General features: G+C 32.0%; 56 protein-coding genes and 1 riboswitch (2 of these 57 running past the window's edge). Of the genes, 42 read left to right on the forward strand and 14 right to left on the reverse strand.

Translation table 11 applies throughout. The features are described 5' to 3' along the window. The 6 genes from spoIIQ to ACSBO6_RS01050 all read left to right on the forward strand — a co-directional run. A protein-coding gene (gene spoIIQ / locus ACSBO6_RS01025) for a stage II sporulation protein SpoIIQ (protein ID WP_180232943.1) crosses the window boundary here: on the forward strand, window positions 1-566 show its 3' portion. The gene continues 229 nt to the left of window position 1, outside the view; 566 of the gene's 795 nt are visible here — the last part of the coding sequence; its start codon lies off the left edge, out of view; its stop codon occupies window positions 564-566. Window positions 567-845: 279 nt separating this feature from the next. Beyond that, window positions 846-1,115: a sporulation transcriptional regulator SpoIIID gene (spoIIID, locus tag ACSBO6_RS01030; RefSeq protein ID WP_025569002.1), complete on the forward strand. Its 270-nt coding sequence runs from the start codon at window positions 846-848 to the stop codon at window positions 1,113-1,115. Window positions 1,116-1,272: 157 nt separating this feature from the next. After that, window positions 1,273-2,274 (forward strand): rod shape-determining protein, encoded by a 1,002-nt coding sequence (locus ACSBO6_RS01035; protein ID WP_025569003.1) that lies wholly within the window; start codon window positions 1,273-1,275, stop codon window positions 2,272-2,274. Window positions 2,275-2,585: 311 nt separating this feature from the next. Then, window positions 2,586-4,109 (forward strand): spore germination protein, encoded by a 1,524-nt coding sequence (locus tag ACSBO6_RS01040; protein ID WP_098846495.1) that lies wholly within the window; start codon window positions 2,586-2,588, stop codon window positions 4,107-4,109. Between the two features lie 2 nt (window positions 4,110-4,111). Then, the gene (locus tag ACSBO6_RS01045) at window positions 4,112-5,293 is read left to right on the forward strand and encodes a Ger(x)C family spore germination protein (protein ID WP_498844012.1); all 1,182 of its coding nucleotides are present in this window, start codon (window positions 4,112-4,114) and stop codon (window positions 5,291-5,293) included. Between the two features lie 17 nt (window positions 5,294-5,310). After that, complete coding sequence (locus ACSBO6_RS01050; protein WP_498844013.1) at window positions 5,311-6,423, forward strand: GerAB/ArcD/ProY family transporter; 1,113 nt, start codon at window positions 5,311-5,313, stop codon at window positions 6,421-6,423. A 26-nt stretch (window positions 6,424-6,449) separates the two neighbouring features. On the opposite strand, the gene ACSBO6_RS01055 is transcribed toward ACSBO6_RS01050, so the two are convergent. Further along, complete coding sequence (locus ACSBO6_RS01055; RefSeq protein ID WP_098846498.1) at window positions 6,450-6,707, reverse strand: hypothetical protein; 258 nt, start codon at window positions 6,705-6,707, stop codon at window positions 6,450-6,452. A 350-nt stretch (window positions 6,708-7,057) separates the two neighbouring features. Here ACSBO6_RS01055 and fabZ point away from each other — a divergent pair, with 350 nt between their 5' ends. Next, complete coding sequence (fabZ, locus tag ACSBO6_RS01060; RefSeq protein WP_056469377.1) at window positions 7,058-7,480, forward strand: 3-hydroxyacyl-ACP dehydratase FabZ; 423 nt, start codon at window positions 7,058-7,060, stop codon at window positions 7,478-7,480. Between the two features lie 104 nt (window positions 7,481-7,584). On the opposite strand, the gene ACSBO6_RS01065 is transcribed toward fabZ, so the two are convergent. Both ACSBO6_RS01065 and ACSBO6_RS01070 read right to left on the reverse strand, forming a co-directional pair. Further along, entirely contained in the window at window positions 7,585-10,341 is a 2,757-nt protein-coding gene (locus ACSBO6_RS01065) for a DEAD/DEAH box helicase (RefSeq protein ID WP_098846499.1), read from the reverse strand. After that, window positions 10,319-11,950: a hypothetical protein gene (locus ACSBO6_RS01070; RefSeq protein WP_498844014.1), complete on the reverse strand. Its 1,632-nt coding sequence runs from the start codon at window positions 11,948-11,950 to the stop codon at window positions 10,319-10,321. The genes ACSBO6_RS01065 and ACSBO6_RS01070 overlap by 23 nt, the downstream gene beginning before the upstream one ends. 687 nt (window positions 11,951-12,637) lie before the next feature. Between ACSBO6_RS01070 and ACSBO6_RS01075 the strand changes: the two genes are divergently transcribed. Beyond that, window positions 12,638-12,838, forward strand: a complete 201-nt coding sequence (locus ACSBO6_RS01075; RefSeq protein WP_056469390.1) for a cold-shock protein — start codon at window positions 12,638-12,640, stop codon at window positions 12,836-12,838. A gap of 276 nt (window positions 12,839-13,114) precedes the next feature. Here the strand turns inward: ACSBO6_RS01075 and ACSBO6_RS01080 are convergent, their stop codons facing one another. Next, the gene (locus ACSBO6_RS01080) at window positions 13,115-13,600 is read right to left on the reverse strand and encodes a CarD family transcriptional regulator (RefSeq protein WP_286138336.1); all 486 of its coding nucleotides are present in this window, start codon (window positions 13,598-13,600) and stop codon (window positions 13,115-13,117) included. A 193-nt stretch (window positions 13,601-13,793) separates the two neighbouring features. Between ACSBO6_RS01080 and ACSBO6_RS01085 the strand changes: the two genes are divergently transcribed. Beyond that, complete coding sequence (locus ACSBO6_RS01085; protein ID WP_498844015.1) at window positions 13,794-14,714, forward strand: lipase family protein; 921 nt, start codon at window positions 13,794-13,796, stop codon at window positions 14,712-14,714. Between the two features lie 57 nt (window positions 14,715-14,771). On the opposite strand, the gene ACSBO6_RS01090 is transcribed toward ACSBO6_RS01085, so the two are convergent. Beyond that, window positions 14,772-15,134 (reverse strand): group I truncated hemoglobin, encoded by a 363-nt coding sequence (locus ACSBO6_RS01090; protein ID WP_098846502.1) that lies wholly within the window; start codon window positions 15,132-15,134, stop codon window positions 14,772-14,774. 529 nt (window positions 15,135-15,663) lie between these two features. On the opposite strand from ACSBO6_RS01090, the gene ACSBO6_RS01095 reads away from it, so the two are divergent. The 20 genes from ACSBO6_RS01095 to ACSBO6_RS01190 all read left to right on the forward strand — a co-directional run bounded on the left by ACSBO6_RS01095 (window position 15,664) and on the right by ACSBO6_RS01190 (window position 35,920). After that, window positions 15,664-16,401 carry a YveK family protein gene (locus tag ACSBO6_RS01095; RefSeq protein ID WP_098846503.1) on the forward strand — a complete coding sequence of 246 codons (738 nt, stop codon included), beginning with the start codon at window positions 15,664-15,666 and terminating at the stop codon, window positions 16,399-16,401. Further along, window positions 16,391-17,047: a CpsD/CapB family tyrosine-protein kinase gene (locus ACSBO6_RS01100; protein ID WP_098846504.1), complete on the forward strand. Its 657-nt coding sequence runs from the start codon at window positions 16,391-16,393 to the stop codon at window positions 17,045-17,047. Before ACSBO6_RS01095 ends, ACSBO6_RS01100 begins: the two co-directional genes overlap by 11 nt. A gap of 445 nt (window positions 17,048-17,492) precedes the next feature. Next, window positions 17,493-19,313, forward strand: coding sequence for a polysaccharide biosynthesis protein (locus tag ACSBO6_RS01105; RefSeq protein WP_498844016.1), 1,821 nt, complete (start codon window positions 17,493-17,495; stop codon window positions 19,311-19,313). A 28-nt stretch (window positions 19,314-19,341) separates the two neighbouring features. Then, the gene (gene galU, locus ACSBO6_RS01110) at window positions 19,342-20,220 is read left to right on the forward strand and encodes a UTP--glucose-1-phosphate uridylyltransferase GalU (RefSeq protein ID WP_498844017.1); all 879 of its coding nucleotides are present in this window, start codon (window positions 19,342-19,344) and stop codon (window positions 20,218-20,220) included. A gap of 45 nt (window positions 20,221-20,265) precedes the next feature. Further along, complete coding sequence (locus ACSBO6_RS01115) at window positions 20,266-21,417, forward strand: glycosyltransferase family 4 protein (RefSeq protein WP_498844018.1); 1,152 nt, start codon at window positions 20,266-20,268, stop codon at window positions 21,415-21,417. Continuing rightward, window positions 21,402-22,511, forward strand: coding sequence for a glycosyltransferase family 1 protein (locus tag ACSBO6_RS01120; RefSeq protein ID WP_498844019.1), 1,110 nt, complete (start codon window positions 21,402-21,404; stop codon window positions 22,509-22,511). Before ACSBO6_RS01115 ends, ACSBO6_RS01120 begins: the two co-directional genes overlap by 16 nt. 3 nt (window positions 22,512-22,514) lie before the next feature. After that, window positions 22,515-23,399, forward strand: coding sequence for a glycosyltransferase family 2 protein (locus tag ACSBO6_RS01125; protein ID WP_498844020.1), 885 nt, complete (start codon window positions 22,515-22,517; stop codon window positions 23,397-23,399). 51 nt (window positions 23,400-23,450) lie between these two features. Then, window positions 23,451-24,530, forward strand: a complete 1,080-nt coding sequence (locus ACSBO6_RS01130) for an EpsG family protein (RefSeq protein ID WP_098846510.1) — start codon at window positions 23,451-23,453, stop codon at window positions 24,528-24,530. Between the two features lie 67 nt (window positions 24,531-24,597). Further along, window positions 24,598-25,677, forward strand: coding sequence for a UDP-glucose 4-epimerase GalE (galE, locus tag ACSBO6_RS01135; RefSeq protein WP_498844021.1), 1,080 nt, complete (start codon window positions 24,598-24,600; stop codon window positions 25,675-25,677). 2 nt (window positions 25,678-25,679) lie between these two features. Continuing rightward, window positions 25,680-25,841, forward strand: a complete 162-nt coding sequence (locus ACSBO6_RS01140) for a YwzD family small protein (protein WP_483295193.1) — start codon at window positions 25,680-25,682, stop codon at window positions 25,839-25,841. Window positions 25,842-25,861: 20 nt separating this feature from the next. Continuing rightward, window positions 25,862-26,464, forward strand: coding sequence for a sugar transferase (locus ACSBO6_RS01145; RefSeq protein ID WP_498844022.1), 603 nt, complete (start codon window positions 25,862-25,864; stop codon window positions 26,462-26,464). Next, window positions 26,454-27,434, forward strand: coding sequence for an ATP-grasp domain-containing protein (locus ACSBO6_RS01150; RefSeq protein WP_498844023.1), 981 nt, complete (start codon window positions 26,454-26,456; stop codon window positions 27,432-27,434). The genes ACSBO6_RS01145 and ACSBO6_RS01150 overlap by 11 nt, the downstream gene beginning before the upstream one ends. Then, a complete protein-coding gene (locus tag ACSBO6_RS01155) occupies window positions 27,431-28,123 on the forward strand; it encodes an HAD family hydrolase (RefSeq protein ID WP_498844024.1) in 693 nt (230 codons plus the stop codon). Before ACSBO6_RS01150 ends, ACSBO6_RS01155 begins: the two co-directional genes overlap by 4 nt. 19 nt (window positions 28,124-28,142) lie before the next feature. Beyond that, the gene (locus ACSBO6_RS01160; RefSeq protein WP_498844025.1) at window positions 28,143-29,318 is read left to right on the forward strand and encodes an aminotransferase class I/II-fold pyridoxal phosphate-dependent enzyme; all 1,176 of its coding nucleotides are present in this window, start codon (window positions 28,143-28,145) and stop codon (window positions 29,316-29,318) included. 22 nt (window positions 29,319-29,340) lie between these two features. After that, window positions 29,341-29,685: a helix-turn-helix domain-containing protein gene (locus ACSBO6_RS01165; RefSeq protein ID WP_498844026.1), complete on the forward strand. Its 345-nt coding sequence runs from the start codon at window positions 29,341-29,343 to the stop codon at window positions 29,683-29,685. A 23-nt stretch (window positions 29,686-29,708) separates the two neighbouring features. Then, on the forward strand, window positions 29,709-30,866 hold the full coding sequence (locus ACSBO6_RS01170) for a glycosyltransferase family 1 protein (protein WP_498844027.1): 1,158 nt from the start codon (window positions 29,709-29,711) through the stop codon (window positions 30,864-30,866). Continuing rightward, window positions 30,838-32,022, forward strand: coding sequence for a glycosyltransferase (locus ACSBO6_RS01175; RefSeq protein ID WP_498844028.1), 1,185 nt, complete (start codon window positions 30,838-30,840; stop codon window positions 32,020-32,022). Before ACSBO6_RS01170 ends, ACSBO6_RS01175 begins: the two co-directional genes overlap by 29 nt. A gap of 36 nt (window positions 32,023-32,058) precedes the next feature. Then, window positions 32,059-33,075 (forward strand): polysaccharide pyruvyl transferase family protein, encoded by a 1,017-nt coding sequence (locus ACSBO6_RS01180; protein ID WP_498844029.1) that lies wholly within the window; start codon window positions 32,059-32,061, stop codon window positions 33,073-33,075. A 23-nt stretch (window positions 33,076-33,098) separates the two neighbouring features. After that, window positions 33,099-34,367: a peptidase gene (locus tag ACSBO6_RS01185; protein ID WP_498844030.1), complete on the forward strand. Its 1,269-nt coding sequence runs from the start codon at window positions 33,099-33,101 to the stop codon at window positions 34,365-34,367. Window positions 34,368-34,384: 17 nt separating this feature from the next. Continuing rightward, on the forward strand, window positions 34,385-35,920 hold the full coding sequence (locus ACSBO6_RS01190; RefSeq protein ID WP_498844031.1) for a lipopolysaccharide biosynthesis protein: 1,536 nt from the start codon (window positions 34,385-34,387) through the stop codon (window positions 35,918-35,920). A gap of 97 nt (window positions 35,921-36,017) precedes the next feature. Here ACSBO6_RS01190 and ACSBO6_RS01195 read toward each other — a convergent pair whose 3' ends face one another. From ACSBO6_RS01195 to ACSBO6_RS01225, 7 genes are all read right to left on the reverse strand, one after another. Continuing rightward, entirely contained in the window at window positions 36,018-38,801 is a 2,784-nt protein-coding gene (locus tag ACSBO6_RS01195) for a right-handed parallel beta-helix repeat-containing protein (protein WP_498844032.1), read from the reverse strand. 252 nt (window positions 38,802-39,053) lie between these two features. After that, window positions 39,054-40,043, reverse strand: coding sequence for a nucleotidyltransferase domain-containing protein (locus tag ACSBO6_RS01200; protein ID WP_498844033.1), 990 nt, complete (start codon window positions 40,041-40,043; stop codon window positions 39,054-39,056). A 41-nt stretch (window positions 40,044-40,084) separates the two neighbouring features. After that, window positions 40,085-41,908, reverse strand: coding sequence for an ABC transporter ATP-binding protein (locus ACSBO6_RS01205; protein ID WP_498844034.1), 1,824 nt, complete (start codon window positions 41,906-41,908; stop codon window positions 40,085-40,087). Window positions 41,909-41,935: 27 nt separating this feature from the next. Beyond that, window positions 41,936-42,379 carry a S24/S26 family peptidase gene (locus ACSBO6_RS01210; protein WP_498844035.1) on the reverse strand — a complete coding sequence of 148 codons (444 nt, stop codon included), beginning with the start codon at window positions 42,377-42,379 and terminating at the stop codon, window positions 41,936-41,938. Beyond that, complete coding sequence (locus ACSBO6_RS01215; RefSeq protein ID WP_098846527.1) at window positions 42,369-42,638, reverse strand: PqqD family protein; 270 nt, start codon at window positions 42,636-42,638, stop codon at window positions 42,369-42,371. Before ACSBO6_RS01215 ends, ACSBO6_RS01210 begins: the two co-directional genes overlap by 11 nt. After that, window positions 42,638-43,423, reverse strand: coding sequence for a hypothetical protein (locus ACSBO6_RS01220; protein ID WP_098846528.1), 786 nt, complete (start codon window positions 43,421-43,423; stop codon window positions 42,638-42,640). Before ACSBO6_RS01220 ends, ACSBO6_RS01215 begins: the two co-directional genes overlap by 1 nt. A 75-nt stretch (window positions 43,424-43,498) precedes the next feature. Next, the gene (locus tag ACSBO6_RS01225; RefSeq protein ID WP_098846529.1) at window positions 43,499-43,726 is read right to left on the reverse strand and encodes a hypothetical protein; all 228 of its coding nucleotides are present in this window, start codon (window positions 43,724-43,726) and stop codon (window positions 43,499-43,501) included. Window positions 43,727-44,250: 524 nt separating this feature from the next. On the opposite strand from ACSBO6_RS01225, the gene ACSBO6_RS01230 reads away from it, so the two are divergent. From ACSBO6_RS01230 to ACSBO6_RS01290, 13 genes are all read left to right on the forward strand, one after another. Next, a complete protein-coding gene (locus ACSBO6_RS01230; RefSeq protein WP_498844036.1) occupies window positions 44,251-46,182 on the forward strand; it encodes an asparagine synthase-related protein in 1,932 nt (643 codons plus the stop codon). A 15-nt stretch (window positions 46,183-46,197) separates the two neighbouring features. Continuing rightward, window positions 46,198-46,323 (forward strand): paeninodin family lasso peptide, encoded by a 126-nt coding sequence (locus ACSBO6_RS01235; RefSeq protein ID WP_142339227.1) that lies wholly within the window; start codon window positions 46,198-46,200, stop codon window positions 46,321-46,323. A gap of 106 nt (window positions 46,324-46,429) precedes the next feature. After that, window positions 46,430-47,362: an aldolase gene (locus ACSBO6_RS01240; RefSeq protein ID WP_498844037.1), complete on the forward strand. Its 933-nt coding sequence runs from the start codon at window positions 46,430-46,432 to the stop codon at window positions 47,360-47,362. Beyond that, complete coding sequence (locus ACSBO6_RS01245; protein ID WP_498844038.1) at window positions 47,359-47,664, forward strand: lasso peptide biosynthesis PqqD family chaperone; 306 nt, start codon at window positions 47,359-47,361, stop codon at window positions 47,662-47,664. Before ACSBO6_RS01240 ends, ACSBO6_RS01245 begins: the two co-directional genes overlap by 4 nt. A gap of 35 nt (window positions 47,665-47,699) precedes the next feature. After that, a complete protein-coding gene (locus tag ACSBO6_RS01250) occupies window positions 47,700-48,182 on the forward strand; it encodes a lasso peptide biosynthesis B2 protein (RefSeq protein ID WP_098846533.1) in 483 nt (160 codons plus the stop codon). Continuing rightward, window positions 48,175-49,377, forward strand: a complete 1,203-nt coding sequence (locus tag ACSBO6_RS01255; RefSeq protein ID WP_098846545.1) for a nucleotidyltransferase domain-containing protein — start codon at window positions 48,175-48,177, stop codon at window positions 49,375-49,377. The genes ACSBO6_RS01250 and ACSBO6_RS01255 overlap by 8 nt, the downstream gene beginning before the upstream one ends. Continuing rightward, window positions 49,374-51,170, forward strand: a complete 1,797-nt coding sequence (locus ACSBO6_RS01260; RefSeq protein ID WP_098846534.1) for an ABC transporter ATP-binding protein — start codon at window positions 49,374-49,376, stop codon at window positions 51,168-51,170. Before ACSBO6_RS01255 ends, ACSBO6_RS01260 begins: the two co-directional genes overlap by 4 nt. Window positions 51,171-51,227: 57 nt before the next feature. Beyond that, window positions 51,228-52,241 (forward strand): metallophosphoesterase, encoded by a 1,014-nt coding sequence (locus tag ACSBO6_RS01265; RefSeq protein WP_498844039.1) that lies wholly within the window; start codon window positions 51,228-51,230, stop codon window positions 52,239-52,241. Between the two features lie 70 nt (window positions 52,242-52,311). Further along, window positions 52,312-53,220, forward strand: a complete 909-nt coding sequence (locus tag ACSBO6_RS01270; RefSeq protein ID WP_098846536.1) for an LCP family glycopolymer transferase — start codon at window positions 52,312-52,314, stop codon at window positions 53,218-53,220. Window positions 53,221-53,738: 518 nt separating this feature from the next. Next, a complete protein-coding gene (locus ACSBO6_RS01275) occupies window positions 53,739-54,509 on the forward strand; it encodes a hypothetical protein (RefSeq protein WP_498844040.1) in 771 nt (256 codons plus the stop codon). 45 nt (window positions 54,510-54,554) lie between these two features. Further along, window positions 54,555-55,130, forward strand: a complete 576-nt coding sequence (locus ACSBO6_RS01280; RefSeq protein WP_498844041.1) for a hypothetical protein — start codon at window positions 54,555-54,557, stop codon at window positions 55,128-55,130. Then, a complete protein-coding gene (gene lepB, locus ACSBO6_RS01285) occupies window positions 55,130-55,684 on the forward strand; it encodes a signal peptidase I (protein WP_498844042.1) in 555 nt (184 codons plus the stop codon). Before ACSBO6_RS01280 ends, lepB begins: the two co-directional genes overlap by 1 nt. Window positions 55,685-55,710: 26 nt before the next feature. Further along, entirely contained in the window at window positions 55,711-56,892 is a 1,182-nt protein-coding gene (locus ACSBO6_RS01290; protein WP_498844043.1) for a hypothetical protein, read from the forward strand. Window positions 56,893-56,990: 98 nt separating this feature from the next. Here ACSBO6_RS01290 and ACSBO6_RS01295 read toward each other — a convergent pair whose 3' ends face one another. Further along, on the reverse strand, window positions 56,991-57,311 hold the full coding sequence (locus ACSBO6_RS01295) for a helix-turn-helix domain-containing protein (RefSeq protein ID WP_098846541.1): 321 nt from the start codon (window positions 57,309-57,311) through the stop codon (window positions 56,991-56,993). 62 nt (window positions 57,312-57,373) lie between these two features. Continuing rightward, window positions 57,374-57,511: a hypothetical protein gene (locus tag ACSBO6_RS01300; RefSeq protein WP_180232946.1), complete on the reverse strand. Its 138-nt coding sequence runs from the start codon at window positions 57,509-57,511 to the stop codon at window positions 57,374-57,376. A gap of 35 nt (window positions 57,512-57,546) precedes the next feature. Continuing rightward, window positions 57,547-57,671: riboswitch (cyclic di-GMP riboswitch) on the reverse strand; it runs 6 nt beyond the window's last position.

Here is a 57,671-nt window from a genome sequence, read left to right on the forward strand (position 1 = left end):
TTTCTAAAGAGGCAACAGTTCAAGTTAAGAGTCATTATTACGATGATACTGCTTCAAAAAATGAGCAACAAGCATCATTAATACAAATGGACAATAATACTTTTACGATTAACACTGGTATGGATTTAGTTGATAAAAGTGGAAAAGAATTTGATGTAACTGCAGCTCTTAGTGGTACTGTTACAAAAGCTCAAAAAGATGCTGAGCTAGGATATGTAGTAGTAGTAGAAAGCGGTAACGGATTAGTTTCATATTATCAAAGCTTAAAATCTGTAAGTGTTGAACCAGGAACAAAAGTTTCTCAAGGACAAGTTCTTGGTGTAGCTGGAACAGCTTTAATTGGCAAAGAAAATGGCATTCATGTTCATTATGAATTACGTAAAGATGGTGTAGCTATTAATCCAGAGAAATACCAAGGGCAAGATGTTTCATCTATTATTAGTTCTGAAAATTCAAAAAGTGAAACAAAAAAATCTAATACAATGAATACTTCTGGTAATGTATCAGATGATCATGAAGAAGATTCTTCTAATACTGATTCAGCTGGAAATAAAATTCAACAATAATAATTAAGTAATTCACAAAGTGCCTAACACGTGGGAATCATACCCCATATGTGTTAGGCACTTGTTTTTTTCTGATAATTGTGCATAGTTAGACGCCTTTGCTAATACAATGTTATAAACCCATCAAAGAGGTGTTTGAGGTGAGGAATCGTGGATTTTCTACCTAGTCAAAATAAATGTACCTCAGCAGGTCAGTCAGAGCAGGAAAAAGAGCAGCTTAGTCAGTCAAAACGAGTCTCATTTCATGCTTCTCACATCCATTTAGAGGAGGAGAGTAGTGTGCACGATTACATCAAAGAGAGAACGATCAAGATTGGGAAATATATCGTGGAGACGAAGAAAACAGTACGCGTAATAGCTAAAGAGTTTGGTGTGTCAAAAAGTACTGTACACAAAGATCTAACAGAACGCCTACCTGAAATCAATCCTGATTTGGCAAATGAAGTAAAAGAAATTTTGGATTATCACAAATCAATTCGTCACTTACGCGGTGGAGAGGCTACAAAGCAAAAGTATCAAAAAGAAGACGTTGAGAAAGTAACTAAATAGGGTTTCTGAGCCTTGAAAACAAAATTAGAAATATTTAACCTCCTGTTCACAAATATTAATTACTAAATGTAGTTCTTTATGGTAAAATTATATTTTGGTATGGAACGTATTCGGGGAACTGCTCATGAGTATAGTGAATAAGGAGGAGCCAAAAGGAATGTTTTCTAAGGATATCGGAATAGATCTTGGTACAGCCAATGTCTTAATACATGTTAAGGGTAAAGGAATCGTATTAAACGAACCTTCAGTAGTTGCAATAGAGCGTAGTAGCGGAAAAGTATTAGCAGTAGGGGAAGAAGCAAGTCGCATGGTAGGTCGTACACCTGGTAATATCGTAGCGATTCGTCCACTAAAAGATGGTGTAATTGCTGACTTTGATATTACTGAGGCTATGCTACGTCATTTTATAAATAAATTAGATGTAAAGGGATTCATGTCAAAGCCGCGTATTTTGATTTGTTGTCCAACAAACATCACTTCTGTTGAACAAAAAGCAATTCGTGAAGCTGCTGAAAAAAGCGGCGGTAAACAAGTTTATCTTGAAGAAGAGCCAAAGGTTGCTGCAATCGGTGCTGGAATGGATATATTCCAACCAAGTGGTAACATGGTAATTGATATTGGCGGTGGGACAACCGATGTCGCAGTTTTATCGATGGGAGATATCGTCACCGCCTCTTCAATTAAAATGGCAGGGGACAAGTTTGATATGGAGATTTTAAACTATATCAAGCGTGAATACAAACTGCTAATTGGAGAACGTACTGCAGAACAAATTAAAATTGAAGTAGGTACTGTTTTCCCTGGTGCTAGAAATGAATCAATCGATATCCGTGGACGTGATATGGTAACTGGATTACCTCGTACAATTACTGTACAATCTGATGAAATTCAAAGAGCACTAAGTGAACCGGTTTATTTAATTGTACAAGCTGCAAAAACAGTACTAGAGCGTACACCACCTGAATTGTCAGCTGATATTATTGATCGTGGAGTTATTCTAACTGGTGGCGGTGCATTACTTCATGGAATAGATATTTTACTTGCTGAAGAATTAAAAGTACCTGTTTTCATTGCTGAAGATCCAATGCAGTGTGTTGCAGTAGGTACTGGAATTATGTTAGAAAATATTGATAAGATTCCAAGTCGTTATTTAAAATAAAAGGCTCAAGCTTTGTAGCTTGATTACACACTGAAATCTCAAGCAAATAGAGCTTGGGATTTTTTTGTTTGGAATTTATTATGGGCAGGTAACTTTGTAAAAAAGTGTTTATGTTTGTAGACACGGCACTTAAAAGATCACGCACTCTAGAGGGGAAAATTAAAAATTCTTATAACAAAAGTGAAGAGGGGTGTCTCATAAGACAGCCTTTTTTTGTTTGTAAAATAAACAACTTAGAAAACAATACATTAAATGAAATATTTTGGAAAAAGTATAAGAATAATAAGCCATGATTATGGGGCGGTGAAAAAATGTTAAATTACAAAGAAACCAATAGTGCAGCTACTAATAAAAAAATTCCATTTCAAAATAATATATCTCGTTCTTTAAGTAAAGACATTTTAGAAAATATCAAAAGAATAAAAGATGATTTTGGGGATAGCTCCGACCTTGTGGTTCGTCATGAAACACTAGGGGAAGGTATGCAGTATTCTTTTGCGACGATTCATATTGATGGAATTTCAAATGAGCAATTAGTGAATGAGGGAATCGTTGAAAAAATCGTCAAAATTAATTCAGAAAAAGAAACAACTCTTTCATTAACAGATTTAGAGAATGGGTTAAAAAGTATAATCGCCGTTTCAAGTTTAAAATCACAATCAAGCTATACAAATCTCTTATCAGCTTTATTGATTGGAGATACGGTTATTCTTTTAGACCATGATAGTAACTTCTTGGTTGCATGTACAAAAATGGTTCAATCTAGAAGTATATCAGAGCCTTCAACGCAAACTGTAATCAGAGGGCCAAAGGATAGTTTTACAGAAAGCTTACGTACAAATACTTCGCTAATTCGAAATAGAATACAGCACCCAGCGCTACGAATTGATGCAATGAAAATAGGCGAAGTAACTAGAACAGACGTAGAAATAATGTATATAAAAGGAGTTGTAGATGAAGAGTTATTAAGGGAAGTAAAACATCGTTTAGAGGCTATTAATGCAGATGAAATCTTAGAATCCAGCTATATTGAAAACTATATTCAAAACGACCAAAAAACCATCTTCCCTACAATCATTAATACAGAGAGACCTGATGCTGTAGTAGGTAACTTACTGGAAGGACGCGTTGCTATTTTTACAGCTGGTACACCTTTTGTCTTAATTTTACCAGCTACATTTACGCAGTTTTTTCAATCCCCCGAGGATTATTATCAAAGCTCATATATTGGTACTTTTTTAAGATTGCTGCGTTATATATCCTTTTGGACTGCTTTGTTTGCACCTGGAATTTTTATTGCAATTACTTCATTTCATCAAGCTGTCGTTCCAACAGTATTATTAGTAAGCTTAGCGGCCCAGCGTGAAGGTGTGCCTTTGCCAGCAATTGTTGAAGCGCTTGGTATGGAGCTAATTTTTGAAGTATTACGTGAAGCTGGAATTCGAATGCCAAGAGCGGTTGGGCAGGCGCTTTCTATTGTTGGAGCCTTAATCTTGGGGCAAGCAGCTGTACAAGCAGGATTTGTATCTGCTTCAATGGTAATTATCGTATCCATTACAGCGATTGCTAGCTTTACGATCCCTTATTATAATATGTCAACCGCCGCTAGGATTCTTAGGTTTATATTATTATTGGCGGCAGCTTATATTGGTTTATTTGGAATTTTGATCGGTGGGTTAATTATATTATTACATATGTGTAGCCTACGATCTTTTGGAGAGCCATATTTTGCACCATTTGCTCCATTCCGTATAAAAAGCCAAAAAGATACTATTTTAGTTGTACCTAGTCAAGGGAATACCAAAACTGTTAAAGAACAAAGATCTGGAGAATAAGTATGAAAAGAAAAAGTATGATCTTAATTCTAATTACAAGTTTACTTTTGGTAAGTTGTTCTAATTATAAAGAATTAAACAGTGTTTCAATCGTGGTAGCCATGGGTATAGACTATATACCAGAAGAAAATCAATACAATATGGTACTTCAAGTCGTTAATCCGAGTGCAATTGCAAGTTTGACTGGTTCAATCGGTACGCCAATCGTATCCTTAGAACAAAAAGGTAGAACAATTTCTGAAGCAGCACGAAATGTAACAAAAAGTATTTCTCGATCGAATATTTATTCTCACGTTGCACTTGTTGTCATTGGGGAAAACTTGGCAAAAAAAAAATCATTAAATTATATATTTGATGTATTTGAGAGGGATTCCAAAATACGTGTTAATATTCCGGTCATTATTGCAAGGAAAGACAGTGTTTATAAGGTAATGAATAATTTGCCAGCACTTGATAAATTACCGGCTAAGTCAATCGTAGGAAAAATTAATAATACGTCAGCTCTTTTAGGCGAAAATCCACAAATACAAATGCGCCAAGTAATAGCAGCTCTTTCAAGCAGTGGTAGAGAACCGGTCGTTAATGGTGCAGTTTTAGAACATGAAACGAAGGAATCTGAAACGCTTGAAAATTTTTCAAATGTGAAATCATCTTATAACAAAATTGAAGGGCTAGGGATTATTAAAAAAGGAAAGTTAGTTGGATGGTTAGATGGTCCTCCAGCAAAATCGGTACAAATAGTTGATAATACAATAAAGGAATCGAATTTACAGATAAAATGTGGCAAAAATGAATTTGATTCGATGGAGCTTACACGGGTAAAAACGGACACGAAGGTTAAAATGAAAGATAAGGTACCGAGAATTACCATAACTGTAAAAGCCATTGCTGTTATTGATGAAGTACTCTGTAGTGACAATTTCGATCAAGCCAAAACGCTAGAAAAATATGAGTTATTAAGTGAGAAAGAGTTAAAGAAAGTAATACGAAAAGGGATTAAAGAAGCACAAGGGTATGGGTCAGATATTTTTGGATTTGGTGATAAACTTCATTTATCAGAACCAAAGGTTTTTAAAAAATATGAGAAAAATTGGAATGAACAATTTCAAAAAGCAAAAGTGAAAGTTAATGTAGATGTTCAAATAAATAATATAGGTATGAGAAAAAAAGCTTATCCATTTTAGAAAAGAAGGGAATGCTAATGAATCGAAAATTATCAATTGGTGCTTACCAATTCTTTAGTATGTTATATTTATTTGAAATGGGGAGCGCTACATTAGTAGGACTTGCATCTGGTGCAATGCAGGATGCTTGGATTAGTGTTTTAACCGCCTTGGTTACGGGATGCTTACTATTGTGTGTTTACATTAAATTATTTGATCTATATCCCGAATTACCATTTACAAGATATATTCAATCTATTTTGGGGAAGTTTGCAGGCAAAATACTAGCAATGGTTTATATTCTCTATTTTATTTATATAGGTGCCCGAGTTCTTAGAGATTTTGAAGAATTACTAGTGATTACACTTTACAACGCGTCCTCAAATATTTCAATCGGTATTTTATTTTTATTCTTATGTATGTATGCAGTCTTTAAAGGATTTGAAGTATTCGGCAGGGTATGTGAGTTTGTGTTTTTCGTAATCATCTTCATAACGGTAGCATTAATTGGTTTTGAAGTAATTGCAGGGATCATAAAAACTGATAATCTAAGACCCGTACTAGAGACGGGGTGGAAGACCATAATAAAAGAAGCATACCCTTTGACCGTTACTTTTCCATTTGGTGAAACGATAGTATTTACAATGATTTTACCTTATTTAAAGAAAGCGGAATATGCGTGGAAGATCGGCATTCCTGGTTTAATTTTTGCAGGCCTGGTTTTAACGTTAGTAACGATGCTAAACATATGCATTTTAGGAGCTAACACGGTAGAGAGAGCTACATATCCGATTTTAACAGCAATAAGTTACATCAATATTGCCGATTTTATTCAAAGACTTGATTCAATCATTGTCATTATTATTGCTGTAGGGGGATTTATTAAGATTACGGTGTTTTTCTTTTGTGCAGTCATTGGAGCAGCAGATTTATTTAAAATAAAGAAATCGGATACACTTACTTATCCAATTGCAGTAATCATATTACTTAGTTCTGTATGGATGGCACCTGATTATTTAGAGCATTATAAAGAGGGATTCGACATTGTGCCTTACTATCTACATATCCCATTACAAATCATTATTCCAACTGTTCTGTTGGTCATTGCAATTATCCAAAAAAAAGCAAAAACAAAAGAGAATGCAGCATAGAAACGCTAACTGCATTCTCTTTCGTTTTAATTAGAAGTATTTTGATTTTGTTCTTGGTTTCGTTTCTTTTTTAGTTTTTTCATATACGATAGGACGATTTTAGCAACTCCGAATGGTACAGTAAAAAAGAAAATTAAAACATAATCTTCACCTACTAGCTCTGTTTTGCTAAGCTTTATATTCATTAGTAGATGAGGAAAATGATCGCCATTATATAAGTCGATCCCTTCCAATAAACACATCTCTAGTATAAATAAACATAGAAAGACCCAAAACACCTTCAATGCACAGCACCTCATTTATAATGACTAATTACTATTATTTTGGTATTCGATGGCATGGAATATACGGAAAGTTAAGGGGATTGGAAGAAAAGTCTATGAATTTCTATTTTTAAAATTCAGCTAATAATACAAGGAAAGAAAGTGGGGAATAGTTGATTAAGAAACTTACCGTCACAGCTCACATAGAGTAATGGGAGTAAAACAGGTAAGCAATTGAGCTGTTTCATTATTGGTTTGCGTTAAGGTACAAAATAAGATAGTATTATATTTATAGCGCATAGAAGCTGGTCTTAAGACTTGCTTCTTTTTTATTAACAGAATGAATCTTTACAAATGGAGGACTACATAAAATGTTAGATATTAAAGCAATTAAAGAAATTCTTCCTCATCGTTACCCATTTTTATTAGTAGATCGTATCATTGAGCATGAAGAAGGTAAACGTGCAATTGGTATTAAAAATGTAACAGCTAACGAAGAGTTTTTTAATGGTCATTTCCCTGATTATCCTGTAATGCCAGGTGTACTAATTGTAGAAGCTCTAGCACAAGTTGGAGGAGTTGCGGCGTTAAGCCTTGAACAAAATAAAGGAAAACTAGCATTATTTGCTGGTATCGATAATTGCCGTTTTAAAAGACAAGTAGTACCAGGTGATCAGCTAAGACTAGAGGTTGAACTAGTGAAAATGCGTGGACCAATTGGTAAAGGTAAAGCAGTAGCAACAGTTGACGGACAAATTGCTTGCGAAGCTGAACTTACATTTGCACTTAAATAAGTGAATAAAAAAGAAGCATATTTTTTGAAAAAATAGGCTTCTTTTATTAAGTAAAAATTGAAACTGGGATTATCACAATATAATAATCCCAGTTTTTCTTCCTATTAAACACCTAACAACTCAACAAGTTCATCCATGGACAATTCTGTAATCCATTGTTCGCTCGTTATAATTGTATCGTTAAGTGATTGTTTCCGTTGTAGCATTTCATCAATTTTTTCTTCTAGCGTTCCAATCGTTACAAATTTATGGACTTGAACGAATTTTGTTTGCCCGATTCTGTAAGCCCGGTCAGTTGCTTGGTTTTCAACTGCTGGATTCCACCAACGATCAAAGTGCATTACGTGGTTTGCAGCTGTTAAGTTTAATCCAGTTCCACCAGCTTTGAGTGAAAGAATAAACACTTTTACATCGCCGTTTTGGAAGCGAGAAATCATATTATCCCTAGCAGTTTTAGGCACACTACCATTTAAGAATAATACCTCTTCTCCAAATTTTGCTTGGATTGCTTCTTTAAGCATATCACCCATTCTCACATATTGAGTAAAGATTAGACAGCTTTCTTTTTGTTCAAGAATTGGGTCAATTAGTTCGAATAGGCGCTCAACTTTGCTTGATCTCTCTTCGAATTCAACAAGCTGTGATTCTTTTAAGAATAAAGAAGGGTGATCACAGATTTGTTTTAATTTATTTAGCATCCATAAAATGCGGCCTCGACGTTCGATACCAGTTAATGTGTCGATTTGTTTTAAGCTGTCTTGAACAACTTGTTCGTATAATGCAGCTTGTTCAACTGATAAAGGACAAAGCATCTTTTGTTCTTGTTTTGGTGGAAGATTTAAAGCGACATCTTCGTCTTGCTTTGTTCTTCTTAGTAAGAATGGTGAAATTAAACGATGGACAGCATTGATCTTTTCTTCATCTCGGTCTTTTTCAATTGGGTTTACATAATTGCTAGCGAAACGGTTTAATGAACCAAGATATCCTCTATTAATAAAATCAAATATTGTCCAAAGCTCAGTTAAGCGGTTTTCCATTGGAGTACCAGTGAGAGCAATGCGGTGCTCGGCTTTTAAACCACGAACTGCGCGAGACTGTTTTGTCATTGGATTTTTTATGTTTTGAGCTTCATCAAGAACGATACTTTTCCAAACATATTGCTCTAGGTCTTCATAATCTAACACGCTTAAAGCATAGGAAGTGATGACAATATCGACATCTCTTATCATAGAAAATAAGTCCTCACCTTTTAAACGGTTACCTCCATAATGAACGTGTACAGTTAAATCAGGATAAAATAATTCAATTTCTCGTTTCCAGTTGTTGATCACAGAAGTTGGGCAGACAATCAATGACGCCCCTCGTTTTTCTTCGTTTTCTTTGCGATAAGCCAAATAAGAGATCGATTGAATTGTTTTACCAAGCCCCATATCGTCAGCAAGTAGTGCACCAAATCCCATATTTTTTAGATGAACTAACCATTCGAATCCTTTTTGCTGATATGCTCGTAATGTTGCTTGCAGACCATGAGGAACATTAAGCTTAGGAACTTCCGAAATGGATGTTAATCGTTTCGTTAGTTCTTTGAATACATCATCTACTTCAATTTCAACTTCGGCAAAAGGTGAATGATCGTCCTCAGGTTGTTCAGTCCCTTGCAGTAGCTCATGTTGAAGGACTTCGTGAAATCTAAGGCCTTGCTTTTCAGCCTTTGCCATCATTTTCTTCATACGTGCAATAAAAGCAGGGTCAAGTGCAATCCACTGACCGTTAAACTGAATTAAACGTCTTTGATTTTCAACAAATTGCTGGAATTGTTGTTCTGAAAGCTCCATTCCATTTGTGGATATTCGCCAGTTGAAATCAACTAATGTTTCCATATTAAAAAATGATTTTCCGGCAGGCTTACCTTTTACACTTGCTTTTAAGGTCATCTTATTTTGTTTTAAAGCTTGCCACCAACTTGGTAAAAGAACTTGAATATTTGCAGAAAGTACTTTTTCACTATCTTCCGTTAAAAATGTCCAAGCTTCCTGTTCACTTAAAACTTCCTTTGGCTTATCATCATCGATTAAGTTTGGTGCTAATAAACCTACGCCTTGGAATGTTCGATCCAAATACTCAGCATAAGATGAATGCTTTTTATGTAATGATTCATGTCCGTTATATTCATATGGTTTTATCGTTTTTCGTTCGTCTATTAAATAGGTACGTAAATTCCAATCATCATGTTCACTCATTGGCTCTTCAAGTACTAATCGAATTGAAAATGGAACGTCATCGTCTCGTAGCCCGATTTTTACGTGCCAATCGTCTTCATCAATACTATGTGTGAGTTGTTGTTTTATATAACTTGGATTGTGATACAAGCTCCTAGCAATATCCCATCGTTTAGACTGTAATGATTCTATTTCAAACTGCTGTTTAATTGCAGAAGAAACCAATTCCTGTAGAGTTGGTTCTAATTGTTCATATCCATCAACTTTCCATAACTCCTCGCCAGACTGATAATGAGCAAAACTTGGCGAAACGTGTCCCTCATTAAAATCATCATATAATCGTGAAATTACCGAATGAAACTCATTAGCTTCATCTAAATAAGTAATCTCTACTAATGAGTTTTCTTGATGTTCTCTAAAAAAAGTAAGTGCTTCGATTGGAGTTAAAAGAATTCCTTCAATCTGACCGACTCGGGTCGGCTGCAATAATGTCCCATAATATGAAGGTTCATGCCATTGAAACACTAGATGCTTCCATGCTGTTACCGGTAAAATGACACCGTGACTTTGCATTCCATAAATGAGTAAGCCTTTTCGCTCGACCCATTTTACGGCAATACTAAGATTTGCTAGTCGCTTCATTGACTAATTTTCCTTTCTTTAATTCCTCTTGAAGTGCACGTAAACGAATAAATTGAGATTCAATATACTGTATATAGAACTCCCACTCATTCATACGTTTTAATTTTTTATAATTTGTTCTTAGTTTTTTTAAATATCGAACAGCTATTTTATAGTTTGCTCGGCCTTTTAACTCAATGTAATAAATAACTAAGTGATGATAGATTGGTAATACAGATTGAGGTGAGTACTTATGTACTTCCTGAAGGTCATGTTTATCAATGTAATCAGGATTGTAAGAATATAATTGCATTTGTAGCTCAGCCCATCGTTTGTATTCTCGATTATGCATTAAATAATCAGTATACTGCATTACACTATATGGAAGAAGTGCTTGATAAACTACCTCTAGTCCGGACGTTTCATTCGTATAAAAACTATTGTACTCATAATTAGTAAGGAAATGTTTCGCGAAAGCAGTTTTTGCATATTCATCATCGCCAATTTTTAAAAAGTGTAAAAGCATTTCGTAATATAATGGCAAAAATAATGTTAGTCGATCTGTTTCATTATTTTTTCGAAGACTTTCTATCCAGTAAGTAAAGCAATAGAGAGTACGTTCATTATTACTGTATTGCTTTATTAAAGATAGCATTGTTTCATCTTCTTTTAATAAAAAATATAGATGGGCTTTTCCTAAATCTGCATAATAACTGTCTTCAACCTTTGATAAAGTTTCTAAATCCTTATATAAAATCTTTGGATTATTTAATAACTCTTTATATACATAACGAAAAGCGTTATATCGAGGAACTATACAAAGGTTTCTTTCTAGTAAAAGAGCTTGCAACTGCTCCCGAAGAACCTCTTCGTATTGAATAGAAACAGAACCCCCAGTTAAATTATGTAACTGCCTACTTACTGCATCAATTTGATTTTCTAACATTGTCATTTCGCGAGGTAAATGCGCATTGTCGTAAACTGTACTTTGAATTTCGATTTGACCGACCATTTTATTCATTGTAAAAATTGATGCAAGTAACTGGTATTGCAGTTTTTCCTTTTCTTGACGTGGTTGTTGATTCAATAATCCATGATAAAACCGTTCATATAATGGATAAACAAAATAAACATCTTGGTAAAATGAGGTTCTTTGCTGTTCGATATATTCCTTATACTTTTGCTCAAACAACGCAACTGTCTCTTTAGGTCGATCCTGCTCAAGCATACTCATTTGATCCAATAGTTGGCGTCCAGTCATGATATTTGGGATTCTTTTTAAAGAAGACTGTTTAAACTTCCTCATAATATCTCCGACTAAAGAAAACGAAGCGGCAGCATAGCAAAGTAGTGCAATTTGGTGTTGACACGGAGGAGCTTCGTAGCAATCACATCCATTTTGATCATGATTTTCAATATGTAGAATTGGTAAATGGATTTGATCTCCTTCTTCAACAACACCAACTAGTCGGCCTTCACGTACCGACACATTGTATACTTGACCTAAACGATACAACTGCAGGCCAGTATCAACAAGCTCGGCGTCCCTCGTATTTTGAGGAGAAAGCTTTGAAAAAAGTGAATATGAAAGTTCATAAATAATATCTTTACTTAAATCACGCTGAAGCATTCGATGCCTCCTTACTCGAAACATTCTTTATTGGTAATTATACCCCAAACAAATACGATACACATAGCCGAAAAGGGAAAAAGTAAAAGTTGACATAGATTGTTAATACTATTATAGGAATAAAAATTAAAAGCAAGGGGTCTAGGAATCTCAAATAAAAACCAACGAACTGAATAAATTCAAAAAATAAATCGCTCTAATATGTAAAATCCTCATAGTTTCAACTAAATTCTATGAAAACATACCTATTTAAATTAAATAAAGTAATATGGATGGGGGAAAGTGTAAAGCAATTGCTACAAAATGATCAAATAAAAGAAATATAGCTTGTTCACTCCCGTAAAAGGAGGACACGGTGGATTAAAGACAGGTATATTGCAGCAAAAACACCTTACAAAATAGTTACTTTAGTAGTATTAGGAGAAGAATGATCGGTTGGTTTAAACCTCTAACGACAGTAAAAAATAAGGTCATTTTTTAATAAAACTTATAAAATTTAATTATTCTTCGTGCACAATTTGTTTTTCATTTCATTTTATGTTACCATAGGTACATACTTAATAAGAAATTGGTTAATTCAATTCATGTGTTAAAAGGGACGAATTTTCATCCTGTTCTAATGTGTGTATTTTTTCTTAACAATACTCATTAAGTGTAAAAAAACAGGTATAAATGGAGGTTCGTACAATGAACACAGGTACAGTTAAATGGTTTAATGCAGAAAAAGGTTTCGGATTCATCGCTGTTGAAGGTGGAGACGATGTATTCGTACATTTCTCAGCTATCCAAGGCGAAGGTTTCAAATCTCTTGAAGAAGGCCAAAAAGTAAGCTTTGAGATCACTCAAGGTAACCGTGGCGCTCAAGCTGAAAACGTAGTTAAATTATAATTTTCACTTCTTTAGTGAAATAAAAGGCTGCTAGCATTTTTGTTAGCAGTCTTTTTTTTTATTTGTTTGGAGATGTAAAGTGGAAACGAATTCGACTAAAAAATAAAATGTTCAAAGCTGTAAATAAAACTGTCAAATATGAAAAATTCTTCCAATTTTTTATTATAATGGGATAGAATCAATCTTCTCCCTCTAAGTATCCAGGGAAAGTTACTGTTAAGTTTAAAAACCAATAAAAAAAGAGCTTAAAGTTAAGCTCCTTTTCTAAGTAAATCTTTATTTTAATGCAGAATCGATTAATTCAGTTGCTTCAAGCTGCGAAATGCCTTTAATTAAGCTAAGTTCACCAACAAACATGCGTTTGGCCGTGTCTAGCATTTCTCTTTCACTTGGATTTAAAGGTTTTTCCCTACTTTGTAGTGTTAAATCACGTACAACTTGAGCACCAGCGAGCAATTCGCCAGACTTTAATTTTTTCATATTTAAATCATATTTTTGTTTCCACGATAAGGAATCGTCGGGAAGACCATTTGAGAAGTCATCTAAAACATTATTTAAATGTTCTTTGTCTTCAACTAAACGAATTTTCGTATTTGACACTTTACCTTGAGGGACCATCAACTTTAAATTGCTGGATGGTATGTTGATTATGTAGTACTGTTGTGTTACACCTTGTATAACTTTCTCTTCGATGGAATCAATTACTGCAGCTCCCTGCATTGGGTAAATAATTTGATCGCCAATTTTGAACAATGTACCCACCTCCGAAAATTCTTATAACTTAAGTATAACATTAAAAAATGAAATATCAAAATTTATATGATATCATCTATAAAATAAACCTGTCAATAATTTTTATGTATATTTTTTTACTTTTTTGGGGATAAGATGAACATGTCAGATGGTCGTGGACATAATATAAGAAAGAGACTGTCGAAAGGAGGTTAGGTTACTAATGAATTTTCGTGTAGTTATTTTTATCGTTACAGTACTTACTTTTTTTACAACGACCACCGGATGTAGCCAACAAGAGCAAAGAGAGCTAGAGAAACTTCCAGTTGGCGTATTACTAGCGGCATCCGAGCTATCTTATGAAGCATTTCTAAATAAAGAAATAGGCAAAAGTTTAAGAGAACATAAAGGGATTGTAGATCCATTACTTACTCAAGTCCATGAGAATCTTAGCGAATATCGACTTGTTTCTATTACATCAGGTAATATTGGATTTTCAGCAATAGCATTAAAAAACAATAAAAATAATAGTTTACTATTTGCATTTAGTGGATTAAAGAAAATCAATTTACAAGATATTTATCAAAAATTAGTTGAATTTGAGACCCCAGAGAATGGTTCACCAATTGTCGTAGACCAACAAGCTCAGCAAGCATATGATTGGGTTACATCAATATTAACTAAAAAAGAGAACAACCATTCAAGTGTATATGTTACTGGACATTCCTTTGGAGGTTATTTAGCTCAATTTGTAGGTTATCAGCTGAAAAATGATAAAAAATTGAAAAATCATCTATTTGTACAGGGTGTTACTTTTAACTCATTAGGTGTACTTTTAGATGATGGTTCGAAAAAACTTCATGCAAAGTCACAAAAGATCCAAAAAACGTTTAAACCACTATTTACAAACTACATTGTAAAGGGTGATCCACTGGACTACGCCAATAAAACTTTCTTTAAACAAATTACTGGGTACTCACTCCAGCATCTAGGTAATGTAAAATATATTACAGTTGATGAGAATTACAAAACGTCTTTAACGGCTTTAGAAAAAACAACAGATTTATGGACAAAAGCAAGATTATTGAAACCTTTGTACCCATATCACGATTTGGTTGAGTTTGAGGGTGCGTTTTGGAAATAAAAATGAACAATTAGAAAGCTACTACCTGTAAAAGTAGTAGCTTTTTTAATGAAGTTATTATTTATATTGTATGTCATCTCTAAGTGATTCGACCTTCGTTAAGGCTTGATCAATATCTGCCTCGCTTACCCCAAAGTGAGCTAAAGCATCATGGAGATGGGTAGCAATTGCATTAAAATGTTCAGGTTGAATATTCATTCCTTCATGGGCTTTTGACATGGATTTACCAGTATATTTATTTGGTCCACCTAATGCAAAGCTAATAAATTTCGTTTGATGACGGCGTTGCTTGTCCATATCCGTTTTATCAAAGAAATGATTAACTGTTTCATCTTTTAGTACTAATTCATCATAAAAATAATCAACTACTTTTCCAACTGTTTCTTCTCCGCCATATTTTTCATAAAGAGTTTGTTCCATATAATAGCTTCCTTTCAATGTAGGATATGAGTAGAATCCCCTAAAATTGGTGAAATATAACAAATTATTTACAGTAATTGACCTTCTTAATAATAATTTATAAAAGACTAATAGAAAAAGTGGAAGGAAAAAAATTAAAATTTGACCTAACTTGAAAAATATCAAATAGTGTTACATACATTTATTAATAAGAAATAAAGGATTTGTAATGAAGAATTGTTCTATAAAATGGAAAATTAATTAAAAGATGAGTATTTGTGCTTACTAATTTAAACTTTTAAGTATAATTTACACTTTAATAAATCTTATTATTTTTTTAAAATTTAAAATTATTTTACAATAAAGGATAACTATCGTTGACTTGTTCTTTATAAAGAATTAAAATGGTTTCATAATACTTATTTTCAGTAGTTTTGAGTTCGTTTTAGAGAAAAAGAAGATTTTATTTTTTTAAGTGTTTGTTCGTTATATAGAATTACTAGTGCTTTAGTACTGTTCAGTTATTTCTTTAAAAATTGAGGAGGCAGTAATGGGGTTAAATAAACAAAATGCTTTAATAAAAAATGTAAAAAGGAAAGAGATTGATTTAAAAGAGTACTTCGAGGTAATAAAGAGAAGAATCTGGTTAATCTTAGCTGTTACTGTACTAACGTCAATTATGGGCTTAATATATAATGAATTTTTCAAGCAAGATGTACCGATTTATAGAGCATCTAGACAAATATTAATTGATGCTGATAATGAAAACTTAAAAACTCTAACAGTTATGATTAAATCACCTATGACTATTGAAAAAGTTAAAAATGAATTAAGTTTAAATAGAACGACTGATGAATTAATCAATCAAATTAATTTTGCTAGAATAGATGAATCAAAAGTTTTTGAGATAACAGTAGATGATCCCAATCCCCAAATGGCTACTGAGATTGTAAATAAAACAGCTATTGCATCAAAAAATCAGATGGCTGATTTTTTAAAATTTGACAAAGTCCAATTGATTCCAGAAGCTGAAGAAAACGTTATTCTCATAAATGGACAACAACATAATATTATAAAGTATACGATTGTTATCGGTATTATCTTAGGAGTTGGAATAGCTTTTTTATTTGATTCCTTAGACGAAACTGTTAGAAGAGAAAGTGAAATTGAAGAAATATTAGATGTTCCAGTTATTGGTTTAGTATCAAATATGAACAAGAAAAAGTTATTGCGTGAGAGAAAAAAATATAAAACTACAATTTCAAAGGGTGAAACAAATGCTTTTTAAAAAAAGATATAAAAAAAATGTAAAAAAAAGATTTCTAATCACATTTACTCACCCAGATTCGATGATCTCAGACCAATTCCGTATGATTCGTACGAATATAAATTTTTTAACGGAAGAGAAGAAAAAACGTAACATACTTATTACTTCGCCAGAAAACGGGGAGGGGAAATCGACAATAACAGCAAATTTAGCCGTCTCTATGGCACAGCAAAAGGAAAAGGTGCTCTTAATTGATGCCAATTTAAGAGATTCGAATATACATAAAATTTTTAAAATAGAAAATAACATTGGTTTAACAAATGTACTAACAAAACAAGTAAACCTTGAGGAAGCGGTAGTTCAATCAGGTATCGGGAATTTAGATATTTTAACTAGTGGCACAGTTTCATTTAATCCTGTTGAGATATTAGCTAATGAAATTGTAGAAGATTTATTAAAAATACTAGTTAATACTTATGATATTGTTTTAATCGACTCTCCCTCAATCTTGGAATTCACCGAGTCTAGGGTGTTAGCAAATCATTGTGATGGAGTTGTTCTAGTTGTTAATCGTGGAAGAACTGAAACTGATAATCTAATAGAAGCAAGAAGAGTAATCGACCTTGCCCATGGAAATTTAGTTGGGGCAATCTTTAATGAAATATAAAAAACATTATTAGTAATTATGTTAAGGATATCAGAAATGTGGTATTCTTAGCTTTTTGTTCTTTATTAAGAACTAACGGTGATGTCTACTTGCCATTATCAAATGTAGGCACTCGATCATGCTGTGGGTTGAAATAACCTTAGACGCGAGTCGTCAAGAGTGTGGTGTGAGGGTGGGTTAGATGCCCGATTTATTTATAAAGTATTTATTTTAGTGTTTTTTTTAAAAAGCATTAACATAAATACTTTAACACAAAACGGGATGGAGATGTCTATATGATAAAAACTTAGTATGGTCCACCTAAAGTGTCAAAGATACAATTTGTTTATACATCAGGATGCAAACCTTAGATCAACTAGTGGAGATTAAGAAGTATTTGGATTGCACAATAGATTTGTAGAAAAATAGATCTTTAATTAAATGGGGACAAGGAAGGTGTAGGTAAGTGACTTATAGGCAAAGACTATCTTTATTCATTTTAATCGATTCATGCATCGTTCTGTCAGCAATTTTTATTAGTAGATTTTTAGTAGAGGGAACTATTTATGTTGTCTCATTCTCAATGATTATTAGTTCTCTCATAATTTTAGCAAGCCATTATACTTATTCTATTCTATTCAAGTTATATAAGAAAGCATGGGAATACGCTAGTATAGGTGAACTTTTGATTATTTTTAAAGTTGTTAACTATTCTATTGTGAGCTCGATGATTATTCATTTAATTTTCATGCAAAAAGTAAGTTTTAGACTTTATTCTGTAACTTGGCTTCTACATATTTTATTAATTGGTGGGTCAAGGTTTACTTGGAGGCTATATCGTGACTCCGTTGCTAAGAGGACTGATAATAAAAAAAGAACATTAATTGTAGGTGCAGGATCTGCGGGAACAATGGTTGCAAGGCAATTATTAAAAAATAATGATACAGATCTTCTTCCGGTTGCGTTTATCGATGATAATAAAAAGAAACATCATCTAGATATCTTAGGAATTCCTGTTTTAGGGGGAGTAGATCAAATAGTAAGCTTAGTAAGTAAACTTTCTATTGAAAATATAATCATTTCAATACCTTCATTAAGTAAAAAAGAATTAAATATAATCTTTCAAGAATGTTCAAAAACTAAGGCCAGTACAAAGATACTTCCAATGATAGAAGATATCATAACTGGGAAAGTTTCTGTAAATCATTTTCGTGATGTGCAAGTTGAAGACTTACTTGGTAGAGATCCAGTCATGATGGATATTGAAAGTATATCGGATTCAATTTCGAATAAAGTAGTTCTAGTTACAGGTGCGGGTGGATCGATTGGTTCTGAAATTTCGCGTCAAATTTCAGAATTTAATCCCAAAAAGCTAATCCTACTAGGTCATGGTGAAAATAGCATCTATACAATTGAAATGGAATTAAAAGAACGATTTAAAAACTCGCCGATTGAGTTTATTACTGAAATTGCTGATTTACAGGATACAAAGAAAATGATGGATGTTATGGATCGATATAATCCAAACGTTGTCTATCATGCTGCGGCGCATAAACATGTACCTTTAATGGAACGAAATCCTGAAGAAGCTTTTAAAAATAATGTGATCGGAACAATGAATGTTGCTAAAGCAGCTAGTTGGCATAGTGTTGAAACCTTTGTCATGATTTCAACTGATAAGGCAGTTAATCCTACAAGTGTAATGGGGGCTACAAAAAAACTTGCAGAGATGGTAATTCAAGATATGGATAAAAATAGTAACACAAAATTTGTGGCAGTAAGATTTGGTAACGTGTTGGGTAGCCGAGGTAGTGTGATTCCGTTATTTAAGAAACAAATTGAAAAAGGTGGACCAGTAACGGTTACTGATCCTGAAATGGTACGTTACTTTATGACAATTCCGGAAGCATCGAGATTAGTCATACAAGCTGGCGCTCTTGCAAAGGGTGGCGAGATATTTGTGTTAGATATGGGTGAACCGGTAAAAATAGTAGATCTTGCGAAAAACTTAATACTATTATCTGGTAACTCAGTTGATGAAATTGGAATTGAATACACAGGTATGAGACCTGGAGAGAAATTATTTGAGGAACTATTAAAGGAAGACGAAGTACATGATGAACAAATTTATCCAAAGATTTATATCGGAAAATCAACTAACTTATACATAAATGAGATTGACGAAATCATTAATAACTATCAAACATTGGATCAAAATGCTCTGAAAGAAAGAATAATAAACCTAGCAAATAACCGCATGGTCACTCAACAAAGTCCGGTAATATAAATTATTAATTCAAAAAGGGGGGCAAGAAATGAAAATAAAAAAAGCGATTATTCCAGCTGCAGGTTTAGGTACCAGATTTCTTCCAGCAACAAAAGCTATGCCTAAAGAAATGCTGCCAATTGTTGATAAACCTACAATTCAATATATTGTAGAAGAGGCAATAGAATCAGGAATTGAAGATATTATTATCGTTACTGGTAAAGGAAAAAGAGCAATTGAAGATCATTTTGATCATTCATTTGAATTGGAACAAAACTTGTTAGAAAAAGGTAAATTTGAATTATTAAGTGAAGTTCAGAAATCATCAAAGATGGTAGATATTCATTATATTCGTCAAAAAGAGCCAAAAGGTTTAGGGCATGCAATTTGGTGTGCACGTAAATTTATAGGTGATGAACCATTTGCAGTATTATTGGGGGACGATATCGTTAAAGCTGATAGACCATGTTTAATGCAAATGATTGATCAGTATAATCGGTATAACGCTTCCATTTTGGGTGTACAAACTGTCAATGAAAACGAGGTTTCTAGATATGGAATCGTTGACGGAAGTCTAGTCGATAATCAGTTTTACAATGTTCATAATTTAGTAGAAAAACCAAATCAAGATGACGCACCTTCAAACTTAGCTATATTAGGTCGCTATATACTAACCCCTAGAATATTTGAAATTTTAAGTAGCCAGAAGGCAGGAGCAGGGAATGAAATACAACTGACTGACGCAATTGCGGAACTTAACAAGTATGAAGCAGTTTATGCTTATGAGTTCGAAGGAACACGTTATGATGTAGGAGAGAAATTAGGATATATTAAAACAACACTTGAGTTTGCTCTTAACCGAGAGGATTTAAGAAATAGTGTTCTAGATTATTTAACAGAATTAATGAAAAAAGAATTAATTAATTAATTAATAAACAAAATAATTCGAAAATAATATTAATAGGTGAAAGAAATGGCTAAAAAAGTACTTTTTTGTGCAACTGTAGATTATCATTTTACAGCATTTCATATGCCATATATAAAATGGTTCAAGGAAAACGGCTGGGAAGTACATATAGCTGCAAATGGAGAAATCCAAATCCCATACGTAGACAAAAAATTTAATGTATCAATTCAAAGATCACCTTTTAAATTTAAAAATATTAAGGCTTTAAAAGATCTAAAAAACATTATTGAGCAGAATAATTACGAAATTATACATTGTCATACTCCAATGGGAGGTATTCTTACCCGCCTTGCTGCGCGAAAATCTAGGATTAATGGAACGAAAGTTATTTATACTGCTCATGGTTTCCATTTTTGTAAAGGTGCTCCTTTACTTAACTGGTTATTATATTATCCCATTGAAAAATTCATGGCACATCTAACTGATTGTTTAATAACAATTAATAATGAAGACTATGAACTATCTAAAAATAAGTTAAAAGTCAAAAGAATCGAGTATATACACGGTGTTGGAGTAAATGCGGAAGATTTTAAACCAATCGATGAATTGAATAAAAAAGCACTGAAAGAGTCATTTGGATATCAACCAGATGACTTTTTACTTTTTTATGCAGCTGAATTTAATAAAAATAAAAACCAAAAATTTTTACTGAATTCATTAGCTTTAATTAAAGAGGATCTGCCGAATGTAAAGATTTTACTTGCTGGTGAAGGAGTTTTACTTAATGAATGTAAGCAATTAGCAAAGAAATTAGAAATTTCGCATATGGTAAACTTTTTAGGTTTTAGAAAAGATATTAAAGAAATTGTTCCAATGTGCGATGTTGCGGTTGGATCAAGCTTACGTGAAGGGTTACCAGTCAATATCATGGAAGCCATGGCCTGTGGTTTACCAATAATCGCAGTTGATAATAGAGGCCATCGAGAGCTTGTTATGGATGATAATAATGGGTGGTTAGTAAAGAGTGATGGCGAAACTGATTTTGCTAAGAAATTAAAACATCTAGTGAAAAGTGAAGGTCTTAAAGAAAGGCTAGGAATTAATAGTAGAAAAATAATTTTGAGCAAATACAGTATTGATAAAGTAATTGAGAAAAAAAGTAAGGTGTATAAAAGGTATATGAATGAAACGGAGGATATTACGTGGGCAACCCTTTAAGAGTTTTACACTCGGTCGTTAATATGAACCGGGGTGGTGCTGAAACACTGATTATGAACTTGTATCGTAATATTGATCGATCTAAAGTACAATTCGACTTTTTAACGTGTAAAGAAGGAGTATTTGATGCTGAAATAGTTGCTATGGGAGGAAAGATTCATCGGATCCCTTATGTAACTGATGTTGGCCACTTAGGTTATATAAGAAAATTAGATAAATTTTTCAGGTTAAATCCTAATTATAAAATAGTTCATTCTCATATGGATAAAATGAGTGGACTAGTTTTAAGAGCAGCAAAGAAAGCTAATATTCCTGTGCGAATTGCACATAGTCATAATACAAAAAGTGAAGGTGGGTTCGCTTCACAATTATATAAATGGTATGCGGGTAAACAAATTACACCTAATGCCACACATTTATTTGCTTGTTCGGAGGCTGCGAGTAAGTGGTTGTTTTCTAAACGAACAAATGAATCACTCCTACTAAAAAATGGAATTGAAAGTGATAAGTTTCTTTTTTCACTGCAGTCAAGAGAAAAAATTAGAGAAGAGTTAAATATTGCTAAAAAATCATTTGTAGTTGGTCACATTGGAAGGTTTAACCATCAAAAAAATCATCTTTTCTTATTAGAGATTTTTGCTGGACTATTAAAAAAGATGCCCAATGCAGTTCTAATCTTGGTCGGTGGTGGGGCACTTCAAGCAAAAATTGAAGCTAAAATAAAAGAACTAGAAATAGAGAAAAACGTAAAGTTACTCGGAATAAGAGAGGATATTCATTTAGTTCTACAGGCAATGGACGTATTTGTATTTCCATCTTTGCATGAAGGCTTACCTGTAACTTTAATTGAAGCACAAGGTGCCAGTTTAACATGTATTATCTCAGATTCTATTACAAAGGAAGTAGATATGGAAATCGGCTTAGTACAGTATTGCTCTTTATCTGATAAAGAAAGATGGATTGAGAAAATCTTAGAAGAGGCACAAAAAAATTATCCTAGGAAAAATGCAGAAAGTGCTTTGTACCAAAAAGGTTATGATATTCGAAAAACAGCGGAGATTACGCAAAAGACATATATCTCGTTAGGGAGGTAGGATATGAAGAAATTAACTGTATTTACTCCAACTTACAATCGAGCATATTGCCTTCATAACTGTTACGAGAGCTTAAAGAATCAAACTTGTAAAGAATTTATTTGGTTAATAATTGACGATGGTTCATCTGACGAAACAAAAGCATTAGTCGAAGGGTGGATGGAAGAAAATGAAATTGAAATAAAGTATTTTTGGCAAGAAAATCAGGGAATGCATGGTGCTCATAACACTGCTTACGAGCAAATTAATACAGAATTAAATGTGTGCATTGATTCAGATGATTATATGCCCTTAGATGCAGTAGAAAAAATTATTTGTTTTTGGAATCAATATGGTAATGAAAATGTAAGTGGAATCATAGGTTTAGATTCTTATACAGATGGTAAAGTGATTGGTACAAAATTGCCCGTTAATTTGAAGCAATCAAGATTATTTGATTTATATAATAAACATAGGGTAACAGGAGATAAAAAACTAGTTTATCGCACTGAGCTAACAAAGTTATTTCCATACCCACTATTTGAAAACGAGAGGTACGTTGGGCTAGCGTACAAATATCATATGCTTGATAAACAGTACGAAATGTTATTAATGAATGAGGTACTGTGTTGCGTTGAATATCTTCCGGATGGTTCTTCGCATAATATGTTAAATCAGTATAAAAAAAATCCCAATGGATTTGCTTTTTATAGAAAGGAAATGATGAAATTACCATTTGCTAGTATCACATTCAAATTTAGACAAGCTATCCACTATGTATCTAGTAGTTTCATAAGTAGAAATAAAAATTTCCTAAAAGAGACACCAAAGAAAATTTTAACGATATTGGCTATACCTTTAGGAATATCATTGTATTTTTATATTATAAGAAAAACAAAGACTATATAATTTATCTACTTTTAGTTGAAATTGTTTTTCTTCTGGAAGGAAAAATATAATATGACTCCTTTATGGATTAATCTTGCTTTAGTATTTGTTTTTTCATTTTTTGCAAGGTATGCTGCAATTCCAAATTTCTCTTATGAGTTAAAATATACGCCAGTTAGTATTAGACCCAATAAGATATTAGTATTTGGTGCACTATTGTCACTTGTGTTGATCTCAGGGTTAAGATCAAATATTGGCGATACATATTTTTATGCTCATATTTATAAAATGTACGATTTTACTTGGGATTACGTATTAAGCCAAAAAGATATTGGATTTGGTATATTTCAAATGGTTTTAAAACATTATTCAGATGATCCACAGATTATGATTTTTATTACAGCTATGATTACCAATATATTGATTGTTGCAGTTTTGTACAATTATTCAAGAATTTTTGAAATCAGTATGTATGTTTATATTACTGGTGGGCTTTTCCTAGTATCAATGAATGGTATTAGGCAAGTTCTTGCAGCGTCAATTGCCTTTACAGGGATAAAGTTTCTAATGGAGGGAAGTTGGAAAAAGTATATTCCCATAATTCTTCTAGCTTCATTATTTCATCAAAGTGCATTGATCCTCATACCAATTTATTTTATAGTTCGTTTTAAAGCATGGTCGAAAATAACAATTGCTTTAGTACTTTTGTCAATTGTAATTGTAATTGGCTATAGTCAATTTTCTTCAATATTATTCTCAGCAATACAAGAAACCCAATATGGAGGATATCAAAACTTTAATGAGGGTGGAGCTAGTTCAATAAGAGTGGTTGTGAATGCGGTACCTCTTCTTATAGCATATTTAGGCAGAGATTATTTAAGAGAAATTTTCCCAAAGAGCGATATAGTTGTAAATATGACATTGCTCGGATTTATTTTTATGATAATAGCGACTCAAAACTGGATATTTGCAAGATTTTCTATTTATTTTAGTCTGTATCAACTAATCTTAATCTCATGGATTATTAAGTTATTTAAAGATAAAGATCAGAAACTAATTTACTACGGAATAATCGTTTTTTATTTTATATATTATTATTACGAAAGCGTAGTCAGCTTAAATATTATCTATGAAAGTAATTACTTAAATTGAAAAAAGTAACTCTGGTAAAGACCAAAGTTACTTTTTTTATTTAATTAGGAAAGTGAGGAAATAAGAAATGGCTGTACTTGTTACTGGAGGAGCAGGTTATATTGGGAGTCATACTTGCGTTGAACTGATTAATAAAGGTTATGAAATTATTGTCATAGATAATTTTTCAAACAGTAAACCTGAGGCCTTGAGAAGGGTTGCTGAAATTACTGGAAAATCATTTGAATACTATAATATCGATTTATTAAATAAAGATGATCTTGAAGAAGTATTTACTAATCATAATATTGACTCAGTAATCCATTTTGCTGGATATAAAGCAGTTGGTGAGTCAACGATGTATCCAATTGAATACTACCATAACAATATAACCGGGACTCTTATACTTTGTGAAATAATGAAGAAGTATGAAGTGAAAAAGCTTGTATTTAGCTCGTCTGCTACAGTTTATGGATCGACAGACCAAGTTCCCATTATTGAAGAAAGCCAATTAGGGGCAGTAAATCCATATGGTCGTACGAAACTAATGATTGAGGAAATATTAAGAGATTTAGCTCATTCTGATCCATCTTGGAGTATTGCTTTATTAAGATATTTCAATCCAATCGGAGCTCATGAAAGTGGACTTATTGGTGAAGATCCAAAAGGAATTCCAAATAACCTTATGCCGTATATATCACAAGTAGCTGTTGGAAAATTACCAATTTTAAGTGTGTTTGGAAACGACTATCCTACTATAGATGGAACAGGTATAAGAGATTATATACATGTTGTGGACCTAGCGATTGGACACCTGAGAGCCTTAGAAAGAGTACAGGAAAGTCATGGCATAGATGCTTATAATCTTGGAACAGGTAGAGGATATAGTGTATTAGAGGTAGTGAAAGCATTTGAAGATGCAACCAATCGAAAAGTTCCTTATGAAGTGAAAGAAAGACGTCAAGGTGATGCTGCAATCTGTTTTGCTGATGTTACTAAGGCACAAAAGGAATTAGGTTGGCAAGCTAGTCGAAGTATAGAAGAAATGTGCGAAGATACTTGGAGATGGCAGAAAAATAACCCAAATGGTTATCAAATAGAAACTAAAAATAACGGTAATATTAAACATGAAAAACTAGTAAATGCAATAGCGGTAAGTGAGGTGTAACCTTGAAAACACTAAATTTAACACAATTACAGCTATTGGAGATACTAAAAATGCATTATAAAAAAGGTAATGAGAATATTGAAATAAAAACAAAAGATTTTGTAAAAGAGATGATTCAATCTATTGAGGGAATTTGTAAGACTAATACAATTAATTCTAAATAGAATATAAGGAGTAAAGGCTTATGAAACGAGTAATAGATTTAACTATTTCTTTAGTTGCCTTATTATTATTATCCCCTTTAATAATTATTTTAGCCATATTAGTAAGGTTTAAAATGGGATCACCAATTCTTTTTACCCAAGAAAGACCTGGATTAAATGGAGAGCCCTTTTATCTTTATAAATTTCGCACCATGAAAGATTTAAGAGATAGTCAAGGGAATCCCTTGTCGGATGAATTACGTTTAACATCGTTTGGTAAGTTGCTAAGAAAATATAGTTTAGACGAGTTTCCACAGCTACTTAATGTAGTAAAAGGAGAAATGAGCTTAGTAGGTCCTAGACCATTATTGATGGATTACCTTGATTTATATACTGAAAGACAGTTTAAGCGACATGAAGTTAAACCTGGCATTACAGGATGGGCTCAAGTAAACGGGAGAAATAGTATTAATTGGGAAGAAAAATTTGAACTTGATATTTGGTACGTTGAAAATCAAAGTACTTTAATTGATTTAAAAATTGTGTTTATTACCTTAATCAAGGTAATAAAGTCAGAAGGTATACAGAATAAAAGTCATGCCACAATGCCAGTCTTTAGAGGAGATAAAAATTATGAAGCATAAAATAAACATTTTGTTTACAAGTTCAGGAAGACGTGTTTCTCTAATTCAAAAATTTAAAGAAACTTTCAGTATCGAACAAATAAAAGGAAGCATAATTACGGCCGACTTTAGTAAGAATGTTCCAACTGCATATGTTAGTGATAGACACTACACTGTTCCTCGGGTTGATCACTATAGTTATATAACAGAATTATTAAAGATTTGTAGAAAAGAGAAAATTACACTAATTATTCCTCTTATTGATACAGAATTAAATTTATTATCGGAAAATAAACATATCTTTGAGGAGAATAACGTAAAGGTGTTAGTTTCTGGCTCAGAATTAAATAAAATTGCAAGTAATAAGAATTTGACTTATCAATTCTTTGTTTCTAAAAATATTAGTACACCCAAAGTTTATGAAGAATTCCAATTAGATATGAGGGAATATAAATTTCCACTACTAATAAAACCGTTCGACGGGAGCTCTAGTAAAGGAGTAACAACGATAAAAAATGAAGCAGAATTGGTATTCTTTAAAAAGCATATTCCAAATTCTATGGTACAAGAATTCATAAATGGTGAGGAATATACGGTTGATGTAATGGTGGATTTTAAAGGGAATTTGAAAACAATAGTCCCTAGGTTACGAATGGAGACTAGAGCCGGGGAAGTAAGTAAAGGAGTCACTAGAAAGGATTTTAAAATTATAAACGCAGTTAAGGATGTGGTTAAAGTTTTACCAGATCCGGTCGGATGTATAACTTTACAATGTTTTAAACAAGAGAACGGTGAAATAACGTTTATTGAAATTAATCCTCGTTTTGGGGGAGGCATACCACTATCTATTGAAGCGGGTGCAAATTTTCCTTTGTGGGTCATAAACATGTGCCAAGGAGAGATTTTTACTGAAGAAGATTTTAGTTGGACAGAAAACTTAATGATGCTCAGATATGACGAAGCGTTTTTTATGGAAAAGGTAATACAATGATTCGTGCAGTGGTTTTTGATATGGATGATACACTATATGAGGAAAAAGAGTATGTAATAAGCGGATTTAGGGCTGTAGACAAATGGGTGAGAGAAAACTATGGAATTTTTGTTTTTTTTGACGTGGCTAAACAATTGTTCGAGTCAGGAGAAACTAAGAAAATATTTAACAAAGCTCTTGAATTATTAAACCTTGAATACGATGAAAAAATAATAAGTAAAATGCTATATATTTATAGGACTCATGAACCTGAAATTCAATTGCTTAAGGAAGCTGAATGGGTATTCAGTAATCTTAAAGACTCAGTAAGAATTGGATTAATATCAGACGGATTTATTTATTCCCAAAAAAAGAAAGTAACCGCATTAAAACTGGATAGTTTATTCCATTCAATAATTTTAAGTGACCATTATGGACGAGAGAACTGGAAGCCAAGTAGTATACCGTACGAAAAAGCAATCCAAGAGTTAAATTGCAATCATTTTGAATGCGTATATATTGGAGATAACTTACAAAAGGATTTTATTACAGCTAAGAAACTGGGATGGTTAACTGTACACATAAATCGCTCTAATGGAATTTATAATGATGTAGTTGTTCCAATAGAGTATGAAGCGCACTTTCAAGTTGATAATTTAATGGATCTTTCAAGACTCCCGATGCTTAAACAATTATTTAAATCCCTGTAAATAGGAGGTTAATTCGTTAATGAGTACCATCAAATCGCGGATTTTTTTATCGCCGCCACATATGAGCGGAAATGAACAGAAATATATACAAGAAGCATTTGATAGCAACTGGGTCGCACCTCTGGGTCCTAATGTGGATGCTTTCGAAAAAGAAATATCTTCTTATTTAGGAGCCAGTGAAACAGTTGTTGTTAATTCGGGTACAGCTGCAATTCATTTGGCTCTTTCTTTATTAGGCGTCAATAAAGGTGATAGAGTATTTTGTTCTAGCCTTACCTTTATAGCAAGTGCTAACCCTATTATCTATCAGAATGCGGAACCAGTTTTTATTGATTCGGAGCCAGACACATGGAATATGTCTCCACAAGCACTTGAAAAAGCTTTACAAGAAGCATACTTAGAAAACAATTTACCAAAAGCTGCAATTGTTGTAAATCTATATGGTCAAAGTGCAAAATTTGATGAACTTCTTACTATATGTAATCAATATAACGTGCCAATTATTGAGGACGCCGCGGAATCCATGGGTTCTACTTATAAAGGTAAACCTAGTGGTACGTTTGGTAAATTTGGTATTTTTTCATTTAATGGTAATAAAATTATCACAACATCCGGTGGAGGGGCCCTAGTTTCAGAAGACATTGAATCCATACAGAGAGCTAGGTTTTTATCTACACAAGCACGTGATACTGCTCCATATTATCAACACTCCGTAGTAGGATTTAATTATCGAATGAGTAATATATTAGCAGGGGTAGGTAGGGCTCAACTCCAAGTATTAGAAGATCGTGTAAAAACAAGAAGGTTGATCTATGATCGTTATTTTACTGAACTATCTAAACTGTCTGGTGTTAGATTTATGCCCGAACTAAAAGGTACGAGAAGTAATCGTTGGCTAACCGCATTAACAATAGATGAAAAAGAGGCGGGTATATCATCGACCAAGTTAATAGAAATATTAAATGAAAATAATATTGAAGCTCGTCATGTTTGGAAGCCGCTACACTTGCAACCCCTATTTAAAGAAAAACTTTATTACCCTCATTCAGAAGGTGACCATATAGCTGAATCATTATTTAAAATGGGATTGTGTATTCCTTCTGGCTCAAACCTAACTGAAGAAGAACAATATAGAATAATAAATTGCATTAAGTCTGCATTTAGAAAGAAAAAGAACAAATTGAGCATCTGTTAATGAAAAAGTGAGGTGTACCTGGATGATAGGGAGGAATATTCATAAAATACGAAAGAAAAGAGGGATTACATTATCGGATCTGGCTGAACAAGCAAATATTTCAAAGTCTTATTTAAGTAATATTGAGCGAGAATTAAATGACAATCCGTCAATTCAAGTGATGGAAAAAATATCTAGTGTTTTAAAAGTGGATTTGCAAATTTTATTAGCTGATAGTTCTGATTTTACTAAATTAGTTGAGAGTGAGTGGCTACTATTTATTAAGGAACTTAAAGAATCTGGAATTGAAATTGATAAATTACGAGAGTATAAAAAGGTATTTGAGTTTGTTAAATGGCAAAATGAAGTTGAGAAAAACGCTAATTGAAGTTTAAATATAGGGTGAGAAAAATGGAGAAGATTAAGCCTATTAGAGTTCTTCATGTTGTTGGAGCCATGAATAGAGCCGGAACTGAAACAATGTTAATGAATATCTATAGGAATATTGACCGTAAAAAAGTGCAATTTGACTTCATATCTTATAGTTTACAGGAAGCTCATTATGATGAGGAAATAATCAGTTTAGGTGGGAGAATAATTAGATTATCTAAAACGCAATCCATAAAGGAACTGTACAATGCTATGAAAAAATATGGTCCTTATGATGTCGTTCATTCCCATACGTTATTTCATTGTGGGATTGCTAATGTAGCGGCCTTAATGGCAGGAGTTAGTGTAAGGATTTCACATGCTCATACTACTTTGGATAAAAGCAATTCTTTGGTTAGAAAAGTATATATAAAAATTATGAGATTTATGATAAATCATTTATCAACGAATTTAATGGCATGCAGTAAAGGGGCAGGAAGCTACTTATTTGGTGAAAAAAGTATCACCAAAAAGAAATATTCATTTTTTCCTAATCTTATAGATTACTCAATGTTCCTAAAGGAGCCTAGAAAAGAAGTTATACAATTTAAAAAAGAAAAGAAAATTAGTGAAAATATAGTCATTGGTCATATCGGTAGGTTTATAGAAACTAAAAATCATAAGTTTTTATTGGAAATTATGGAGTCAATAATAAAAAAGGAGCCCTCTATTAGGCTAGTGTTAGTAGGAGATGGGGATTTAAAGATACAAATTGAAAAAGAGGTCAATGATGCAAAACTAAATGAATATATTGTATTTACTGGCATAAGAAGTGACATACCTACTTTGTTACATAGTATGGATTTATTTGTATTTCCGTCATTGTATGAAGGACTAGGGCTTGTTTTACTTGAGGCACAGGCAAGTGGTTTACCTTGCATAGTATCCGAGGCTATCCAGCCTGAAGCTGACCTAAACTTGGGGTTAATTACAAAAATATCTATAAGTGATGGGGCGGAAGTTTGGGCTGATACCATTTTAAAAATAGTTAAAACTAAGAAAAAAAGAATTAATAACATTGTTGGTGGATTCGAGCAAAATAATTATTCTTTAAAACGCGGAATTTCCAGACTTTTTGAAATATACAGGATAAAAGAAGTGGGAGATAGTAATGAAAAATATTTTAATAGCTTCATTTGATTTAGAAGTTGGCGGGGTAGAAAGAAGCTTAATAAATTTGTTAAATATTTTTGATTATAATACCTACAATGTTGATCTAATGCTCTATAGCCATACAGGTGATTTTATGAAATTACTTCCAGAGCATCCTATATTGCTAAAAGAATCAAAAAAATATAAAACATTTAGAATGTCTATAAAGGAAACGATTAAATCAGGCGAATTGAGAATAGGACTAGCGAGGATTATAGCTAAATTAAGAGCATTCTTTCACCCGGCAACGGAAAAGGGCTACACACAAATGCAATATATGTGGAAATATAGTTTACCATACTTACCTAATACTGAGAAAGAGTATGATGTTGCAATTAGTTTTTTATGGCCACATTATTTTGTGGGTGAAAAAGTAAAGGCAAAAAAGAAAATTGCTTGGGTACATACAGATTATTCTACTATCGAAACAAACGTAAAAATTGATATTGATATGTGGAATCAATTCGATCATATTGCAGTAGTATCAAAAGAATGTGGGAATGCTTTTAGGACTAAATATCCTTCATTACAAAATAAAATAATTATTTTAGAAAATATTCTTAATACCGAAGTGGTCACAGATTTAGCTAAGCAGGAGATTGTTAATCCAATGGTTAACGATAAGAGATTAAAAATTTTGACAGTTGCTAGGCTTTCACATGCTAAAGGAATAGACCAAGCTATACTTGCTTTTAAAGAATTAAAGTTAAGTGGCTACCAAAATATTGTTTGGTATGTCGTCGGTTATGGTGGTGAAAAAAAAATGTTACAAGAATTAATCACTAAACATGAATTAGAAGATAGCTTCATCTTATTAGGTAAGAAAGATAATCCATATCCATTTATAAGAGAATGTGATTTATATGTCCAACCGTCTAGATATGAAGGGAAGGCGGTTACTGTAACAGAAGCAAAAATGTTGGGAAAGCCGGTACTTATAACAAGTTATCCTACTGCAATAAGCCAAGTAGAAAATGGAAAGGATGGTCTGATTTGTCCTATGGGTGTAAGTGGTCTTGTAGGAGGAATAAAAATGCTTATTAATGATGTTGAACTAAGAAAGAAATTATCTAATAATGTAAACAAAATTAATTATAGTAACGAACATGAGATAGAAAAACTCTATAAAATAGTAAATCAATAAATACGAAAAACTTACATAAATGGGAGGAGTTAATGTATGGAAAGTGTATTATTGCTGGATACATCAGTTGGTTCAGCAAATAAGGGTGACGATATTATTATGAAATGTGTGAGGCATCATTTATTCGAAATAATTAAAGAACATTATGTTTATACACTCCCTACTCATGTTTCACCTTTTCATTGGTATCAAGTTGCTAGAAATTCATTTAGAGTACAGGATTTTAGTAAAGCGAAATTTAAATTTGTTGGTGGTTCAAACTTATTAACAACAAATATGTTTACTCACTTTCCTCAATGGAATATTAATCTATTCAACTATGGTCCACTAGCCGGAAGTGTTCTCGTAGGTGTTGGTGCTGGAAAAGGAGATAAAATTAATAGGTATACAAGATTGTTATATAAAAAAGTTTTATCACATGAGTTTATTCATAGCGTTAGAGATGAAAGAACAAAGAAGATGTTAGAGGAAATTGGCTTAAAAGCAATTAATACCGGTTGCGCTACTTTATGGTCGCTAACACCAGAGTTTTGTAGTGAAATCCCTAAGCAAAAATCTGAGTCAGTTGTATTTACATTAACGTATGATCCAAATGGACCACTCAAAGAAGATCAATTCTTAATAGATATATTAGTCAAAAACTATAAAAATGTACACTTCTGGGTCCAAGGAGACCAAGATTTAAAATATTTTAGGAACTTTAATAATATAGAAAAAATTCATGTTCTACCCCCTATCTTAGATGAATTCGATAGAATTTTAAATACAGATATTGATTATGTTGGGACAAGATTACATGGAGGTATTTTTGCTATGAGACATAAAAAGCGATCAATCATAATAGCTATTGATGAAAGAGCTCGTGGTATGAGCGAAACTTATAAAATTAACTCCATCGATCGCAATAATTTAGAAGGCCTCGAGAGCATGATAAATTCTGAATTTTCCACAGAAGTCAATGTGGATTTTAATAAAGTCAATGACTGGTTAAGCCAATTTAAATCAAATAAGAATAAGTTATTGAACGGACATATGCAATTCGTTAATAGATAAATTAATGAATAAGAGGGGTTAATATGAGTAAAATTGAGCTTAATAATATTATTGTAAAAAATAACAAGGTAGACTATTTTTTTAATGTCAGCGTAGAACTCCAAAAATATTTTAAGAACACAAATCATTTATTTCTTGACTATAATATTAATTTATCTGGGATTCCAAATAGTATTTTGGTTATTCCTTTTATAGCTAATGTTGTTCCCCTTGTCTGGATTAGTGATTCAACGTTGGTAATAGATGAATTAGATAAAAGTTTTTACGAGTGTCTTTATGATATTAAGGTCGCATATCAGAAAATGTTCCCGGGTATAGAGTTTAAGGGGAAAATTATTGCCAACACATTAATTGAAAACACATATACACCAGAACAACAAGTAGCTTCGTTATTTAGTGGAGGACTTGATGCACTTACCACATTTATTAGAATAAAAGATAAACGCCCAATACTAATTACCGAGTATGGATGGCACGAAGATGAGATAAGGAAAAGTGATGTTTGGGAAGCAGATAAGGAGAATGCAATTGAATTTGCCCAAAAATATGGATTAAATAATATATTGATTCAATCAAACTATGGGACCTTCATTATAGCCGAGAAAATAGACCTCGATTTTAGTAAAAAATTAGGAGACTCTTGGTGGCATGGCTTACATCATGGTTTAGCAATAATATCTGCAGCTATTCCAATGGCTTTTAAATTAAAAGTTGGCAGCATTTATATTGCGAGTTCAAACTCACCTTTGCTAAAAGTTACATGTGCATCTGATCCAACAGTAGATAATAAAATAAGATTTGCCTCTGGGAGGGTATTTCATGATGGATATGAACTTAATAGACAAGATAAGGTGAAGGTTTTAGTAAACTACTATTCTTCCACAAAAGAGAATGTGAATGTAAGAGTCTGTTTTAAAAACGAAGAAAATTGTTGTAAATGTGAAAAATGCCTAAGGACAATTATGGGTATAATTGCTGAAGGAGAAAACCCTACTCAATTTGGTTTTAGGATTCCAAATAATATTTCAAATTATCTTAAAACTGCTTTAAATGAGGAAGTTAAATTTTTTAATGATACTTTTATTAAAATATACTGGGAGATTATCCAAGAAAAAATGAAATCTAACAAAGAACAAGTATTATACAAAGACTTACTAAAGTGGTTTTTAGATTATGACTTTAGAGTTGAGCGTAAAAAATCGCTGCTTAAGTATAGGATTACGAAATTTTTTCCTATAATTAAAAGAAGAATTGTTAAAAAGTATAAAACGTTAACTGCGTCGAATAGTTAGAATAGAAGGTAATTAATATGAGAATCCAAAATTCGCTAAAAAATATGTTTTTTGGCTTATCGGGTCAGATAATTAGTACTGGTATGGGTTTTTTTGTTCGAACGGTTTTTATCTACACTTTGGGGGTTGAATACTTAGGTATAGATGGGCTTTTTTCTAGTATATTAATTATGTTATCCCTTGCTAACTTAGGTTTTGACACAGCAATGGTATATAGCTTATATAAGCCTTTAGCAGAAAAAGATACAAAAAAAGTACAAGCCTTAATGAACTTATATAAAAAAGCTTATAGGCTTATAGGAATGGTAGTTTTAATGATAGGAGTGTCTCTGCTGCCATTTCTTCCGAACTTGATGAACGGGAATACAAATATAAATAACATAAATATTATTTATATTTTATTTTTAATTAACTCGGTTTCCTCCTATTATTTTATTTATAAGCAGTCTATTTTAATTGCTGATCAAAGGAACCATATTATTTCTAAAGTCCATAGTGTATTTACGATTATTTCAAATATAGTTCAGATTTTATTATTGTTAGTAACAAAAAATTTTATAATAGTACTTTTAGCTCAAATTATTTTTAGAATAACTGAAAATATATATATAGCAAGAAAAGCCAATATTCTATATCCATATATTAAAGAAAAAAATAATCAAGAGTTATCTAAAAAAGATAAAAAGCTTTTCTTTGAAAATCTATATGCTCTATTATTGTATCGTATAAGTGGTGTGGTAATAAATGGTAGTGGGAATATAATAATGTCTATGTTTATAGGAATAGTTTCAGTGGGGATTTATTCTAACTACATGCTTATCATTAATACAATTAATACTTTTTTAAGTCATTTATTTTACTCTCTTACAGCTAGTATAGGAAATTTAAATGTAAAAGAGAATGAAGAAAAAAAATACTTTATTTTTAAGGTATTATATTTTACAAACTTTTGGATATATGGGGTATGTGTAATATGCCTTTGGAGTCTAGTTAATCCATTTATTAGACTTTGGCTAGGACAACAATATTTATTTGATAAGTACATTCTTTTAGTTATTTTATTAAACTTTTTTACCACGGGTATGCAAAATGCTTCTACAACTTTTAGAGATACCACAGGATTATTTAAAAAAGGTAAGTATAGGCCAATATTCGCAGCAATTATAAATATTGGAGTTTCAGTTCTTTTCGTTCAAATGATAGGAATAGTAGGTGTCTTACTTGGGAACATAGTTAGTAGATTGTGTACATATTTTTGGTATGATCCCTGGGTAATATACAAATATGTTTTCAAAAGAAGTGTAAAAGAGTATTTTATAAAGTATATATTATATTTTTTATTAGTAATAATAACAGCAATAATAATAGACTTTATAAGTAGCCTAATTCAATTAAATATATATATAAATATTATTTTACGCGGAGTCTTATGTATTACTGCCCCAAATATTATATTCTTTTTTGCTTTTAGAAAATCTGATGAATGTAAATATATATGGAACTCTATCCGACCTGTTATTAGTAAAACATTTATTAAGGAAAACGCTGTCTAGAAAATTTGAATAAAACACCTTAAATATAGAAATGATTTACTTTACTATAATAAAAGGTGTTTTTTCTAATGAATTAACTATTATTTTATGTCCTCTTTTAAATTATCTCTCCGAATTGTTTAAACATAGCTAATTCATCTATAAATTGCCAAGTAATAGTACCGTCTGATGCGGTGCCAGATGTATGCAAAGGTGCGATTGTACCACTTTTACCTGCTACAATACATTTATAAACTTTTGAATTAGCATTAACTAGTGTATTTAATGGATAATTAGTAGACGGTAACCAATTACTCTTATTAGCTACTCCACCAGTAATACATACCCAACCAATATATCCACCAGAAGTGGGGGTTGTATTATACAAAATTTGTCCTTTTGCAAAGTAAAGGTTGCCTGGTTCGGTTGACATTTTATAATAGGGATCAATGATGTTATCTATAACATTATTAGTTAATAATTCTGTCCCATTTATTTTTAAAGTAGTTTTTTTCAATACGTTATCTGAAATAATAATTTCAGGTTTATTGATAGTTTGATTATCAATAGCAATTTGTGGGTTATTTGTAGCATAGATAAAATTACTCGAGAAAATAATTTGATTCCCTGAAAAAGAAGAATCTAAAGTCACAATCGATCTTGTTAAAGTGTCATTTGTTATCTTTATAGTATTGTTTTTTAATATGACATCTTTACTTACGTTTTGAATTTTTAACACCCAACCGGATGTCTTTTCAATATAACAATTTTCCATTCTAAACGACTTTAAATTATTAATGACTAACATTATATTATTTGAGTCATTACTTAAAAATTTACAACCGTATAATTCTAAAACATCTGAAGTTAAACCAGTGGCCGATGAATAACTGGATCCAAGAATCGCTCCATCACCAATACAATTAACTAGTCTTCCTAATGTAGGTAAGGGAATACCTTTAAATAAGCAATTTTCAAATAACCAGTATTGTTTTGTGGAATTATTTGGTATATACCCAAAGTACGAAGTGTCCTTTCCCTCAAAAATACAATTACTAAACTTTTGAGGTTGATTTTTATACTCAATAGTCCAATTTATAACGCCTGATAATGAGTTTAGTTTATCGTTATCATTGATAAATCGACAATTATCAAAATTAACTGAATATGGAAACATCGAATCAATTACAAATTTGCAGTTCTGAATTGTACAGTTTGAAATATTTATACACCTGTTTAAGTAAACAGGGCTAGCAGTTATTTGTGTTCCGTAGATATGATTATTTATAACTTGGCATTCTCCACTTAATACAACTTTACTATGCCTAATTGTATTTCCGGTTATAATACATTTGTCAACTCCGGCATTAATACTCAAACTTACATATGCATCGTTATTTATTTTCAATAATGTATTATTTGAAATATAGATGCATTTTCCATTTACTACAATAACATTATATTTTTCATTATCATGAAATAGATTCCTATTAATATGAATAAATTGATTTAAATCATAACCATCTTCAATATCTATTCCAGCTTGTGGATCTGTCCCTTTATAACTTGTATTGCCCCCTATATGGTGAATCTCATTTTCTTCGATAAAAACATTTTTAGCTCCACAAATACTAACTCCTTGTCTTCTATTATGATGTAAATTACATTTCTGTATAAAAACATTTTTCGGAAATGTTGTTGAACGCACATTTATTAAACAGTTTGAGCTTGCAGGGATAGTTGATTGGTGTAGTACTATTTTTGCATAAGAGGAACTTTGAGGAACTTCAACTTCGTCAAAAAACTGAACAAGTGTTTTTGAGGAAATAAAGGAATTGTCAGATTTATAAAACATTACATTGTAATAATCACATGTTATATCAGATCCTAAGGACCCGTATCCATTACCATATAATCCAAAATATCCATTTTTTACTATATCCGGTTGAGTCATATCGAAATTTAATTTTGATCTAATTTTATTAGTGGATACAATAGGTTCACCAGTCATTGGATTTATGTCGCCATATTCCCATGAACTAGATAATGTAGTCGGAAAGGGCGAAATTTGACCAAACGTACTATTCAAAGTAATTGAATCACCTGTGAAATCTGATATATCAAGATTATCCAATATAATATATCTACTGTTACATCCTCCGTTTGTTGGAGGCGTAAAGTTACCAACTTGGATCCCATAACCACCTTCGTGAGTTCCTCCTGATGAGTAGTCATGTAAGTCCCTGTCTCCAATAATTTTTCCATTTGTTATTCTTGAAAAAATCTGGTTTCTTTGATAGCTTATGACAGAATAATTTGTTAGATTATTAGGATTTATTCTTAATGAAGAACCGTTTAGGTTAAGAGTAAAATAACTTTGCGGTTCAATTGTACTATTTTCATCAATTAAATATATCCCTTTTGGTAATAACATTTCCATGTATCCATTTTGAACTGCCCATTCCATTGCATCATTGATTCCCTTAGTTGTATTTATAGGGTCTGTACCATCATTTTTAACTTGCCATTTATTTAATTCTAATACATAAATTGCATTATTTATTGATGTGTTAATTTCATTAATTGCATTAACAATATTTGATTTATCATTTGTATTTAAAGTGCTTAATTTTCCTATTAGTTCATCAATGAAGGGTTTTGTATAGTATCTATTGTCCATACTACCTAATTTATCATTAATTATTTTTAAATCTAAATTAGAAATATGTTTGTCTTTAGTGTCATCGCTAGAATTAGGATCTGCAATTCTATTAATATGATTTGATATCAATAAATCATGTGCATTAAAAGATTCTATTAATTGGTTAAATTCTACGTCTATTTGATTTGCAAGAGTTTTAGTCTCATCTTGAAAGTTATATTTTCTATTGATTTGAGACATCTATTATCCTCCTATTTTGTAGAAATGATAAAAATCTAATATTGGAACACAGTCTGTTTCTTTAATTTGTAGTAAGTTTGTCCAACTTTTAAGAAACTGAAAGTATTGCCTTTTTTGTTTTTAGGGAGAAAGATATAATAATATGGTATGCATTTAAAGTCATTGTGTACCAACAAAATACAGTAAAAATAGTCAAATAAAAAAAGCTAAGAGACTTAAAGAAAAATATTCTTTATTTCTTTAGCTTTTACATTATTTTAGAATTAAAAAATTCCTAAATTCTACGAAAGAGTATTTTAATCTATCATAGCTAAAAAATTGATATTCTATAAAATCGATATATTTCTTTATACACTTACCATTAGGATGTCTTATGTTGTGGTAATCCCAATTTGTGGTAGATATGCAGCAATTAAATGGTTTTAAATAATGTAATTCAGGAAACAAACCATAAACAATAGACAGTGTACGAAGCATTCTCTTCAGTGTCTCATGTGAAGCAGCATCTTGAAACAATTTCTCATAATCTACCTTTTCGCCTAATATATAGATCAGTTGCATAATATCAAGAAAATATTTTAAAGAATCTAAATTATGTCTCCAACCATGTAAACAAATCATATAAAATGTATGATATTCTGATAGCTCATATATATAATTATAGTTTTGCAATGGTTGTGCATTATTCCAAAAGTCTTCTATATCTATACTCGAAGTATCCTCCCTCATAATATTCCAATGTATTTCTACTGTTAATGGGATCGGAGAATTCGGCAAAATTTTACTAAAACTACAGTGAAAATGAGATGTAATAGGATCTTGATTAATAATAAATCCAAGTGACTTTATTAGTTCAATAGCCTGGTTAATATGATTTGGCTTAATTAATATATCTATATCAGATGTAGGTCTGGCTCCTATATTTTCAAAGTATTTTTCCGCAAATGTTACACCTTTTAAAGGAATTGTTATGATCCCACTTTTATCAAATAAAGATGCAATTTTTTCCCATTCGTTTTTAATAAAAATATTTTGATATAACACTTTTGTGTAGTTCTTTTTAAGGCTTTCTTGGAAAAAAAGTGGTGTTTGTTCAAGTAAATTATGTTTTTTCAATAGATAATAGATTTGTCCAGAAATTGAAAAAAATTCAATGTCTTCTAGTAGTTGTTCATAAGATATTGATTCAATAGGTAGCGTTGGTGTCTGGCTATATATTGACTTTAACAATTTTATTATCAAGGTAATTCCCTCGTTTCAATAGTGAAATACAAAATGTTGATTTAAACTTGAGCTTTCATTTTTAATGTGTTTTTTTCACTAGGCTTTTGTTTAATTTTTGTACCGTGCAGTTTGCGGTATTGTCCCTCTACTGAAATAAGTTCATGATGTTTACCAATTTGAACTATTTTTCCGTTTTCAATGACAACAATCATATCAGCGTTTTCAATTGTTGAGAGCCTATGTGCAATGACGAGAGTTGTACGGTTGAGTTTTAAAAAGTCGAGTGATTCTTTTACTTCTCTTTCTGTTTCGTTATCAAGGGCAGAAGTTGCCTCGTCGAGCAATAGGATAGGAGCATTTTTTAAAATAGCACGTGCAATTGCTAGTCGCTGTTTTTGTCCTCCAGATAATTTTATTCCTCTTTCACCGATTTCGGTGTCGTATCCATCAGGGAGGGAGATGATATATTCGTGAATTTTACTTATAGTTGCAGCATCGATCATTTCTTTTTCAGTAATATTTGGACGTGCTAATAGTAAATTTTCTCGTATTGTACCTCCGAATAAGAAGGTTTCTTGTGGGACATGAGCCATAAGACTTCTTATCTCTGAGAGGGTATGATTCTCAATTGATATGTCATTAATTGCAACAGTTCCAAACTGTGGCTGATAAAGCCCTTGCAGAAGATTAAATATCGTTGTTTTTCCTGCTCCACTTGAACCTACTAAAGCAGTTACTTTTCCAACAGGAATTTGTAAGTTGAAATCTTTAAGCACCTTAATATCCTCGTTGTATCCAAAAGTAACATTTTGAAATTCAATCGAATGAATGTTGTGTTTAGGTACTGAATAGGATGCTAACTTTGCCGATTCTGAAGGTGAATCTATTATTTTCGAAATCCTCTCTAATGCTGTAGCAGCTCTTTGAAAGCTCGCCCATTGCCCTGCTAAACCAGTTAGTGGGTATACTAAGTGATCAACTAGATTGATATAAGATAATAACGAACCAACTGTTAACATTTTTTGAGAGACAAAATAAGCTCCTAAACATAAGCTAATTAAAAATGTTATAGCGCTGGCTGCCCGACTGCCAGAAATAAACCATCCACGTAGTTTTGTATTTTTAAGTTCTAGTGCGAACAGTTCTTCATTTTGTTTGACATATTTTTTATACATGAGTTTTTCTAGAGTAAAGGAGCGGATCATGGTGAATCCATGAAATGTTTCACTTAATAAATTATTAGTACTACCTATTAAATCGTGTATCATTCGACTATTATTTCGTAACAATATTCCAAAAAGAGCACTAATAAAAATAGCAATAGGTGCAAATACAATGCTTATTAGACATAATTTCCAATTGATATTAAATAAAAAAATAAAAACAGCAATATAAACGAAAGGTAATCTAATTAAATTAATTAAGCTACTACCGATTACACCATCGATACTGTATACATCATTTGTAAAATGAGAGATTAAATCCCCAGTACGAAGATTGGAAATATTTTTTGTAGGAAGTCGTAAAACATGCTTAAACAGCATAGCTTTAAAATCTCGTTTTACGCCACTTGTTGAGATTGTTTCCAAATAAATATTGTAATAGGTTGAAATGAGGCTCAAAATAATAAGTCCAAAACCAGTTGGAATAAGCCATTTCAGTTTGTTTAGCTCACCTTGTACTGCAGCGTCTGTGATTTTCCCAAAAAACCAAGCATATGCTAGCATTAAACAGATATCAATTACTAATAAGAAAAGAAGACCCATATAGGCCCTTCTGTGGTTTAAAATATATGGACTTAGTAATTTGAAACTTCTTCTAATATCTTCAACTGAAAAATACTTGTTTAAGTCTAAACGTTTCTTTAAGGGTTGAAAGTTCATAAAAACACTCCATAAGTAGACAAATCATTAAGAGATCTTGATTTTGTCTAAATAGATTCTAAATAAACGAGATAGAATAGGAAAACGAAGGACTAGATACCCATACAATTTAGAAAAATTGTTTCTATTCTTTATTCCTCGGTCATGTATATATTCTAGTTTTCCAATGATCTGACTTTCACTTACTATTTCGTCAAATCCAAGGTTTGAATCTCCTTTAAAAAGAAAAGACTTTTTATCATGATTAATAAATGTTTTATGTAATCTGTGAGCAACTAGCTGGCCATTTGTATTATAAAATAATACAATTTCTCCTGTTTTTAAAAGGGTAGGCTTTTTTTCAATAAACCTACATATATCTCCTTCTTGAATATAGGGGAACATACTCTTACCTAATGCCGGCAAATCGATCCAACCTTTTTTACTCATGGTACTTTTAATGAGAGCTACAATTTCTTGATTAGCTTGCATAATTGATTAAATTTAATGTTAATAATTCAGATAGAAAATGGTGAATATCTTCTTCTACTGATTCGTTTACTTCCTCGTATTCTTGTTTTATAGCTTGTACAAGTGTATCTATACTTTGTGGTTGCTTTAATAATGACCAGCAAAATCCACCAATTTCATTAATTTTCGTAACAGTGAATTTGTCAGTATTTAAAATAATCCATTCATTATCAAAGTTAGTCGTTACATCGTATTGTTCGTTTCGAATATATTTATCCATTAAGAAATCAACTCCCAGAATGTATTGTTTTTTTGAAAATAAAGATTATAAATTGGAACTTTGATTATTAATGTTTCAAGAAGCTTTACAATCTTTTTTGTTTCAGATGGATCATGTGCCCAGTAAAAAATTTTATCCATTAATTGTAAGAAACCATCTGCTTTATTTATTTGGACTCTATTATTTTCGAGGGATTGGTGTAATAATTGTACACTTGCCAAAGAACTGCTTTTTATTAATCCCGTTGATTTAATTTCACTTCGGAACGGAGAGTCATATACAGTTATTTCATTTTGTGTAATTTTAACAAGGGTAGCTTCATCCGAAAGTAGCATTCTTGGATGAGATAACTTTGCTGCCGTTGACTTACCTGCTCCGGATTGTCCTGCAAAAATATGTGCTCTTTCATTTTCAATTGCACAAGAAGAATGGATCAGTAACCCCCAGTTATGGTAAACAATATAAGAACTATATAGATTTGTTAATGCATGCTTTAGTGCTAATTTATTATGAACATAAATAGTAGCTACCTTATATTCCTCATCTGTTTCAATTAAATAATCAGCTCTTTGAAAGTAAATTTTTTTTTGTTCTTTTGTAATTTTTATATTGTAATCCACAAACGGTACTCCGTAACCTTTTTTAATATGAATTCTTATATGGGGTTTTTGGTCATGAAGTGAGAGTAAATAATCATTCTCATTAAAAATTGAAGTAGCAAATTCTATATTATTACTAGTTATTTGAATTAAGTGTTCGCCTATAAGTGCATGAATTGTATCCATTGATAGTCTCCTTGTAGTAAATTAACTAGTAGCTTAATTAAGAGAGCCAAATAAAAATGACTCTCCTAACCTTGTTTAAGGCTTCCCGTGGCCATGACCATTCCCGTGACCAGGAGTTCCTGCTCCGCCTGGAGTAGTGTTCGGATTACCTGGAGGGAAGTTAATTCCACCGTTTCCATGACCTGGATGATCTTGATTACCTTTGCCAGGATTCCAGCTTTGAGCTGTTTCAAATCTTACCTGTTGGTGATCCAAGATACTAGGTCTCTGGTAAACTTTAGCCTCAGTCTTTGTGCTATTCATAAAAGCACTCCAATCATAAAAAAATGGTATTACAATGTTCATTATAAAGAACGAGCGATGGTAAGTAAATATAATAATAACAATTTTCAGATATTAATATTGTCAGTTGAAATTTAAATTTGCTAAAGATATTTAAAAATAAATCTTGATTTTTTGAGCATTTTTAGATTTAAAGTTATTGGCCTATTATCAATCTTAGGTGAATATAATTAGAATTGGATTTGGTAATTTTGAATTAGGGAATTCCTTTTATATGGGATTAAAAACAAATAATTAGTCTTGAATTGTCGAAATATTATGTATTTTATAACGCTCTATCAATTGACATGATAAAATGTTCAAGGTAAAATTTAAGTACGTTCTTTATACAGAACAATTGTAGAGATACAATAGTAAACTCAAGGTTTCTAAAATTATTTATATAAGTTCGTTATTAAGAATAATTTGGTATATATATCAATACGCCGAGATGATTCGGATCTTTAATAGCTGTAAAATCATTGTATTGAAAACTGGGGGAGAACATGAGTGCAATAACTGGTATTATTCATTTTACTAACGAGCCTGTCTCTATTGAACATGGTAATGGATTATTGAAGGCTCTAGAAAAATATCCTGCAAATGATGTTCAAGTATGGCATAAAGAAAATGTTCTCTTTGGCTGTCACTCTCAGTGGATCACACCTGAGTCCATTGGTGAGCAATTACCCTATTATGATTATAATAGAGGATTAACGATTACATCCGATGCAATTATTGATAATCGAGAGGAATTATTTGAAAGATTAAATATAAATGAAAATTATAGAAAGACGTTGCCTGACAGTCAGTTGATATTATTGGCGTACGAAAAGTGGGGAGAGGACTCACCCAAATATTTAATAGGAGACTTTGCTTTTATAATTTGGGATGAACGTAAACGTTTACTGTTTGGAGCAAGAGATTTTTCTGGTAGTAGAACACTTTACTATTATAACAATCAACGACAATTTGCTTTTTGTACGATTATGAATCCTTTATTTACTTTGCCGTATATTGAAAAAAAATTAAATGAGCAGTGGTTAGCTGAATTCATTGCGATTCCTGGTAACTTTGAATCTGTTAACACTTCTTCGACTGTCTATAATTTAATAAGACAGATACCCCCATCTCACACAATCAGAATTAAGGATGGAAAAGAAACTCTTACTCGATATTGTAAATTTGAAAGTAGTGAAAAATTAAAACTAAAGTCAGATCATGAGTATGAAGAAGCATTTAGAGAAGTGTATCATAATGCAGTAAAGGCGCGTTTGCGAACTCACAGACAGGTTGGTGCTCATCTAAGTGGAGGACTTGATTCAGGTTCCGTTGTAGGTTTTGCAGCAAGAGATTTACAAAAAGAACAAAAACAACTTTATACATATAGTTATGTTCCAGTAGATGGATTTATAGACTGGACATATAAAAATAGGATTGCGGATGAAAGACCTTATATTCAGTCGACTGTACAACATATAGGAAATATAAATGACCATTATTTGGACTTTGCAGAACGAAACCCTTTAACTGAAGTTGATGATTGGCTCGATGTTTTAGAAATGCCATACAAGTTTTTCGAAAACACATTTTGGTTAAGAGGGATCTATGAGAAGGCTCAGCAAAACGGAGTAGGTGTTCTTTTAAACGGACAACGAGGGAATTGGACCGTATCTTGGGGGCCAGTTTTGGATTACCAAGCTATGCTACTAAAAAAGTTGAACTGGATTCAGTTTTTCAAAGAACTCCATTTATATAGCAAAAACTTGGGAGTAAAAAAATCAAGAGTTTTCTCTGTAGTTAGGAAAAAAGCATTTCCAGCTTTGAATCGTTTAACTACTAATGAAGATTATTTTCCTATCATAATTAATCCGCAATTTGCAAAAGAAAACGGTGTTCTTGAAACACTACAAGAGCATGGAATTGATATGAAGGGATATTCTACCTTAAATGCATATGACATGAGAAAGGAACAATTTGATAAATTGTACTACTGGAGTATTAATGGTACTTATGGAACAAAATTGTCCTTACGTCATTCTTTATGGGACCGTGATCCAACAAATGATTTACGTGTAATAAAATTTTGCTTAGCTGTTCCTGAAGAACAATATGTTCAAAATGGTCTGGATCGATCGTTAATTAGAAGGTCAACTAAAACTTTACTTCCCGATAAAGTTAGGTTGAACCAACGTGTTAGAGGAGTTCAAGGGGCAGATGGGGTGCACCGGATGGCATCTTTCTGGCAGCAATTTATAGATGAACTTAGACAACTTTGTAAGGATTCTATTGCTTCCGATATTTTTAATATAGAGGTTCTTAAGAAATCAATTGAAAAAATTGAAGGTAATCCTCGTCCAGAATTTGTATTTGATTTAGACTTTAGATTTTTAATGCGTAGTCTAATTGTTTACCGATTTATTAAAAATGTCATTTGAAAGGGGGTGAAATAGATGAAAAAAGAGTGGAAAAAACCAGAATTAGAAGTTCTTGATATTAATATGACAATGGCTGGTCCAGGTCATAAAATTCCTGATGCAGTGCAGCCAGATCCAGATGATCCAGTAAAATATAGTTAAATTATGAAATTATAGTTAATAATATTTTTCAATTGCCCTTATATGTTAATACATATGAGGGTTTATTAAATCATTTTATTTTTACATATTGTGTGGAGTGATGAATGTGATAAACATTAAAAATAAAATCCTTTACCGAGCATTTGGAATGAAAATAAGATCTGAGATACCTCTACCGGAGCTTACTCCGTCAAATCAAAAAGAAGAAAAAGGAGATATTACAGTCGAAATTGTAGATTTATCTTTAAAATGGAATGAGGTAGGTGCTCCTCGAAATAAATTTATTGTTAAAGAACAATTTGTAATGTTTGAAGTTCCTGATACGGCCATTTTTTTGATCCAGGATGGAGAGAAAATTTATATTTCCCCTTTTGTTGAAGCCGAAGAAGCTAAAATACGACTTTATATTCTTGGTACATGTATTGGTGCAATTTTATTGCAGAGGAAAGTGTTACCACTACATGGAAGTGCAATTGCCATCAATGGAAAAGCATATGCCTTTGTAGGTGATTCAGGTGCTGGAAAATCAACACTTGCTTCATCATTTTTAAGTAAAGGTTACAAACTTCTTAGTGATGATGTGATTGCAGTATCACTTAAAGAAGACAATATGCCTTATGTTTTACCATCATATCCGCAACAAAAACTATGGCAAGAGAGTCTCAATGAATTTGGGATAGAATCGAATAATTACCAGCCTTTGTTTGAAAGAGAAACTAAGTATGCAGTGCCAGTACCTTCTCATTTTTATTCAAGTCCACTACCTCTTGGGGGTGTTTTTGAGCTAGTTAAAACAGAAAATGAACAAATAGAATTAGTTCCGCTAGAAAAGCTCCAAAGTTTGCGTACATTATTTTTTCATACATTCAGGCATACATTTATCCAAAGATTAGGATTAACAAATTGGCACTTTATACACTCCACAAATATCCTAAATGAAATAAGTGTTTATCAATTAAAGCGTCCAATTTCAAAATTTACAGCGCATGAACTTGTTTCGCTAACGTTAGATCAAATCATTAAGGAGGAGAATCAATGATTAAAACAAGTAAAATTTCATTAAAGAGTCAGATCGTACAAAATGAAGGTAATATTGTTAGTGATATGGATGGAGAAAAGGTAATGTTGAACGTACAAAATGGAAAATATTATAACTTGGGTGAAATAGGTGGGGTAGTATGGAGTTTTCTTGAGGAACCAATTACGATCTCTGGGTTAGTTAAAGCTCTTATTTCAGAGTACGAGATAGAAGAAAGGGAATGTGAGGAACAAATAGTTTCTTTTTTAGACCATTTACTATCTGAAAAATTGATTAGTATTTTAGATGATTCTAATTGTTGATATTTAACTTCTTTATTAAAGGTAGGAAGTAACTCATGGCGATTATTAATAGATTAAGATTATTTTTATCTATGGATCTAAAAAATAAGCTTTTATTCGTTGAAGCCTATGTTTGGTTAGGATGGGGAAGATTTTTGAAAGGTAAGCAATTCGCAAAAGTTGCTCCATCATTAGGTAGCCGAATGGCTGAAACATCAGTCAATTATCAGGAAGAAAATAAACAAATTATAAGAAGTATATCTAGTGCATTAAATATAATGAGCAAATATACGTTTTGGGAAAGCAAATGTCTCGTAAAGGCAATAGCAGGTATGAAGATGCTAGAAAGGCGTGAAATAAGTAGTACTCTCTATTTAGGAACTGCAAAAGATGAAGATGGAAAACTGATTGCCCATGCTTGGCTAAGAAGTGGCCCCTTCTATGTTACAGGCTCAGAAGGTATGGAGAAATTTACAGTGGTTGGAAAATTCGCGAAAGTATTAAATGAGGAATATACAAATGGAGAAAACAATGAGTAAAAATTTCAACTTGGACTTATCTCGTATCCCTAAAGAATTGATCTTACTGCTTGAATTTTTAAAGATAGATGATTGTAATAGCTTATTATTAAATAATGATAGGCTTATAAAAAATATTGATTGGAATAAATTTCTTGATTTGGCACAACATCATCGTGTGTACTCAGTTATTTATCCAAAGTTAAAGGTCATGAATGAATCTATTGTTCCAACCTATGTTATTCAAACACTTAAACACCAATTTCAAAAAAATACATTCCAAATGCTTCACTTAAGCGCAGAGATGGAAAAGGTAAGTAGACTTTTTTCTGTAAATGATATTCGAGTACTTTTTCTAAAAGGACCGGTACTTGCTACAGAACTGTATGGAGATATCTCTTTAAGAACGTCAAGTGACTTAGACATTCTAATTCCAATAAAGGATTTAGATCGAGCAGAACAAGTTTTAATAGAAGAAGGTTTCGAAAAAGATGAGTATATCAAAACGGTACTGAATGACTGGAAGTGGAGGCATCATCATATAACATACTTTCATCCAAAAAAGAGAATTAAATTAGAAGTACATTGGAGACTGAACCCTGGACCTAGAAAGGAACCGAGTTTTAATGATTTGTGGAAAAGAAAAAGGAAGAGTTCAATTACGAAGTTTCCTATTTATATTTTAGGAAGTGAAGATCTGTTTTTATTTTTAATTTCACATGGTGCACGTCATGGTTGGTCTCGCCTTAGATGGTTATTGGATATTCATCAAATAATGACTAAACCGATTAATTGGGAACATATAAGTATTTTATTAAAAAGATATCAATGCTTTCATATCGGAGGACAAGCAATTTTATTATCCTCTCATTTATTAAATACTCCTGTTATTAAAGAAAATGAACAATATATTAGTAGTAACTTAGTTAGGAATTTAGCTCAAGATACTATTTATTATTTAGAAAATATGATTAATTTACATACAGATCCAGTGCCAGAGGATGTATCTAAGTATCACGAACGTCATTTATTTTCATTAATGTCATTCGAACAAAAGGTACTATTTACCCTAAGCTTTTTATATCCATATCCTGAAGATGCGGAATTATTACCACTACCAAAATATTTACATCTATTATATTTTCCTTTACGTCCTTTCTTATGGGTATGGAGAAAAACAAGGAAACTTGTATCCATAGGAGGATTTAATAAATGAAAGATATATTTTATTTTTTGAAACAAATTTATTCATTTACTGGGAAAATCTTATATTTTAACCTTTTGGCTATGTCATTCATTGGGTTGTTAGAAGGATTAGGTATGCTTTTGTTAATCCCAATCATTAATATGAGTGGATTGGTAAATCTAAATAGTTTAAACGGGGGATATTCAGGATTATTAAAATTTCTAAAATATATCCCATTCCCACTAAACTTAGTAAATATTTTATTGATATATGTTTTACTTATTATTAGTCAGAACCTTATTCAACGGAAAATATCAATTCGTAATGTGTTAATTCAGGAGCGTTTTTTGAGGCATTTGAGAATTGAGACTTACACTAAGCTACTACACTCAAATTGGAATTTTTTTATCAAAAATAGGAAGTCAGATCTAATAAATATTGTTCTTGCAGAAGTTGTGCGCGCTAGTAATGGAACAAATTCATTTTTGCAATTTATGTCATCATTAATTTTGACAACTATACAAGTTATTCTTGCATTTTGGCTATCACCAAATATTACACTCTTTGTTATATTATTTGGGTTAATTCTTATTTTCTTTAATCGGAATTTTCTCAAAAGATCATTAACATTAGGGAACAGAAATTTTGAATTAGCCAAAAACTACTTCGCAGGTATTAATGATCAGGTGAATGGAATAAAAGATATTAAAAGTAATAGTCTCGAACAATCAAGACTCGAATGGTTTGGAAAAATTACGCAAGATATGCAGAATGAACAAGTGGAATATACTAAATTAAAGTCAACTTCACAATTATATTATAAAGTTGCTTCTGCTATTTTAATTGCAACTTTTATTTTTATTGGAGTAAAACTATTTAAAGCTCAAGCGGGACAACTTATGTTAATTACAGTCATCTTTTCGAGGTTATGGCCTAGGGTTGCGGGTATTCAGGCTTCAATGGAACAAATAGCAACAAATCTGCCTTCATTTAAAGCTGTAAAAGCTTTTCAAAATGAATGTGACGTTGCGAAAGAATTTGAATCGAAATCAGAACAAATTGTTAAAGCAATTTCTTTAAAGAAAGAAATTGAATGCCGTAATGTATATTTTCGATATAATTCAAATGAAAAGTTACAAGCACTTCAAGATATTAGTTTAATTATACCTACAAATCAGATGACAGCTTTTGTAGGGAGATCGGGTGCCGGAAAAAGTACTTTAGTTGATATTTTAATGGGCCTAAATCAACCTGAAAAAGGTGAAGTATTAATAGATGGAATTCCGTTAATAAAAGAGCATTTACCATCACTTAGAAATGCTATTAGTTATGTGCCTCAAGATCCATATTTATTTAATACTACTATTAGAGATAACTTATTGTTAGTCAATCCAAATGCAAGTGAAGAACAAATGTGGGAGGCTTTGGAATTTGCCTCAGCTGCTGAATTTATAAATAGACTCCCAAATAAATTAGATACATTGATTGGTGATCGCGGCATTAGACTTTCAGGGGGAGAAAGACAGAGATTAGTGTTAGCTCGAGCTATTCTTAGAAATCCATCAATCCTAGTACTTGATGAAGCTACAAGTTCGCTTGATACTGAAAGTGAGGCAAGGATACAAGAAGCAATAGAACGCTTAAAAGGAAAAATGACGATTATCGTCATTGCTCATCGATTATCAACAATACGAAATGCTGATCAAGTTGTTGTTCTAGAGCAAGGTAAAGTAATTCAAAAAGGTGAATTTAATCAACTAGCTTCAGAAAAGAAAAGCATCTTTAGTAATCTACTACGGAATCAATGGGAAGCTAGTCTATGATAAACACTCATTTAATATGTAGTGTTTTTCTTATTTTATTATATGGAGAGGATGGGTTTGAAAAAGGCAAAACATACATTTTTAATCGTTATGTTAGTAACCATTATTCTATTAGTTACCCATACATATTGGCATAATAGCCATATCAAAATTGTAAAACAGGATATTATTATTAATCACCTACCTAAAGAACTTGAAGGATATAAAATTCTCCAAATTACAGATTTGCACAATAAAGAGTTTGGTAAAAATCAAAATCGCTTGATTAAATCTATTAATTCAATTGATTACGATTCAATTGTTTTCACAGGAGACATGGTTTTTAATAAAGAAATTAAAAACTATAAGCCTTTTTATGATCTATTAGCTGGGATTCGAAATAAAGAGAACGCTATTTATGTACCCGGTAATGAAGATCCTGAGGCATATTATGTTAATTCAAAAGGTGACTTGGTAAAAAGTAAGTTTATAAAAGAAATTGAAAAACGAGGCGTCAAATTTTTAGAGTCTGTTTATTCTGTGAAAAAAAACAATTCCTCTATAAACTTTGTCGATTTTGAGATGTCGATTCTAAATCCAGCTCTAGATTATAAACCCACTAATGGAATTTTTTCACCAGATTATATGGGAACAGTACAGTATGCTAATCATCGTGAAAAATTGCTAGGAGAGATTTCTAGTATTGATCATTTAAAAAACAATGACATCTTAATAGCGCTTAATCATTTTCCTGTTGTCGATGCGCGTATTGATACACTATTAAATAATCAAAATTTAAAGTTTAAAGACAGGAAGTATGATTTAATTATTGCCGGACATTATCATGGTGGCCAAATTCGATTCCCTTTAATTGGAGCTCTGTTTGTACCAGAAGCATGGTATAAAAGAAATGGTCTGTTTCCACCACAAAATCGGGTAAGAGGACTATGGGAATACAAACATACGAAACAATATGTTAGTACAGGTTTAGGAAGTAGTGAAGCAATTCCAGGGCTAAAATTCCGATTATTTAATCCACCAGAAATTAATGTATTGACATTAAAAAGCAGTAAAAAAAATAGCAGCAATTAATCCTCATTTACAAGAGTACATAAAGCTAGCTTAATAATGTAAACCAATTTACATAAAAGGAGTAATTCTAATGAGCTGGAAAAAAGTAATGTTACGCATTGGTTTAGCAGTACTAGGTTTAGTGGTAATTGTCGGAGCAACTGGATTCTATATCTACCACCAAGTTGAAAACACGACAAGTACAATATACCAGTCTATAGAGAAGACAAGAAAAAGAAATACACCATTAAATATGAAGGAAAAAGATCCATTCTCAGTATTACTCCTAGGAGTAGACAAACGACCTGGTGATAAGGGACGCTCTGATTCACTAATGGTCATAACAGTAAATCCTACAAAACATACGACGAAAATTATTAGTATTCCGCGCGATACTCGTACTGAAATAGTTGGGAAAAATCGTACTGATAAGATTAATCATGCATTTGCATTCGGTGGTATACAGATGAGTGTAAATACTGTGGAGAAATTTTTAAACATACCGATTGATTATTATTTAGAGGTCAATATGGAGGGATTTAAGGATATTGTGGATGCAATTGGCGGAGTAGAGATCATGAATACGCTAGATTTTACAAATGACGGTTTTCACTTTGAAAAGGGATTATTGTCTTTAAATGGAGAAAAGGCGTTAAGTTTCTCGAGAATGCGTTACGAGGATCCACAAGGTGATTTTGGACGAGAAGCTAGGCAACGTCAAATTATTCAGGAAGTCATTAATAAAGGAACAAAAATTAAAAGTTTAGTTAGTTATAAGGATATATTGAATTCGATAAGTAAAAATCTGGAAACTAATTTAACGTTAGATGAAATGTTCGATATTCAGAAAAGTTACCGTAGTGCTACTGTCAATGTTGAGCAACAGCAATTAGAAGGTAGTGGAAAAATGATCAAGGGTATCTACTATTATTTAGTACCAGAAGAAAATCGTTTAGCACTCTCAAATGAGCTACGTGATCAGTTGGGATTAACACAATAAGCGTGAATTATTAAAAACACCGATTTGTAATATGGTTCAACTATATTACAAATCGGTGTTTTTTTGTTTTGTTTTAACTAATGAATAAGATTTGAACTTGAAAGATTATTCCTCTGTGGTTTCTACAAGTTTCTACATACTGATTCAACCGCAAACTTGTAGGCTACTAAAGACCTAGTACTTAATCCTAGTTTTTCCATTTAAACAAGAAAAAAAATAGAGAATGAACAGTATTTATATTTATTCGATTTCGTATTTTATATGTAAAAAGTACTACCTAATAGAGTTATAGTTAGCAAAGTTCTGTTTTGACAACAGAAAATAACAAATAGAGACAATATTAGTCAAAAATAGATTTAATAAAACAATATTTACGTCGTTTTATGTCTAAATAACACTTTTCATAAGGTTTTAACTCAATTGTTAGATTATTTAGCCTTTTGTATAGTTAAAATGTATACGTTCTCATGGAAGAACAAAATACAAACTATATATACAATTTAGGGAGAGAGAAAGAAATGAAAAAGGTTAAGAGTAAAGTTGTAATTGGGATCGTATCTGCTGGTTTAGTTATTTCTGGAGGAATTGCATTTGCAAGTACTAATGCGGGTGAGTTATTAACGAATTGGGCTAATTCTAAAACTTCTGATGCAAAAACAGAGCTTTCTTCATCATATGATTCAAAATATAATTCTTCAGTTGCAGATATGAAAACTGATGTAAATAATTACAAAGTTGATGCTGCAAACACGATTGAAGCAGTAGGAGACGCTCAAACAAAGTTGGCAAATCAACAAATTAGTGCGGCTTTAAATGAGCATATTGCTGCAATTTCTGAAGCTATGGCAGCTTTAAACATGAGCATTCCTGCTGATTTTGCTAACTATGTTTCAACAACAAATGGTAAAACAACTTCTGATTTAAATGCATTAGCAGATACATTAAATAATAGCTTTAATGCACAGCTTTCAGCGGTTGCTAAAAGTGCGGATTCAAAACTTCAATCTAATTTAAATTCTTCTCGTACAACGGCTGTGAACACTTTAACACAAAAAATTCAAGATGCTAAAGCTGAAATAACTACATTAATTAACACTCAAGCATCTGATTCTGAAAAAGCTGTTTTAGAACACTTATCTTCTGAAATTGATCGTATTGAAGCTTCATTAAAATCTGAAATTGATACGCAAAAAGAAGCAGCATTTAAAACGCTAGAAGATACACAATCAAAAACTACTAATGATGCTATTAAAGATATGCAAGATTTAGTGGATGCGATTAATAAATAAGATATAAAAGTTTGTTTTTTTCATGTAGTCATTAGGGGGTAAATTATGCAGAATCGTATTGAAAAAACGGAAAAACAAACATGGGTCTCCAAAAAAATTAAAAAGCTTTTAATTGGATCTGTTACGTTAAGTGGTAGTTTGCTCATCGCAACGACGTTTTCATTTGCAGATACAAATTTACCGGCAGCAATGACTGCATGGACAAGCCTACAAACTAAGCAAGCAAGTGATTATATTATTGGAATGACGGAAGCAGAATCTACTAAGCAAAAAGCACGTTTAATTCAAGAAGTGCAAAAGAAGGCGAAAGAATCTGCTGATGAAATACAAAAATATGCAACACAAAAAAGCTTAGAATCACAAAGAGAGCTTCAGAAGTATGGAGATCAATTGATTAAACAAATTGATAATAAGAACGAAAAGGATGTACAAGAAGCAAAAGCAAGAATTGATGAAATTATACAAAACGCTCAGGAACAAGTAAAAGAGGAAATTAAACAGCAAGTTCCTAAGGTGAACTCAAATAACGGAAATAAATCCAATGAAACATCTAACTCGGAAAATGGTGATTCACAAAATAAAAACAGCCAAGAACAGTCTAACGAGGAAGGTCAACAGTAATGAATGCTTCTAAAATTGAAGAACAAAACGTAAAAACTTTTAGTCAGTCATTCTTTGAATGGATGAGATTCTTTTTAATTTTAAGTGTTCTTTTAGTTGTTTTACTAAACACAGTTGGACTTACTAAAGTTAGTGGATATTCAATGTATCCTACTTTAAACGATAGGGATATAGTCTTTGTGAATAAATTAGCTCGTTTTACGCACGATCCTGAACTTGGAGATGTTGCGATTATGAAATTAAGAGCTGAGGGATTTGATGTTGTAAAACGAATAATTGGAGTGCCTGGGGACACGGTTTTTATAAAGGATGGAATTATTTATGTGAATAATCAACCGGTTCCAGAAATCTCCACAAATGGGACTTCTGAAGATATGGAAAAAATAACGGTTCCTAAAAACAAAGTATTTGTTGTTGGTGATAATCGAGAGCCGGGAATAAGCTTTGATAGCCGAAGTAAAGATTTTGGATTTATACCTATTAATGATATTAAGGGTTATGTTCTTGTTTCAATATTACCTATTCATAAAATTGCGAAACCACTTAAAGTGTAATCTGTCTAATGGAGGCACGAAAGATAATGGAAAAAAAGTCAATGAAAAAGAAAATTGCAGTTGGAATACTGGCTGCTGGAATCCTAACAACTTCTAGTTTAGCATTTGCATCTACAAATGCTGGGGAGTTATTTACAAATTATGCAGCTCAATTATTAAATGATGCGAAGTCATCTGTTAGTAGCACATTAGGCTCAAAAACTTCAGATATGATTGGGGCATTAAAAAATAAATTAAATGCATATGCTTCTGATACAGAAAATGGCGTTAATAGTAAACAAGGCGAGTTAGAACAAGCTGGTGTTAATAAAATTAACAATCAATCAGATGAGCATATTAACGCAATCAACAGTGCTTTACCTGGAATTAATCAAAATACTACCGACCAATTTTCACAGCTAGTAGCACAATTAAATGCTCAAACTACTGCTGGGGTTGAAGGGGAAGTTAACGGATTAAAACCTGACTTTAGTTCAGAAGTATCAAATGGGCAACAAAAAATTAATGCTGAGCAAGCTAAAGCGCTTAATGATTTAGAAGAGGCAATTAATGCTGCTAAAGTAACTTTAGGGCAATTAATTGATTTACAAAAACAAACAGCTGATCAACAAGTAAAAACTTATTTACAAGATCAAATTAACAAAATAACACAAATTATCAATGATGCAACAAGTGATCTAGAATTCAAAAAATCGAAAGCATTAGCTACTAAGGCAACAAATATAAAAAATGATACTATTAATGATTTAAATTCTTTAGCTAACGGATTATATACTCCACAAAATAGTTATCTAGCGGACTTTGAAAGTACAAGTTCACCATTTTCAATTGCTGGTGATTGGGAAAGAATTAATTCAAAAGTAGATGGAAAAACTGACTATTATTTAATTAGCAATAATATTTCTAATAACAGTTCTTCAACTGCTGAAGTGACAATAGATGTACCGGATAACGCATATAACGCATCCTTATCTTTTGATTATTTAGTTCTTTCGCAACTAAATAAAGATATCTTAACGATTTCATTAGATGGCAATGTACTAGTTAGCGAATCAGGTACAGGTAACAATTGGACAAATAAAAAACTTACGATTCAACCAGGTAAACACGTGTTAAAACTTACGTATTCAAAAGATAAATCTGGTAGCGCAAGCAAAGATGCTGGTTATATCGATAATATATCTTTAAAATACGATTTACGTAAATAAATGAGAAGAAGGGCACTCTTATGTTTGAAGTGCGCCCTTCTTAATTTTTGTCGGAAAAAAACCTTCAACTTAAAATGGAAACATTTTAAGTTGAAGGTTTATTTGCCTTGCTTATACTTATTAAACTCAATAAACTTTAATAATTCATCTTTTGGTATACCTGAATTAATCGCTTCTTGAAGGATATCCATCCATTCAGAATCAATAATTTTCGATGGATCAATATCATCTTTCAGGAGGCTTTCTGCCGTTGTATTGAAGACACCAGCAATTTTTTCAAGTACTTGAATTGAAGGATTGCTTTGTAGATTTCGTTCAATCGAACTTATGTAGGATTTTGCGATACCAGCACGTTCTGCAAGCTCTGTAAGTGACATTCCATGTTGTAAACGTAGTTTTTTAATTCGTTCTCCAATCATATAAGCTACTCCATATCTTTTTGACTATTACAAAAAGTATATCATAGTAGGAAGTAGTTCTCCTAGTTTTGACATGAATCTTTAACGCAATTGTAAAGAAATGCCCGCACATCATCAGGACTTATGCCTACTTCAATGCATTCTAGTAGTAAGTCGATCCAGTTTAATTCGGCAGAATGGTTTTCCAATTCACTGTACATGAATAATAGCCTCCTAAAATTAAGGTATAAAATACCTAGGTAACCCTGCTTTCTTAGTTCGTTTAATAGTTAAAAAATACAGTGAACTAGTGCTTTTTCTCTATATTTACAACTAAGATCAGTGGCTTTGCGTCCCAATCTCTCAATTGGTTTGCCTTTT

Origin of the sequence: Bacillus sp. AL-1R (assembly GCF_052180195.1) — a bacterium.
Lineage (GTDB): Bacteria > Bacillota > Bacilli > Bacillales > Bacillaceae_G > Gottfriedia.

What these genes read in the sequence shown, in the direction of transcription:
- ACSBO6_RS01300 (WP_180232946.1), bottom strand. Translation starts at nt 57,511, where the DNA reads ATGTACAGTGAATTGGAAAACCATTCTGCCGAATTAAACTGGATCGAC.
- ACSBO6_RS01180 (WP_498844029.1), top strand. Translation starts at nt 32,059, where the DNA reads ATGGAAAGTGTATTATTGCTGGATACATCAGTTGGTTCAGCAAATAAG.
- ACSBO6_RS01220 (WP_098846528.1), bottom strand. Translation starts at nt 43,423, where the DNA reads ATGGATACAATTCATGCACTTATAGGCGAACACTTAATTCAAATAACT.
- ACSBO6_RS01215 (WP_098846527.1), bottom strand. Translation starts at nt 42,638, where the DNA reads ATGGATAAATATATTCGAAACGAACAATACGATGTAACGACTAACTTT.
- ACSBO6_RS01175 (WP_498844028.1), top strand. Translation starts at nt 30,838, where the DNA reads ATGAAAAATATTTTAATAGCTTCATTTGATTTAGAAGTTGGCGGGGTA.
- ACSBO6_RS01115 (WP_498844018.1), top strand. Translation starts at nt 20,266, where the DNA reads ATGGCTAAAAAAGTACTTTTTTGTGCAACTGTAGATTATCATTTTACA.
- ACSBO6_RS01165 (WP_498844026.1), top strand. Translation starts at nt 29,341, where the DNA reads ATGATAGGGAGGAATATTCATAAAATACGAAAGAAAAGAGGGATTACA.
- ACSBO6_RS01260 (WP_098846534.1), top strand. Translation starts at nt 49,374, where the DNA reads ATGAAAGATATATTTTATTTTTTGAAACAAATTTATTCATTTACTGGG.
- ACSBO6_RS01065 (WP_098846499.1), bottom strand. Translation starts at nt 10,341, where the DNA reads ATGAAGCGACTAGCAAATCTTAGTATTGCCGTAAAATGGGTCGAGCGA.
- ACSBO6_RS01210 (WP_498844035.1), bottom strand. Translation starts at nt 42,379, where the DNA reads ATGCAAGCTAATCAAGAAATTGTAGCTCTCATTAAAAGTACCATGAGT.
- ACSBO6_RS01130 (WP_098846510.1), top strand. Translation starts at nt 23,451, where the DNA reads ATGACTCCTTTATGGATTAATCTTGCTTTAGTATTTGTTTTTTCATTT.
- ACSBO6_RS01225 (WP_098846529.1), bottom strand. Translation starts at nt 43,726, where the DNA reads ATGAATAGCACAAAGACTGAGGCTAAAGTTTACCAGAGACCTAGTATC.
- ACSBO6_RS01195 (WP_498844032.1), bottom strand. Translation starts at nt 38,801, where the DNA reads ATGTCTCAAATCAATAGAAAATATAACTTTCAAGATGAGACTAAAACT.
- ACSBO6_RS01230 (WP_498844036.1), top strand. Translation starts at nt 44,251, where the DNA reads ATGAGTGCAATAACTGGTATTATTCATTTTACTAACGAGCCTGTCTCT.
- fabZ (WP_056469377.1), top strand. Translation starts at nt 7,058, where the DNA reads ATGTTAGATATTAAAGCAATTAAAGAAATTCTTCCTCATCGTTACCCA.
- ACSBO6_RS01250 (WP_098846533.1), top strand. Translation starts at nt 47,700, where the DNA reads ATGGCGATTATTAATAGATTAAGATTATTTTTATCTATGGATCTAAAA.
- ACSBO6_RS01185 (WP_498844030.1), top strand. Translation starts at nt 33,099, where the DNA reads ATGAGTAAAATTGAGCTTAATAATATTATTGTAAAAAATAACAAGGTA.
- ACSBO6_RS01170 (WP_498844027.1), top strand. Translation starts at nt 29,709, where the DNA reads ATGGAGAAGATTAAGCCTATTAGAGTTCTTCATGTTGTTGGAGCCATG.
- ACSBO6_RS01085 (WP_498844015.1), top strand. Translation starts at nt 13,794, where the DNA reads ATGAATTTTCGTGTAGTTATTTTTATCGTTACAGTACTTACTTTTTTT.
- galU (WP_498844017.1), top strand. Translation starts at nt 19,342, where the DNA reads ATGAAAATAAAAAAAGCGATTATTCCAGCTGCAGGTTTAGGTACCAGA.
- ACSBO6_RS01095 (WP_098846503.1), top strand. Translation starts at nt 15,664, where the DNA reads ATGGGGTTAAATAAACAAAATGCTTTAATAAAAAATGTAAAAAGGAAA.
- ACSBO6_RS01290 (WP_498844043.1), top strand. Translation starts at nt 55,711, where the DNA reads ATGGAAAAAAAGTCAATGAAAAAGAAAATTGCAGTTGGAATACTGGCT.
- ACSBO6_RS01070 (WP_498844014.1), bottom strand. Translation starts at nt 11,950, where the DNA reads ATGCTTCAGCGTGATTTAAGTAAAGATATTATTTATGAACTTTCATAT.
- ACSBO6_RS01145 (WP_498844022.1), top strand. Translation starts at nt 25,862, where the DNA reads ATGAAACGAGTAATAGATTTAACTATTTCTTTAGTTGCCTTATTATTA.
- ACSBO6_RS01295 (WP_098846541.1), bottom strand. Translation starts at nt 57,311, where the DNA reads ATGATTGGAGAACGAATTAAAAAACTACGTTTACAACATGGAATGTCA.
- ACSBO6_RS01045 (WP_498844012.1), top strand. Translation starts at nt 4,112, where the DNA reads ATGAAAAGAAAAAGTATGATCTTAATTCTAATTACAAGTTTACTTTTG.
- ACSBO6_RS01100 (WP_098846504.1), top strand. Translation starts at nt 16,391, where the DNA reads ATGCTTTTTAAAAAAAGATATAAAAAAAATGTAAAAAAAAGATTTCTA.
- ACSBO6_RS01280 (WP_498844041.1), top strand. Translation starts at nt 54,555, where the DNA reads ATGCAGAATCGTATTGAAAAAACGGAAAAACAAACATGGGTCTCCAAA.
- galE (WP_498844021.1), top strand. Translation starts at nt 24,598, where the DNA reads ATGGCTGTACTTGTTACTGGAGGAGCAGGTTATATTGGGAGTCATACT.
- ACSBO6_RS01245 (WP_498844038.1), top strand. Translation starts at nt 47,359, where the DNA reads ATGATTAAAACAAGTAAAATTTCATTAAAGAGTCAGATCGTACAAAAT.
- ACSBO6_RS01255 (WP_098846545.1), top strand. Translation starts at nt 48,175, where the DNA reads ATGAGTAAAAATTTCAACTTGGACTTATCTCGTATCCCTAAAGAATTG.
- ACSBO6_RS01090 (WP_098846502.1), bottom strand. Translation starts at nt 15,134, where the DNA reads ATGGAACAAACTCTTTATGAAAAATATGGCGGAGAAGAAACAGTTGGA.
- ACSBO6_RS01275 (WP_498844040.1), top strand. Translation starts at nt 53,739, where the DNA reads ATGAAAAAGGTTAAGAGTAAAGTTGTAATTGGGATCGTATCTGCTGGT.
- ACSBO6_RS01035 (WP_025569003.1), top strand. Translation starts at nt 1,273, where the DNA reads ATGTTTTCTAAGGATATCGGAATAGATCTTGGTACAGCCAATGTCTTA.
- ACSBO6_RS01150 (WP_498844023.1), top strand. Translation starts at nt 26,454, where the DNA reads ATGAAGCATAAAATAAACATTTTGTTTACAAGTTCAGGAAGACGTGTT.
- ACSBO6_RS01190 (WP_498844031.1), top strand. Translation starts at nt 34,385, where the DNA reads ATGAGAATCCAAAATTCGCTAAAAAATATGTTTTTTGGCTTATCGGGT.
- ACSBO6_RS01125 (WP_498844020.1), top strand. Translation starts at nt 22,515, where the DNA reads ATGAAGAAATTAACTGTATTTACTCCAACTTACAATCGAGCATATTGC.
- ACSBO6_RS01205 (WP_498844034.1), bottom strand. Translation starts at nt 41,908, where the DNA reads ATGAACTTTCAACCCTTAAAGAAACGTTTAGACTTAAACAAGTATTTT.
- lepB (WP_498844042.1), top strand. Translation starts at nt 55,130, where the DNA reads ATGAATGCTTCTAAAATTGAAGAACAAAACGTAAAAACTTTTAGTCAG.
- ACSBO6_RS01155 (WP_498844024.1), top strand. Translation starts at nt 27,431, where the DNA reads ATGATTCGTGCAGTGGTTTTTGATATGGATGATACACTATATGAGGAA.
- ACSBO6_RS01270 (WP_098846536.1), top strand. Translation starts at nt 52,312, where the DNA reads ATGAGCTGGAAAAAAGTAATGTTACGCATTGGTTTAGCAGTACTAGGT.
- ACSBO6_RS01040 (WP_098846495.1), top strand. Translation starts at nt 2,586, where the DNA reads ATGTTAAATTACAAAGAAACCAATAGTGCAGCTACTAATAAAAAAATT.
- ACSBO6_RS01075 (WP_056469390.1), top strand. Translation starts at nt 12,638, where the DNA reads ATGAACACAGGTACAGTTAAATGGTTTAATGCAGAAAAAGGTTTCGGA.
- ACSBO6_RS01050 (WP_498844013.1), top strand. Translation starts at nt 5,311, where the DNA reads ATGAATCGAAAATTATCAATTGGTGCTTACCAATTCTTTAGTATGTTA.
- ACSBO6_RS01160 (WP_498844025.1), top strand. Translation starts at nt 28,143, where the DNA reads ATGAGTACCATCAAATCGCGGATTTTTTTATCGCCGCCACATATGAGC.
- ACSBO6_RS01235 (WP_142339227.1), top strand. Translation starts at nt 46,198, where the DNA reads ATGAAAAAAGAGTGGAAAAAACCAGAATTAGAAGTTCTTGATATTAAT.